Source organism: Desulfolithobacter dissulfuricans, assembly GCF_025998535.1.
In the GTDB taxonomy this organism is placed as follows: Bacteria; Desulfobacterota; Desulfobulbia; order Desulfobulbales; family Desulfobulbaceae; genus Desulfolithobacter; species Desulfolithobacter dissulfuricans.
In genome coordinates, this window is the sequence record NZ_AP024233.1 from 3,494,801 (window position 1) to 3,552,471 (window position 57,671).

Sequence of the window (57,671 nt, forward strand, 5' to 3'; positions counted from 1 at the left end):
GGAGAACCGATCTGTTCAGCATAGCCGCCATTGATGACAATGAGCCGGTCGCCGAGCGTCATGGCCTCCACCTGGTCGTGGGTTACGTAAATGGAGGTCACCCGGAGCCGTTTGTGGAGGTTGCGCAGCTCCAGGCGCATCTGAACCCGCAGCTTGGCGTCCAGGTTGGAAAGCGGTTCATCAAAGAGAAAGACCTTGGGTTCGCGGACGATGCAGCGGCCCATGGCCACCCGCTGGCGCTGGCCGCCTGAGAGCTGTCGCGGTTTGCGCTGGAGCAGTCCTTCGAGCTGGAGCAGCTTCGCCGCCTGGTCTACCCGGGCTTTGATCTCCTCCCGGCTGAATTTTCTGAGCTTGAGCCCGTAGGCCATGTTGTTGAACACGGTCATGTGCGGATAGAGGGCGTAGTTCTGGAACACCATGGCGATGTCCCGGTCCTTGGGCTCCAGGTCGTTAACCGCCCGGCCGTCGATGGATATGGTGCCGCTGGTGATCTCCTCCAGGCCGGCGATCATCCGCAGCAGGGTGGACTTGCCGCAGCCGGACGGGCCGACAATGACCGTGAACTCGCCATTGTCGATGGCGGTGTCGATGTTGTGGATGACTTCAGTGTCACCGTATCTCTTGGTTACCTTTTCAAATACTACCCGGGCCAATTTATTTCTCCGTTTCGGTGAGTCCCTTGATGAACAGTTTCTGCATTCCGACCACGACCAGCACCGGAGGCAGCATGGCCAGCAGGGTGGTCATCATGATCAGGTGCCACTGGGGTGATTCCTCCGCCGCTTCGAGCATCTGCTTGATCCCCATGACGATGGTGTACATGGATTTGTCGGTGGTGATGAGCAGGGGCCAGAGATACTGGTTCCAGCCGTAGATGAAGAGGATGACGAACAGGGCGGCGATATTGGTACGCGAGACCGGCAGGAGGATATCCTTGAAAAAGCGCATGGGTCCGGCCCCGTCGATGCGGGCGGCCTCGAGCAGCTCGTCGGGCACGGTGAGAAAAACCTGCCGGAACATGAAGGTGGCGGTGGCCGAGGCGATGAGTGGTACGGTCAGGCCCCAGTAGTTGTTGAGCATGCCCAGGTTGGCAACCACCTCGAAGGTGGGCAGGATACGGACCTCCACCGGCAGCATCAGGGTGATGAATATCATCCAGAAAAAGGCCATGCGCATGGGGAAGCGAAAATAGACAATGGCAAAGGCCGACAGAAGCGAGATGATGATCTTGCCCACCGCGATCATCATGGCCATGATCAGGCTGTTGAAGAGCATAAGTCCCACCGACTGTTCCCGGGCGTTGCCCACGCCCTGGACAAAGGTTTCCCGGAGGTTATGGAAGAACTGGTCACCGGGCCACAGGGGCAGGGGAATCTGGGTCATGCGTACCGCGTCGTGACTGGCGGCGACAAACGTGACCCAGATGGGGAAGGCGACCACCGCGATACCGAGCAGGAGAACGATATGGCTGAGCCAGCTGATCAGGGGTCGGCGTTCAATCATGACTAATACTCCACCTTGCGCTCTATGTAGCGGAACTGGATGACGGTCAGGCCGATGACAATGACCATCAGGATCACTGACTGGGCCGCCGAGCCGCCCAGGTCCAGGCCGATGAACCCGTCATTGTACACCTTGTAGACCAGGATCTCGGTGGCCTTGGCCGGACCGCCCTTGGTCACCGCATGGACAATGCCGAAGGTGTCGAAAAAGGCGTAAACGATGTTCATGACCAGGAGAAAAAAGGTGGTCGGTGAGATCAGGGGAAAGATGATGGTCCAGAACCGCCTGGCCGGGCCGGCCCCGTCGATGGCCGCAGCCTCGATCAGGGACCTGGGGATGGCCTGCATCCCGGCGAGAAAAAAGAGAAAATTATAGCTGATCTGTTTCCAGGACGCGGCCAGCACGATGAGGGCCATGGCCTGGTTGCCGTTTAAGCGGTAATTCCAGTCGTAGCCGATACCGTGCAGCATGTAGGATACGATGCCGAGCGTCGGGTCAAAGAGAAACATCCACAGCGCCCCGGCCACGGCAGGAGCCACGGCATAGGGCCAGATGAGAAGCGTCCGGTAGACCGTGGTGCCGCGGACCACATGATCGGCCATGGCGGCCAGGATCAGGGCGATACTGAGCGAGAGCGCGGCCACCAGCGAGGAAAAGACAATGGTCCGCAGAAACGAGTTGAAATAGATGTCGTCGCCAAAGAGCTGGACAAAGTTTTCAAACCAGACAAACTCGGTCTTCAGGCCAAAGGGATCTTCCACCAGCATGGACTGGTAGACCGCCTGGCTCGCCGGCCAGATGAAGAACACCAGGGTAATCAGCACCTGGGGCGCGACGAGCAGATACGGCAGGATAGAGGGTTTGAAATGGGTGCGTTTGATCATGGGCAGGGGGCGGCGATGGAGGAGGAGCAGCCCTCATCCATCGCCGTGTTCCAAGGATTTTCTGAATCAGCGGTTGGCCTTCTCGAATTTGCGCAGCAGTTTGTTGCCGCGGGCGACCGCGTCATCCATGGCCTGGGAGGCCGTTTTGGTTCCGTTCCAGATCGCCTCCATTTCCTCGTTGATGATGTCGCGTACCTGGACGTAGTTGCCGAAACGAAGTCCGCGGGAGTTGGGGGTGGGGGTGTTGAGGCTCAGCTGCTTGATGGCTGTGTCGGTCCCCGGGTTTTTTTCATAGAAGCCCTGCTTCCTGCTCAGCTCATAGGCCGCGGTGGTGATCGGCACGTAGCCGGTCTCCTGGTGCCACCAGGCCTGGACATCGGGCGAGGAAAGATAGCTCATGAACTTGGCCACACCCTTGTAGTCGCCCTTGGGATGTCCTTTGAGGACCCAGAGGGTGGCACCGCCGATGATGGAGTTCTGCGGGGAGTCGATGATGTCGGGGTAATAGGGCAGCATGGCCTGGCCGAACTCGAACTTGGCCTGCTTCTTGATCCCGCCGTAATAGGCCGAGGAGTTGAGCCACATGCCACACTCGCCGTTGGTGAACATGGGCAGGGAGTCGCCGCGGCGACCGCCGTACTGAAAGATTCTGCTCTGCTGCCAGCGGCCCACGTCGGCCATCACCCGCTTGACATGCTTGTTGTTGAAGGTGAACTCGGTGTCCAGGCCGGCAAAACCGTTTTCCCTGGTACCCATGGGCAGGTTGTGCCAGGCGCTGAAGTTCTCCACCATGACCCAGGACTGCCAGCCAAAGGAAAATCCGCATTTATAGCCGGCATCGAGCAGTTTCTGCGAGGCGGTTTCCATCTCGGGCCAGGTTCTGGGCGGCTCGGCGATACCAGCTTTTTTGAAGGCGTCCTTGTTGTACCAGAGCACCGGCGTGGAGCTGTTGAAGGGCATGGAGAGCAGTTCGCCCTCCGGGGTCTGGTAGTAGCTGATCACGGCCGGGAGAAAGCCGGATTTGTCAAATTTTTCGCCCGCGTCTCTCATCATCTGCTCCACCGGGTAGACCGCGCCCCGGGCCGCCATCATGGTGGCGGTACCGACCTCGAAGACCTGGACGATATGGGGCTGCTTGTGTGCCCGGAAGGCGGCGATGGCCGCGGTCATGGTCTCGGTGTAATTACCCTTGTAGACCGGCACGACCTTGTACTCGTTCTGGGTGGCGTTGAAATCACTGGCTATCTTGTTGACCCGTTCACCGTTGACACCGCCCATGGCGTGCCACCACTGGATCTCGGTCACAGCCCAGCTGTTTCCTGCCTGTATTCCGGTAACCACCGTGGCCATGGCCAGACTCAGGAAAAAGGTTTTGGCGGGTTTTCGCATGGTTGTCTCCTTTCTGTTGCTGTTTATCAGGTGGGTTGCATGCCCGCAGCATCCGGTGCTGCGAAAATCATCGGCCCGACACGGAGGGTGAGGCCGTCTGTTGCATGGGCCAGGCCCTGCCGGTGACCCATGGCAGGACCTTGTTTTCAGCGGCCAGGGTACACGATTTATCGGTTCATTTCATCACAACACCTTGATTCTAATCAAAAAATAATATTTCAGGGTATTGTGGTATCTCAGCGGCGGCTCAGCGTTCTCCGGACCGCGTCCTGCCAGCCGCTGTACTTGGTCGCCCGGGTGGCCTCGTCCAGGCCGGGAAGAAACCGGTGGTCCTGTTTCCACGAGGCGGCGAACCGGTCCGGAGGCGGGCAGATTCCTGTCTGCAGGCCGGCCAGGTAGGCGGCGCCCAGGGCCGTGGTCTCGAGGATACGCGGCCGGTCCACCGGGGCGTTGAGGATATCGGCGAGGAACTGCATGGTCCAGTCCGAGGCCACCATGCCGCCATCCACCCGGAGCACGGTTTCCCGGCCGGGCATCCCGCTCCAGTCGCGGCCCATGGCCTCCAGCAGGTCCCTGGTCTGGTAGCAGACCGATTCCAGGGCGGCCCGGGCAAACTCCGCCGGGCCGGTGGAGCGGGTCAGTCCGAACATGGCGCCCCGGCTTTCCGCATCCCAGTAGGGCGCCCCCATGCCGGTGAATGCCGGTACCAGGTAAACATTCTGGCGCTCGTCGGCCTGGCGGGCCAGGGTGCCTGATTCGGCGGCGTTTCTGATGATACCCAGACTGTCGCGCAGCCACTGCACGGCGGCCCCGGCAATGAAGATGGATCCCTCCAGGGCATAGGTGGGCCGGCTGCCGAGCTGGATGCCGATGGTGGTCAGCAACCGGTTGGTGGAGCGGACCGGCTGGTCACCGGTATTGAGCACGGCAAAGCAGCCGGTGCCGTAGGTCGATTTGAGCATCCCGGGCTCGAAACAGGCCTGGCCCACCAGGGCGGCCTGCTGGTCACCGGCAATACCGCCGATGGGGATGGGGTGGCCGAGCAGGTCGGGATCCGTGGTGCCGAAGTCAGCGGCGCTGTCCCGGACTTCGGGGAGAATGTCCTCGGGAATGGTGAACAGGTCAAGCAGTTCCCGGTCCCAGGCCCCGGTATGGATATTGTACAGCATGGTCCGGGAGGCGTTGGTGGCATCGGTGGCATGCACCCGGCCACCGGTAAGCTTCCAGAGGAGAAAGGTGTCCACGGTGCCGAAAGCCAGTTGACCCCGGGCAGCCCTGTCCCTGGCACCGTCCACGTGGTCCAGGATCCAGGCCGCCTTGGTGGCGGAAAAATAGGGATCCAGGAGAAGGCCGCTCCTTGAGACCACCAGCTCTTCATGCCCTTCGTTCTTCAGGGATTCGCAGTGATCGCTGGTCCGGCGGTCCTGCCAGACGATGGCCCGGTGGATGGGGCGGCCGGTTTCCCGGTCCCAGATGATGGTGGTCTCCCGCTGGTTGGTGATGCCGATGGCGGCGATGTCGGCACCGGTCAGCCCGGTCTTCTTCAGGACCTCTCGGCAGGTGGTGATGGTGGTCTGCCAGAGGTCGTCGGGTTCGTGTTCCACCCAGCCCGAAGCGGGATAATGCTGCGGAAACTCCTGCTGGGCGACACCGATGATCTCCAGGTTACGGTTAAAGACAATGGCCCGGCCCGATGTGGTCCCCTGGTCAATGGCAAGGATGTGTGGATTCATGATATGCGCCCCCGGGTTGGCTCGAGGTCCCGAGCCTGCTTGGTAACGGTCCTGGTGCCCGGTTTCGGCGCCCTGGAGAGGGGGAATGGGCACCGAAACCAGACGGGTGACTTGCTTTTTGGAAAAAGGGCGGGGTCAGAATTCAGCAGGCTGGTTTCAAACGAAAGATGCCGAGCTTTCATAACGCCCCTATATGAAAACAGTATCGTAGATCAGCAGGATGTGCAACAAAATCACAGCCTGATTTTTCCGATTACCTGTGACCAAAGAGAATGGATTGGTTATGGTGGGCAAAATTTCTTTTGCTTTAAAGGGTTAGCAAAGGTATCACCCTTTGTGTTCCGATGCTCGTGGTAAAGAGTTGACAGAACTCTTTTTCCTGTCCTAATATGGCGCTTTCCAATGCGGTCTCCATGGTCGTGACATGGATGATTTTCCATGCAGAAACACGGAACATGGGTAGCGAAAAAACTGTTTTTCTACTGGAGGGAGAACAATGCGTAGATTGGTGATGTTGCTGGTTCTGGCTGTGGCCATGCTCTGTGGAGGCCCGGCCCCTGAGGCCAGGGAGATGCAGGTGGGCTTTATTTATGTTTCGCCCATCGGTGATGCGGGCTGGTCCTATGCCCACGATCTGGGCCGCCAGGCGGTGGAGAAGCTGCCCGGGGTCACGACCTCCTATGTGGAGGCGGTAAAAGAGGGCCCGGACGCCGAGCGGGTCATTCTCAACATGGCGCGCAAGGGCTATGATCTGATCTTTGCCACCAGCTACGGCTACATGGACCCCATGCTCAAAGTGGCCAAACGGTTCCCCAAGACGGTGTTCATGCACTGCTCAGGTTTCAAGACCGCCCCCAACATGGGTAACTATTTCGGCCGGATGTACCAGGCCCGCTACCTGACCGGCATGGTGGCCGGCGCCATGACCAAATCAAACGTGATCGGCTATGTGGCCGCCTTCCCCATCCCCGAGGTTATCCGCGGCATCAATGCCTTTGCCCTTGGTGCCCGGGCTGTCAATCCCAAGGCCCAGGTGCGGGTGGTCTGGACCAAGAGCTGGTATGATCCGGTAACGGAAAAGGAGGCCGCCAAGAGCCTGCTCGACGTGGGTGCCGACGTGCTGACCCAGCACCAGGATTCCCCTTCTGCCCAGGAAGCGGCCCAGGAAAAGGGGGTCTACTCCATCGGCTATAACTCCGACATGTCCAAGTTCGCGCCCAGGGCCCACCTGACCGCGGCCATCTGGAACTGGGCCCCGTTCTACGTGGAGACCGTGAAAAAGGTCCAGAACCACACCTGGAAAACCGGTTCCTTCTGGCCCGGCATCGAGACCGGTATTGTCGATATTGCCCCGTTCGCGCCCATGGTCCCGGAAGAGGTCCAGAAACGCGTTCTGGCCATGAAAGAGGACCTCAAGGCCGGCCGGGCCGATGTCTTTGTCGGTCCCGTCAGGGACCAGAGTGGCAAGATGCGGATTCCGGCGGGCCAGAAGGCCGCGGACAAGGATCTGCTCGGCATGACCTGGTTTGTCGAGGGCGTCATCGGGACGGTGGAATAACCAGCCCCGACATCCATCCTGAATCCGTGAAGCTGGAATTTCGCCGCAGCCGCCAGGTAAGCGTAGACTCCGGGAAGAGGCCCATTGATTAGAGTGACGTTCTATCAATGGGTTGATGACGCAGCGGATGCGGTGAAAGTACAGCTCCCGGAGGGCGGCTCCATTGCGATGGGTGAAAAGAAACATCTCAGGTTATCTTTCTTTTTTTGTTGTGATTTAAGGCAGATAACAAAAAAACAATAATTTTTCCGTCACGGATTCAGGTCCATGTTAGGCTTTCGTATACAGAGGCGGGATAAGCCGCTGGGCTTCTATTCCGCCTTTGTCGTTCTGGCGGCAGTGGTGCTGGCCCTGCTCTTTTCCGGTGGTATCCTGGCCCTGCGCGGTACCCCGCCGGTGGAGGGCATGCGGGTGCTGCTGCAGTCCGCCTTCGGTTCCCGCTGGGCCCTGGAGGATTCCCTGGCCAAGGCGGTACCCATATTTCTCTGTTCGCTGGGGGTGGGGGTTACCTTCCGTCTCCAGATCTGGAACATCGGCGCTGAAGGGCAGTACGCCATGGGCGCGGTGGGTGCCACCTGGGCCGCCCTGACCCTGCCTGGCCTGCCATGGTACCTGCTCCTGCCCCTCATGGGGCTGGTCTCGTTCGGGGCCGGAGCGGTGTGGGGGTTGGTGCCGGCCTTCTTTCGGCTGCGCTGGCAGGTGAACGAGATCATCGTCACCCTGATGTTCAACTACATCGCCATTCTGTTTCTGGAATTTCTCGTCTACGGTGCCTGGAAGGATCCGGTCAGTTTCGGCTTCCCCATGACGCCGACCTTTTCCGACAACGCCATCATCCCCATGATCGGTATGACCCGGCTGAACTGGGGCATCGTGGTCTGTGTCCTGGCCGGAATCGCGATCTGGGTTTTCTTCCGCTATACCCGGCTGGGATTTGAGCTGGCCGCCTGCGGGGAGAACGTCCGCGCGGCCCGCTACGCCGGCATGCCCTATAACCTGCTTGTCTACCTGGTCATGGGCTTTTCCGGCGGCCTGGCCGGCTGGGCCGCCTGTATCGAGGTCTCGGCCAACCTGAACCGGCTCCAGCCCTCGGTCATGGCCGGCTACGGCTACACGGCCATTGTCGTGGCCTGGCTGGCCAGGCTCAATCCGCTGGCCATCGCCGTGGCCTCCTTTCTCCTGGCCGGGCTGCGGGTGGGTACCGAAAACCTGCAGCTGGAGTTGCAGGTTCCGTCCGCCTTCGGCTCGATCATGGAAGGACTGATCCTGCTCACTGTACTGGCGGGCAGTTTCTTTATCGATTACCAGGTGCGCAGACGAGGTCGGTTATGAACATGGAAATTATCATCCCCCTGCTGGCCGCCGCGGTCCAGTCAGGGACCCCGATCCTGTATGCCACCCTGGGCGAAATATTCACCGAACGATCCGGTGTGCTCAATCTCGGCGTTGAAGGGATCATGTTTGTCGGAGCGCTGGTGGCCTTTATCACCGCCCGGGTGACCGGCGATCCCTGGCTGGGGCTGGTGGCCGGTGGTGTCTCCGGTGCCCTGCTGGCTGGACTGCATGGCCTGGTGTGCCTGAACTTTCTCGGCAACCAGGTGGTTTCCGGCCTGGCGCTCACCATTCTCGGCACCGGCATGGGAAATTATTTCGGTACTTCGTTCGTCGGCCTGCAGGCCCCGGGATTCTATCCTCTGGATGTTCCCGGTCTTGCCGATCTGCCGCTGGTCGGACCGGTGTTTTTCCACCAGGACCTGCTGGTCTACTGTTCCTATCTGCTGGTGCCCATGCTGTGGTATTTCTTCCAGTATACCCGCTGGGGCCTGCGGCTGCGAGCGGCCGGAGAGAATCCAGACGCGGCCGAGGCCGCCGGCATCAGCGTGCTGGGCTACCGGTGGGGGGGTATCCTGGTCGGCGGGTTTCTCGGCGGCCTGGGCGGCAGCTATCTCTCCCTGGCCTATACCCATCTCTGGGCCACCAACATCACTGCCGGCCGCGGCTGGATCGCCGTAGGCCTGGTGATCTTTGCTTTCTGGAAGCCCGGCCGGGCCCTGCTGGGAGCCTACCTGTTCGGCGGGGTCATGGCCTTCCAGTTCCGGCTCCAGGCCATGGGCACGGCCCTGCCCTCATCCCTGCTGCTCATGCTGCCCTACGGACTGACGGTCCTGGTGCTGATCCTGGCCTATGTGCGTGGCCAGGGTACCAAGGCCCCGGCAGCGCTGGGCGTGAACCTGGAGCCCAGGGAATAGGGCGGGGACTCCGGGTGGCTGCGGATGGACAGTAACAGCAAAACCAAAAAAATCAGCTTAAGGCACAGCTCATGAGTGAAAAATCCCGCTACACCCAGACCTATCCCATCTCCTGGGAACAACTGCACCGTGACTCCAAGGCTCTGGCCTGGAAATTGCTCGAGATGGACTTTTTTGAAGGGATCATCGCCATCACCAGGGGAGGCCTGGTGCCGGCGGCCATTATTGCCCGGGAACTGGATATCCGGGTGGTGGACACGGTCTGCGTGGCCTCGTATGACTGGCAGAACCAGAAGGGCGAGATCGAGATCCACAAGGCCGTGGACCACGGCGGCACCGGGTGGCTTATCGTCGATGACCTGGTGGACACCGGCCGGACCGCCGATGTGGTCAGGAAAATGCTGCCCAAGGCGCATTTTTCCTCGGTCTACGCCAAGCCGGCAGGCAAGCCGCTGGTGGACACCTATGTCACCGAAGTGAGCCAGAACACCTGGATTCTCTTTCCCTGGGATGCGGAATCCCAGTTTGTCAAACCCATTGTCGGACGCCGGGACTGAGCGTTGACTGCCCGGGCGCGGCTGCGCTGCAGGTCGGTCTCCGTCCGGGGCGGCAGGGACAGGCAGATGACTATGTTAAGGATGGCATGACATGACAGATGGACACACTCCATCCATAACGCTCGAACATATCTCCAAATCCTTTGGTCGGGTGCAGGCCAATCGCGATATCTCGCTTACGATCAGGCCGGGCCGGATCAAGGCGCTGCTTGGCGAGAACGGGGCTGGCAAGTCCACCCTGATGTCCATCCTGGCGGGCCGGTTGCAGCCCGATGGTGGCCGGATCCTGGTGGATGGGCAGCCGGTACGCTTTGCCTCGGCCCGGGACGCCATCCAGGCCTCCATCGGCATGGTCTATCAGCATTTCATGCTGGTGGATGCCATGACTGTGGCCGAGAATGTCTTTCTGGGACAGGAAGAGTCCTTTTTTCTGCGTCCGGCGGCCATGTGCGACGTGGTGGCAGAACTGGGCGAGACCGTGGGGCTGCCGGTGGATCCACGGGCCAGGATTTCCGAGCTTTCCATGGGCGAGCGGCAGCGGGTGGAGATCCTCAAACTGCTCCAGCGCGGCAGCCGGATCCTCATCTTCGACGAGCCCACCGCCGTGCTCACCCCCCAGGAGACCGAACAGCTTTTTCACTCCTTTCACCGCCTTGCGGCTCAGGACAGGGCCATTGTCTTTATCAGCCACAAGCTGGACGAGGTGATGTCGGTGGCTGACGAGATCGCTATCCTCCGCAAGGGCGAGGTGGTGGACGAGGTGCCGGCCAGCGAGATCGCCTCTCCGGCCGAGCTGGCAGGCCGCATGGTGGGCCGCGAGGTCCTGCTGGAGGTGGAGCGGGAACCCATGGAACTGCACCAGGTGGTGCTCCGGGTCCAGGATCTGGGTGACGACACCCTTGAAGAGATCAGTCTCGAAGTACGGCACGGTGAAGTGCTTGGCGTGGTCGGGGTGGCCGGTAACGGTCAGCGGGAACTGGTGGAGACGGTCTGCGGTCTGCGGCGGCCGGGCAGGGGTTCGGTCAGGATCCTCGGTCGGAGCTGGGACGAGTTTTACCTGGCCCGGCCCTGGCGCAAGGGGTTATCCTGGATTCCCGAGGACCGGCGGGGTCTGGCCACCTGCATCTCCATGGACCTGGTGGATAATTTTCTGCTCACCACCCGCCAGGGATTCAGCTCCGGTCCCTGGCTGCACCGGGAACAGGCCAGGAAAAAATGTGAGACTTTGCTGCGCGAGTTCAATGTCCAGCCGCCCGACGTCACCCTCCGGGCCCGCCAGCTGTCCGGCGGTAACCTGCAGAAGATGGTCCTGGCCCGCGAGTTCTACCGTCTGCCGCGGCTCGTTGTCGCCGAACAGCCCACCCAGGGCCTGGATATCGGCGCCATCGAAGAGGTATGGAAGCTCTTGCTGGGCGCCCGGGAGGAGGCAGGGGTTCTCCTGGTCACCGGCGATCTGGGTGAGGCCCTGGCGCTCTCCGACCGGATTGCGGTCATGTTCGAGGGCAGGATCATGGCCCAGTTCGCGGTGGACGACCAGGAAATGGTCGACCGGATCGGCGAACTCATGGCCGGGATGCGTGTCAGCCCGGAGGAAGCTGAACAGGCAAAGCTGCTCGCCTTGCCCTGAGGTTATATCACCCGGCAGGGCCCGAAGTTTTTCAGTTTCCCGTGTCCCCGCCTTCCCGGTGCTGCCCGGGTCAAGTCGTTGTCGTTGGCCTGCCTGGTGGTCAGCGCGTAAAAAGAAGAAGCGTCAGGCGGCCCGACAGGACAGTTCCCGGGGGCGGACCTGGCGGTAAGTTCCCCGCCTGAGGGCCTGGATGAATTCAGATCTTGTGGTGACAGGCGTGAGCAGTTCAGTGGGTACCCGACCCAGCTCGGCAAGTGCATGGGCATCGCTGCCGCCCACCAGGCTCACGCCATAGCGTTGCTCCCAGCGTATAACGGCCTGGTTTTCAGTAACGCTGTTCCTCCCGTTGACCCCCTCCACAATACGACACCACCTGTGGTGAATGAGATGTTCACTGGTGGGTCGTCTGGCCCGGAACGGATGGGCTGCCACGGCAACCCCGCCGGTATCGGCAACGTGACGCAACACAAGTCGGGCCGGCAACCCGGGCCTCAATCCCTCATAGGGACCGAACAGGAGAAAATCTCCTTCAGCAGTGGCATATTCCATGCCGAAAATAACACAGAGACCATTGGCCTGGATACCTTCGTTGAGCTGGTGGCGAACAGCCATGGTATCGTGATCGGTGATACACACCCCGTCAAGCCCCTGGACTTGTGCCCTGGCAAGGATATCGGCCAGCTCCAATTGACTGCATGGTGACAGCGTGGTATGAACATGGATATCAAATTTCATGGGCGAAATCCTGCTCTAATTACAGGCAAAAGTCAAACTGGTAATTGCAATATTTGCCATGGTTCCCATCGGGTTTTCCGATGGAGAGGACGGCTGCCGGTATGGTCGGACCGACCGTCCGGAGCAAAATGTCGACTTCAGGTTTCAGTCCGCACCCGCAAGCAGCAATGAAAACTCCACACCCTTTTGCCACCGTCGGCACCGCATCCGGTTGCTTCCCGGCAACAGAGTGGTCGGGAGGAACATAATTCATGTCCCCGACCAGTCCTTCCATTGCCCGCCGCTGCGTCCTGATTCTCCTCGATGGCCTGGGTGATCGCGCCCATGGAGAGCTAAACGATGCAACCCCGCTGCAGGCCGCCCGAACGCCCAATCTGGACAGTCTTGCCGCCATGGGATCAAGCGGCCTGCTGCATGCCAGCCGTCCTGGACGGGTTCTGCCCAGTGAAAATGCCCACTTTGCCATTTTCGGCTACTCGGCCGACGAGTTTCCCGGCCGCGGATTTCTGGAGGCCCTGGGGGCCGAAATAGCTATCGCGCCGGAAGAGGTGGCTCTGCTGGCCCACTTTGCCGCCCTGCAGGAAAGCGATAATCTTTTGCTGCTGGAAAAAGACCGGCCGGAGGCGAGCGATGAAGAGGCGGCACTGGTAACCGGAGCGATTGAATCGTTTAGCACCGATCAGATCTCGTTTCGCTATGTACAAACCGGCCATCTGGACGGCGTTGTACTGCTCAATGGGCCGGTCTCGCCCCATATAACCGACAGTCAGTGTTTTGCTGAAGGTGAGCCGCTCGTCGAGGTTCAACCTCTGCGGACAGGAGGACCCCGGGCCGCCCGTACCGCCCGGGCTCTGAAAACGTATCTGCTGTGGTGCAAGCGTGTTCTTGACGCCCATCCGGTGAATCTGGCCAGGAAAGAGAAAGGACTGGTGCCGGTTAACGGACTGGTGACCCAGCGGGCCGGCCAGTGGAAGCGGGTGGAACCCTTCTCCCTTCGTTGGGGACTCCGTGGCATTTCCATCGCTTCCGGTCCCATGTACTGGGGCCTGGCGCGATTTATCGGCCTGGACGTCCACCGGGTAGACGATACGGCCAGGCCCGGGATGGATCTTTGCGCGCGGCTCCAGTGGGTTGCCGGGCATAAAGAGCAGTATTCCTTTTTTCACGTCCATACCAAAGCCCCTGATCAGGCCGCGCATACGAAAAACCCCCGCAACAAGGTGGCGGTGATTGAGGCGCTGGACCGGGGGCTTGGCCAGGTGCTGGACAGGCTTCTCGATGGCGAGACCATGGTGGTGGTAACCGCCGACCACTCCACTCCCAGCGCGGGTCCCCTTATTCATTCCGGTGAACCGGTACCCATCATGGCCATCGGCCCCGGGATCCGTCGGGACCGGGTGAAAAGCTTTGATGAAGTGCACTGCGCCGGCGGGGCACTGGGCCAGCTTCAAGGACAAGATTTCATGTACTGTGTCCTGAACTGGCTGGACCGGGCCAAGCTGCAGGGCCTGATGGATACCCCGGCAGACCAGCCGTACTGGCCCGGCAATCGAAAACCTTTCAGGATCGACGAGGGAGATATCTGATGGGAAAAAGTACCGTTGTCTCAACCGGCTTCATCCACGGACGTTTTCAGGTGCTGCATAACGATCACCTGGTGTATCTGCTGGCCGGCAAAGAGCGATGTAACCACCTGGTGGTGGGGATTTCAAACCCTGACCCGACCTTGACCAGAAAAGACGAGGCGGACAGTGCCAGAAGCAGCCTTGAGGCCAATCCTCTCACCTATTACGAACGCTACCTGATGGTACGGGCTGCCCTGACCGGGGCCGGGTTGCGGGCCGATGAGTATTCAGTGGTGCCGTTTCCGGTCAATTTTCCGGAACTGTACCGGTACTATGTGCCCATGGATGCGGTTTTTTATCTCACCATCTATGACAGCTGGGGCGAGAAAAAGCTCACCATGTTTACGGAACTGGGTCTCAAGACCGAGATCCTCTGGCGTCGCCCCCGGGAAGAAAAAGGTCTGAGCTCAACGGAAATTCGCCGTCGCATGGTGGCCGGAGAAAAGTGGACCCACCTGGTACCACCGGCTGTCGCCCGGCTGGCCGTTGAATTCAATCTCGGCAACAGGCTGGCAGGCGCTAAATAATCCTTTTTCTGATTACCATCAATCTTTGGCATTGAAACCGGTGTCGACCTCGTGTGCCAGGCGAAGCTCTGGCGAATCTGGTGGCTGCGATGCCACCCGCGGTAATTGCCTGTTCACCGCGAAATCGCCGACCCGGCGTGTAGGGGTAACCCGAATCGTCAAGCAGGGTCGGAAAAGGCCGTAAGGTCAGATAGAGTATAGGCCGTAACATCTGTGAACTCGATTCGGCCTCGTTACACATTTGGCGGCGGCGACCCTCCGAGGTCATGGGGAAGCCAGTCATTGACGCGATGAGACAACAGGAGCGTTGCGTTGGGCCGCCCGGGGTGTTTGGAGATGGCATGTACTCAAGGGAGCGCCAGGGAACCTGGGAGACCCGGCGGGACGGGCAGGGCAGCAGATAGCCCGAGTCCAAACGCTGGAGGGGAATGCATAACCCTCTGTGCGGTCCCGGCCGGGAGTCGGACCTGCCCATAGTAGTGTTGAAGCGGGGTAACTCCCGTGGAGCGAAGGGGCAGGACTTTGATCGTGTTTCTGACAATGGAGGAAGTCCCGCTTGGAGTACACATGTTTGTCTCCCACTACGGATAAACGGGCAGGGCAGGAGTTCGGCCTGAGCCCGAAGGTCTCCCTCTTGCGAAAGAAACTGGGCCACAAGGCCAAGCAGGAACCGGAGTTTCGATTCTATGCCCTGTACGACCGGGTGTATCGCCTAGATGTACTGCAAAGTGCCTGGAACCGGGTTTACGCCAATCGAGGCGCTGCCGGGGTGGATGGAGTAAGCCTTGCGTCCATCAAGGAGAGTTCGGAAGGTGTAGCAGGCCTGCTGCAAACAATACAGCAGGAATTGAAGGATAAGACCTACCGGCCCATGCCGGTAAAACGGGTCTATATCCCAAAGGCGAATGGAAAGATGCGTCCGCTGGGTATCCCGACCGTCAAGGATCGGGTTGTACAGATGGCGGTCCTGTTGATCCTGGAGCCGATTTTCGAGGCAGACTTTGAGGACTGCTCGTACGGATTCCGCCCGGGCCTTAAGGCCCATGATGCTCTCGCCGCGATTCGGCAGGCGCTCAAGGCGGGATTTACTGAAGTCCTGGATGCGGATCTGAGCAGCTACTTTGACACGATTGACCATGGCAAACTGATGCAATGCCTGGAGCGTCGAATAGCTGACCGATCCGTTTTGAAGCTGATCAGGATGTGGTTGAAAAGCGATATCGTTGAAGAGGATGGGCAGGGCGGTCGCAAGATCACTCGCTCCCGCAAGGGTACGCCACAGGGTGGAGTCATCTCGCCTCTGCTGGCCAACATCTTTCTCCATGAATTCGACCAACGCTTTCACAGCCCGGAAGGTCCCCGCAATTTTGCCAACGCAAGGCTGGTACGATATGCCGACGACTGGGTTATCATGGCTCGGTACATCGGACCTCGCATTCACGCCTTTGTTGACAAGACGCTGGGGGAACTCGACCTGATCCTGAATCGGAACAAGACAACCATAGTTAACTTGAAAGATCCCGGCAGTAGTTTTGATTTCCTTGGATTTACGTTCCGCTTTGATCGCAGTCTGTACGGAGCGGGTCGGTATTTGAACATTGTCCCTTCTGCCAAGAGCCTGAAACGGGCGCGGGAGAGGATACATGCTCTGACGATTCGCAGGATTCAAGAGCCGGTAGAAAAAGTAATTGATCAGGTCAATCGATTTCTGATTGGCTGGGGCAACTACTTTTCCTTCGGATACCCGAAGGTGTCGTTCAAGAAGATTGATTGGTACGTGCAGACCCGGTTCAGTCGCTTTATGAGGACACGGAGCCACCGGCACTGCCGGCACCTTGATGGACCGTCGTTGTACAAGGCGCTTATGTCCAAGGGGCTGGTCTATCTGCATAAAAGAGCCGTCAACTCCCTGTGAATGCCTTGAGGCGAGAGATCATCGGAGAGCCGGATGCGGTAAAACCGCACGTCCGGTTCGACGAGGGGGCGCTGTCCGCAATGAGACCTCCTCTGATATGTAGTAGCCGCGTGCGGCAGGGCATAGTCGTTGAAGATCATTGTTGACAGCGCTCTACTCTACACCCGTTTCACGGGACGCCATAAACCCGTCCCTGGGGCTTGACTGTGGCCATCCAGGCCACAGACACCCGTGAAACAAGTGAGGCCGACACCTCTAGGTATCGGTGGCTGAATTTCAGTGGTAATCACAATCCTTTTTGTCCAAGACCCGTCACCGGGACCTGGCACCGCCGGTAAGACTCAGGTGTTCTGCCTGAAAATTTCCTTCACATCTTCAAGGATGAGGAACAGCGAGGGCACCAGCACCAGGGTGATGGCGGTGGCGAACAGGATGCCGAACCCCAGGGAGATGGCCATGGGGATGAGGAAGCGGGCCTGGCGAGAGGTCTCGAAGATCATGGGCAGGAGACCGAAAAAGGTGGTCAGGGTGGTGAGGAGAATGGGACGGAAACGAGAGACCGCCGCATTGATAACCGCGGCGTAGGCAGTCTGTCCCTGGCGGATTTTGCGGTTGGTCAGGTCGATGAGGACCAGGGAATCGTTGACCACCACCCCGGAGAGGGCTACTACCCCGAAAAAGGAGACAATGGAGAGGCTGTAGCCCATGAGCAGGTGGCCGGCCACGGCGCCGACAATGCCAAAGGGTATGGCGCTCATGATGATGGCCGGCTGCACATAGCTGCCAAAGACCACGGCCAGCAGGACGTATACCAGGATAAGGGCCACCACCATGCCCTGACCCAGGGCTCCCATGGATTTTTTCTGGTCGGCCTGTTTGCCCTCAAAGCTGTAGGCCAGCCCGGGATAGCGCTGGATCAGTCCGGGCAGGATATCCGCCTTCAGGGCTGCACTGATCTGATCGGCCCGGGATACCGGGGTGACATCAGCGGTGACCTGTATGGTCCGGCGGCCATCACGGCGCTGGATTTCCGTATAACCGCGGCCGGGGGTGAATGAAACTACTTCAAAGAGCGGCACTTCAGCGCCGGAGGGTGTCCGCAGGATAAGCTGCTCCAGCGAGTGGAGCGATCCACGTTCCATCTCGCTGAGGCGGACCATGATCTTGAGTTCATTCTGGCCCCGGAGTTGGCGGGTCACCTCAACCCCCCAGTAGGCCGCGCGGATCTGCCGGGCCACCAGGTCCGGGGTCAGTCCCAGGCGCCAGGCCACCGGCCGCAGCCGGAAATCAAACTGCTCCCGGCCCGTCTGGAAGCCATCGTCTATATCACTCACCATGGGATAGGTGGCCAGCGCGAGTGCCAGTTCCCTTCCCGCCTGTTCCAGCGCCCTGGTGTCCCGGTGCTGCAGTTCCACGGTCAGCGCGGCGCCGGAACCAGGTCCGCCGAAATTGGATTTGAACTGGATGGATTCCAGTCCGGCCAGCGGTCCTACGGCCCGGCGCCATTTTTTGACAAAATCGCTGGTAGAGAGCGGACGGATATCCGGAGGCTGCAGATACACCTTGACCCGGATCCGGTTGCCCTCTACCAGGGAGAGCATTCCGCGGACAAGCTGGTCGCCGCCGTTGTGGCGCATGACCGTCCGGGCACCATCGGTCAGTCGCTGCAGGACCGCATTGGTGTGCTCCACCGGCACGCCGACCGGTAAAGTGACCGAGACATAAGCCTTGTCTGACTCCACCCTGGGAAACATGGTCATGCCCATACGGCCACTGCCCACAAGGGCTGCAGTGCACATCAGTACGACAATACCGGCGGCCACGCTGACATAGCGGTAGCGCAGGGCCAGGGCAAGCAGAGGGGGAAAACGGCGGGTTATGGCCCGGGAAATGGTCCTGCTCAACCGCTGCTGCCAGCGGGCCATTTGGTTTGCAAAGGACCAGTGCATGGAATGCGGGTGGGCCAGGTGAGCCGGCAGGACAAAGAGGGCCTCGATCAGCGAGATGGTAAAGACCACCACAACCACCACCGGAATGGCGCGAAATATCTTGCCCATGACTCCGGGAATAAAATAGAGCGGCATGAAGGTGATGATATTGGTGAGCACGGAAAAGGTGACAGGTACGGCCATCTCACGGGCGCCAAGCATGGCCGCCTCCAGAGTGGAGTATCCCTGCTGCCGCAGCCGGTACACGTTTTCGCCGATGATGATGGTGTCGTCGACCACGATACCGAGCGAAACAATAAAGGCGAACAGCGACACCATGTTGATGGACACATCAAAAAACGGCAGAAACAGAAGCGAGCCGAGAAAGGAAACCGGAATGCCCATGGTGACCCAGAAGGCCAGGCGTGGTTCCAGGAAGATCCCCAGGAGGACAAAGACCAGCAGCAAACCGAGATAGCCGTTTTTCAGAAGCAGTCTCAGCCGCTGCTTGTACACTTCGGAGCGGTCATCCACCGCGGCTACACGGATGGACTCGGGCAGGACAGCCTGCAGCCTGGCAACATGCGTCCGGACCGCATCGGCAATCTCGATGGGCCCCTGATCTTCCGCCCGGTAGACCTCAACCCCGATGGCCGGCTGCTGATTATAGGTCATCCAGGAGTCGGTATCTTCGAAACTGTCGCGAATGGTGGCAATATCGCCAAGGAGCAGCGAGGTGCCATCGGCAGCGGTGCGGATCGGGATGGAAGCAAATTCCCTCCCGAGCTGCCGCCGCTCCCTGAGCCGGAGCTGTATCTGGCCACCATCGGTCTTGATGGTTCCGCCGGGGAAATCAAGCGAGGTCCGGCGGATCCTTGTACCGATATCCTCCAGGGTCAGGCCGTAAGCCCGGAGGGTATCCTGGCTGATATCAATGCTTATTTCCAGAGGCCGGGAACCGGTGATCTCTGTCTGTGAGATGGCCGGGTCCTGGAGGAGCTGGTCCTGCACCATTTCCGCGGTTTCCCGTAATACCCCGTGGTCCAGGTTACCATACAACACCACGGTGATGACCGAGCGGCGGCGCAGGGGCACGGTGACCTGCGGCTCTTCGGCTTCTTCGGGAAACGAGGTGATCCGGTCAATTTCGTTTTTAATATCAAGGGCCAGCTGCTGCACATCGGCATCAAGCAGGGCTTCCACCCGCACAGTGCCCATGCCTTCCATGGCTGAGCTGCGCATCTCGGCTATGCCTTCCACTCCTCCGATGGCCTCTTCCACCGGGAGGATGATGCCCTGCTCCACCTCTTCCGGACTGGCCCCGGGGTAGGCCACCTGGATGATCACCTCGGGAATGGTGAACTCGGGAAAGACTTCCTGCTTGATTTTCGTCCCCCAGAAAAGTCCGCCCAACAGAAAAAACAGCATGAGGCAGTTGGCGGCCACAGGGTTTTCTGCCATCCAGCCAATGGGGCCTCTGTTGCGGGTGGTATCAGCCATTGGTACGGGGAGCGGGTTTCTCCGGGATAATGGAAAGAGGCATGCCGGCCACAGGGGCGGCCACCGGCGAAACAATCAACCGATCACCCTCGTTCAGGCCATCCTGTACATAAATCCAGTCTGCATCCTTCCAGACCGGTTCGAGATGGCGGATGATGAGCCGGTCGTCCGGGTCGGCGAGCAGTACCGTGTTGTCGAGGCGGACAGCGGTTCTGGGCAGGCGGAAACAGTTTTTCAGGATCCTGCCGGTGATCGACGCCTTGACCGGTTGTTCGAGCAGCAGGGGCGGGGTGCGTTGCAGGGGGGCGGCAACTTCCACCACCAGTCTGGCCATGATTCCTGCCGGATCAATGTCGCCCAGTAGCCTGAGGATGCGTCCAGGAATTGGCGGTCCATCGGGGTCGGTGGCATCCCGTAATTCTACAGGTGCGCCGGGTTCGTTGCCATCAGGTAGATCGATGGCCTCAAGTGCCGAATGCGGCACTGCCAGCCTGACCCAGAATGCATCGGTGGCAGCCAGGATGGCCACGGTGGTCTGGGGTGAGACCAAACTGCCCACGGTCACATTTCGTTCCCGGACCACGGAGTTGAACGGCGCCCTGATCCGGGTCCGCTCCAGGTCCAGCCGGGCCCGGGCCACCTCGGTCTCGGCCGCGGCCAGGGCAGCCCGGGCCTTGTTGAGCTGCGGTTTGCGGAGGGCCAGATCCGCGGGTGCCTTGGTCAAGGCAGGAGAATCGTATTCCCGGATAAGTTCGAATTCCCGTCTGGCAACCGCCTGGCTCCCTTCTTCCAGGCGCAGGTCCATGCGAACCTTTTCCAGGTTATGGGTGCTCCGTTCCAGGGTCAGCTGGTAATCGCGGTCATCAAGGGTCACGAGAATATCGCCGGCCTGAACCCTGCCGCCCGGTACCAGGTTGGGATGCACAGCCTGGACAATACCAGTGACCTGGGGCATCACTGCCAGTTCCCTGGCAGGAATGACCGTGCCCATGGCCTGGATAAGCGGCTGCGCATCCATCCTGTACAGGGGTCGTACCTGTACAGGAAGCTGCATTTTGCCGGGAAGTTCCCGCTTTATGGCAGGCCGGGAGTGAAGAATGTATCTGGATGCCATAAAACCGGCGGTAAGCAGGCCGATGATAACGCAAAACGCCAGAATTTTCTGGAGGATATGGCGCCTGGGCGTCGGGGTATCCGGCGCAACCGGCTCTGTGCTGTTAACGGATGTATCGGTCATCGCTGTTCCCGATTTTTTATTTTCCTATTGGTTTTTTCCACTATACCATACATGATGGCGTCGCAAAAAGTTCGATATACTGCGTTGTAGCGGGTGCGGCCAATGCAGGCGTACCACATGTGCGCCTCCGCCTGGCCGACACCGCTACGCCTCGGAGTCTCATTCCGTTCGTTCATCTGGATCACCGATCTCGGCGTTCCACTGGTCGTCGGACCATTGCTGGTGGTTACCTGCGTGATACTCTGGCTTTTGCGTCGCCAATGGCTGATCCCCACTGTTGACATCCAGCCTGGGAGCCTCGGCATCCTGCGTGCCTGGCAAGCTCGCCTTTCATCGGCCGCGACCGGATGAGGCCGTCCTGCTCGAATCGTCCTATTTTTTTCCCAGCGGTCACGCCACTATGGCGGTAGCCTTTTACGGCTTCCTGGGTTATCTGTTGATCCGTTCCGCCAAGCAGTGGAAGATCCGGGTCAATCTGTTTTTTCTGACCTGCATCCCGATTCTGTTGATCGGCCTGAGCCGCATCGTTCTGGGTGTGCACTATCTGAGTGACGTCTGGTCCGGCTATCTGGTCGGGACGCTATGGCTGATTATCGGGATCAGCCTGAGCGAATGGCTGACTGCCAGAGGTCGGCTTGACTGGCAGTACCGGACCGAACCTGGAAGGCGCTGGTTGGCGCTCGGACTGGGCGTTGCCGCGGCGATCTGGTATCTTGCCTTCGCTATATTGGCAAGAGATTCCGAAGCGCTGTTGTCCAGCCTGCGGGAGGCCGGCTGGTACGCCGCCGACAAAGTCAACCTGGAAAACATGATACGGCTGGTAAAACAGGGCATGGATTGTGCCACCGCGCCGCTGGCGCCGGCCTTTTGGAACGGGCGCATCAATGATTTTGCCCTGGAAAGACCCATACAGCGCGGAAACAGCAAGGTTGTCGCCACTATCCGGCTCTGGCAGACATCGTATCGAATGGCCGGGAGTCAGATACTCGTGGGTATAGCCAGGGGATATGATGGCATCCAGTGGGGATTGCTGCATCATATCCTGCCCGATGTCGATGCCGCTGCCGATCTGTTTATCGAAGCACTGAAAAATGGCAGGAAGGGACGACGCAGCTGCCGGTTACCCCTGGTAGAGCCGGTGATAGGCAGGTATTTGATGGGCGGCCGTTTTTTCGCCCGCGGGGAGTTGTGGCCGTTGCCGTGTTTGCGCCAGCACGACCAGCAATGATCTGGGTGCTCATCACACTCGGCATCACCCTGGTGCTGGCTGCCGAACTGGCCAACGGAACAAAAGCTTACCTTCGGTGACCGGTTGGCGGTCCGGGTCGCCGTATTTGATGGCAGATGGCGATTTATCGTCTGGTTCAGCCTGTTCCTCTGGATAACCATCAATTCGCTGGTATTGCTCTGGCGACCACGGCCGAAATGACCTGCGATTTGCCGGACGAAACTTTCTGGTCCATGCGCAGCAACGGACGTCTCCAGCTGATCAATTACGGCCGGTCCTATCGTTCAGGCTGTCTGTCCATGTGCCGCCCAGGGCTTTGTACAGGGTGATGCGTGTTTTGAGCAGGTCGGCCCGGACCTTGATCAGCTCACGGCTCAGGTTGAGGGTGTCTGTCTGCGCCCGCAGCACGGACAGCACATCTTCCCGGCCGTTGAGATAGCGCCAGACAGTTTCTTTGCCGGTCATATCCGAGAGTTGTATCTGTGCTTCAAGGTTCAGCACGGTCTGGTTGAGCTCATGTTCCCTGCTCAGCGCATCTTCCACTTCCCGGATTGCCTTCAGCACGGTGCCCCGGTAGGCGGCAAGCTGTTCATCGATCAAGGCTCTGGTTCTCTCCACTTCGGCCTGGCGCCGGGAACCATCAAAGAGGGGGGCCGTAAGGTCGGCCGCCAGGTTGAGGAGCCAGGAGTCAAGCAGGGCATGAATGGCCTGGGAATTCAGGTTCAGGGAGGTGTTGAGTCGCAGCTGCGGCAACCGCTCGGCCCTGGCGGCAACATTACTTAAGGACGCACTTTGCAGACGCAACGCTGCCGCTCGCACGTCGGGACGCCGGGAAAGAAGATCAGCCGGGAGGCCTGGATCCGGGATGGGCGGGGTATCAGGAAACTGTTTCTGTTCAAGCTCCGGTTTGTTGCCGGGCGGTTGCCCCATGAGCAGGGCCAGTTGACTTTGGAGGAGTTCTTTTCTGCCTTGCAGGGCGATCTGTGCTCCGGCAACGGATCTGATGTTCCGGCTCTGCAGGAAGATATCCCGGGCCGATGCCTGACCCGCGGCAAAGCGCAGTCTGGTTGCCTCGAGCAGCTGCCGGTTGACATTCAGCTGTCTTTCAAAAAGCTCCTCCTGCTGCAGCACTGCAAGCAGGTCAATCCACAGCTCACCGATCCGGCCGCTCAGGCTGAGGGCCATGGCATCCATCTCGGCCCGGCCGGCCTGGATGTCCAGCCGGCCCCGGGCCACGTCGGCCCGTACCCGTCCCCACAGATCAACTTCATATCCTGCGGTAAGTCCCAGGGAAAAAGAATCCGAAGTCCAGGTGTCTCCGGTCTGATCCCTTCCCTGGTTCCGGGCCGCGCCTGCCGACGCCTGCAGTTCGGGATACAGGGGTGATTGTGCAGCTTTGGCAAGGGCTTTTGCCTGGTTCAGCCGGGCCCAGGCACCCTGGAGGTCGAGATTTTCGGCCAGTCCGGCCTGGATGAAACGGGCAAGCTCCGGGCTTTTGAAATCCGTCCACCAGGGAGAGCCCGGCGGGTGGTTGCCGCCGGAACGGGAAAAATGTTCAGGCAGGGATTCTATCAGTGGCTCCAGCGGAACCGGTCTGCGGTCCTGGCAACCGGTGGTCAGAATCAGGCAGAGGAAAATCAGAGAGATAGGCCGAAAGACAGGCATGAATTCAGGTGGCGGTGTGCCAGCGCATCAGCGTGACGGGAAGGGGCACGGTGTGGGGAGGTCCTGGAATTTGACAATTGACAACTGCGCTAAAATACGATAAATTATCACGTTCCAAATACCTGCCGAGACAGAGCATCCATTGGATAGTATACATGTAATGATTCTAACAAAGGAGAAAACAAATGGCAATGACGGTTAAGGCTATTGCAGAAAGTATCAATATCATGGGCAAGAGAAGCGGTGGAGCCATGAAGGAACGTAATCCCGGCCCCATTCAGGAGATGGCCAGGGAGGAGACCGATGCCGGTGCCAGCTATCTTGACCTCAATATCGGACCGGCCCGCAAGGACGGCACCGATCTGATGCCGTGGGTGGTGGAGACGGTCCAGGAAGCAGTCGATACGCCGCTCTGCCTCGACACCACCAATACCGATGCCATGGCTGCAGGTTTCAAGGTGGTCAAGAACAAGACCCAGGCCATCATGAACTCCATCTCGGTCCAGCCCGAGCGGATGGAGGCCCTGATTCCGGTGGCCGCCGAGGCCGGTTGCGACGTCATTGCCCTGCTCTGGGGACCCGATGGCATGCCCCGCGATTCCAACGAGCGCGCCGCCATGGCTGTGGACCTGATGATGGCCCTCAACGAGGCCGGTATCCCCAATGAGAAGATCCTCTTTGATCCCATCGGCACGCCCATTACCCTGGGTGCTGACCAGATCGCCTCCGGGCTCGAGTTCATGATGATGCTTCCCGACATTGCCCCGGGTGCCGGATCCACGGTCGGACTCTCCAATGTATCCAACGGTGTGGCCGAGCATCTGCGCAAGTACCTGGACCGGACCTACCTGATCATGCTGATGAAGTATGGTATCACCACCGCCATTGTCAACTCCTATGACGAGGAGCTGATGGCCATCTGCCGCGGAGAGCGTCAGGAACTGGTGGACCTGGTCCATGGCATGATGGACGGTAACGATCCGGATCCGTCCACCCTGGAGGGTACAGCCCTTGAGCATTACAAGACCTACAAGGCCCTGTCCGGCCAGACCGTGTTCTCCGAGTCGTGGCTTGAGCTGTAACTTGCTTTTTGCAGGCAGATATCGCCAGCGCTTGACAAAAGGGGATGCCGGCTCTCTTGGGGAGATGGTATCCCTTTACCTGATTTCCTGGCCATGAACGATATTCCCGGCCATCATCTTGTATATGGGACCCTTACCGATTATCTGACCGGGGAGGAGTTGACCGATACCGATGATGAACGGTTCCGGCAGCAGCTGGCCCGGTTCATGGTCGAGGAAAAGGGCTATGAACCAGGCGAGCTGGAGCCACGGTTGTGTCTGGAGACGGTCTTTAACAAGACCTATGTCAAATCGACCATTGATCTGACGATTCGGCTTGACGGGAAAAGGGTCATGATTCTGCGCTATGGACCGGGCTCCCTGGTCACCCGGGAACGCTCTGCCGTGGCGGCGGCCCGGCTGCTGGAGCCGGCCTGCCGGATACCGCTGGCGGTGGTGACAAACGGTCGCGATGCCGAGCTCCTGGACACGGCCACCGGTGGTGTGCTGGCCAGGGGCATGGAAGGGATTCCGACCCGGGATCAATTGCTGGCCATGCTGCCGGAGCTGCTTTTTGAACCCTTTACCGATCCGAAGCGGCGGGAAAAGGAAGAGCGGATCCTCAATGCCTTTGACCTGCAGGTCTGCTGCCGGGGCATGTCCTGTCCGACACCGCAGGCCGGGAAATGAGCGGCTACCTTCCGGCGACAATGAAACAGTGTTACGATGAACACGAAGGGCACGAAGAAAAAAGCTGTTCGTGCCCTTCGTGTCCTTCGTGGTTCTAAGCGAGTTGCTAAACGGATGTATCGAAAACCTCGACACTCATTCAAACAAAACAACGTTGACAATAAAGAGTACGTGAAATGACAGAGAAAACTGACTGGACTAAATCAAGCTGGCGCAACTTCACCGCCCTGCAGCAGCCCAACTGGCCCGACGAGGCCAAGGTGGACGAGGTGCTGCAGACCATCTCCAACCTGCCGCCGCTGGTCTTTGCCGGCGAGATCCGCGATCTGAAGCTGCAGTTGGCCAAGGCCTCGGCCGGTGAGGCGTTTCTGCTCCAGGGGGGCGACTGTTCCGAAGAGTTTGCCCGCTGTACGGCGCCCAATATCCGCGAGACCTTGAAGGTGCTTCTGCAGATGGCCGTTATTCTGACCTATGCCGGCGGCAAGCCGGTGGTCAAGGTGGGGCGTATCGCCGGGCAGTATGCCAAGCCGCGCTCCAGCGACACCGAGATGGTCAACGGCATGGAGATCCCCTCCTACCGGGGTGACATGGTCAACTCGGTGGAGCCGACCCCCGAGGCCCGGATTCCCAACCCGGAAAACATGCTCAAGGGCTACTACCTGGCCGCCTCGACACTGAATCTGCTGCGGGCTTTTACCCGGGGAGGTTTCGCCGCCCTGCACAGGGTCCAGGCCTGGAACCAGGAGTTTGTCAAACAGTCGCCCATGGGCCGTTCCTACGAGCGGCTGGCCAAACAGATCAGCCAGGCCATCAACTTCATGCAGACCATCGGTATCCCCACCGACACCCCGCAGTTTCGCCAGGCCCAGTTTTTCACCTCCCACGAGGCCCTGCTGCTGGGCTACGAGGAGGCCCTTACCAGGGAAGACTCCACCACCGGCGGCTGGTACGACTGCTCTGCCCACATGCTGTGGATCGGCGACCGGACCAGGCAGATCGACGGGGCCCACATCGAGTTTCTCCGCGGGGTCCTCAATCCCGTCGGCATGAAGGTCGGACCCAGGCATGATATCGACGAGATCCTGGCCATCATCGAAAAGCTCAATCCGGACAACGAGCCCGGGCGCATGACACTTATCACCCGTTTCGGTGCCAGGGAGATCGAAAAGTATCTGCCGCCGCTCCTGCGGGCCATCAAGAAGGAGGGGATCAATGTGGTTTGGAGCTGCGATCCCATGCACGCCAACATCCGCAAAACCAGGTCGGGCCATAAGACCCGGAGTTTTGACGATATCCTCTCCGAGCTGCGCTGTTTCTTCGAGCTCCACTGGGCCGAGGGCACGGTTCCCGGCGGGGTCCATTTCGAGCTGACCGGTGACGATGTCACCGAGTGCACCGGTGGTGCCCGCCAGCTCCTGGATGACCAGCTGGGCGAGAACTATCTCACCACCTGTGATCCGCGTCTCAATGCGGAGCAGTCCCTGGAGATGGCCTTCCAGATCGCGGAAATGATCCGCAGCTGATGTTTGCGGCCGCCCGGTGAAATAATGCCGGGCGGCCTTTCTCTTTCAAGGGTCAACGTCCTGGTACCGGACGGTCCAACGGGTGGCGGAAAAATCTATCTCCCCATTTTACCTGCTGGAGCAATGGATTTGAGGGATCTTCTCTCGATGTCCAGCCGTTCTTTACCCGAGAAAAATGTTGTCGGACAACTAATCCGGGACGGCTTGGTTCTTGATTTTCTCTTTCGAGGTGCTATGCTTCGGGTATGGAGAGCAACCACCGCAAACCCGTCAATCTCTTTCTGATCCTTGCCCTTGTTGTCTGTGTCTTCCTGGCGGCCAAGATCTACGCCGAGTATCGCCACATCAGCATGCTGGAAGAAGAAATTCATCTGGACAGCGCCCGGGGCTTACGTGATCTGCTCCTTGCCTACCAGGAGACCTATCAAAAGATCGTTCTCGACTCCAAACTGCCGCTGGATGACCAGGTACTGCCGTTTGTCCCGGCGATCGGCACCCGGCATATCTCCGAAAAGTTCAACCAGTGGACCGGGCACGAGATAAGCGTGTCCATGGTCAGTGACCATCCCCGCAACCCGGCCAACATGGCCAAGGGATATGAACTTGAGGCCATCGATTATTTTCGCCGTAATCCAGAGGCCGACGAGCTGTACAAAACCCTTCCTGGGCCGGCTGATGCCAGGGAGGACGAGGGGGATGATGGCGTGTTTTTTTACGCGGCTCCGCTCCGGGCAAAGGCCATGTGCATGCCGTGTCACGGCAGAAAAGAGGATGCTCCGGCTGTTGTCGGGCAGAAATACACCGCCGGTTTCAACTACAGGCAAGGAGATCTGCTCGGCATCACCGCCATTACCATCATGCGCCATAAGGCCCGGGACGAGCTGGTCCGGGGATTTTTCCTGCAGGCCGCCGGTTCGACCCTGCTGCTTGGCCTGCTGGCCATGGGCGCGGCTGCCATTCTCCTGTGCCAGATCCGCCGCAGGGACAAGGAGTATACCAGCGCCCTCCAGGAGGAAGTGGACAGGAAGACCGCTGAGCTCAGGGACAAGGTCAATCTTCTTGAGGAGTACAGGAAGGTTCTCGATGAAAGCGCCATTGTTTCGAAAAGCGACCTTGAAGGCAATATCACCTATGTCAACGACAAGTTGTGCGAGACGACCGGCTACAGCCGCGAGGAGCTGCTTGGCAAACCCCATTCCATTCTCCGGCATCCCGATGTACCGAAGAAGGTCTTTGCCGACATGTGGAAGACCATCCAGAGCGGCCGGGTGTGGAGGGGTGTGTTTCCCAACCGGTGCAAGGACGGCTCCACCAGCTGGAATTCCGCCACTATCTGCCCGATTTTCGACGTGAACGGCAATATCGTCGAATATATCGGCGCCCGGGTCAATGTCAACGAACTGATCGAGAAACGGCAGCAACTGCAGCGGCTGCTGACCATTGACAGCCTCACCGGCCTGCCCAATCGCCATAACCTGATTCAGGATGTGTCCATGATGGACCGGCCGTCCCTGCTCATGGTCGATATCCATGACTTCAGCGATATCAATGATTTTTACGGAATTGAAGTGGGAGACAAGGTGGTCAGGGAACTGGCTGCCCGGGTCGGCCAGGTGGTGGAGAAGCATCCCGATCTGGTTATGTACCGGTTCTATGGGGATCAGCTGGCCATTCTCCACCAGGGCTATTGCCGGCCCGAAGATCTGGAGCAGCTTTGCTACCGGATCATGGAGGCGGTCAGTGGCCAGCCTTTTTCGGTCGATGGCCACGAGATCACGGTCCAGGTCACCTGCGGTATAGCCTATCGGCAGAAGAATCCGCTCATCGAGGCCGATATCGCCCTCAAGCAGGCCAAGCGCAAGCGGAGTTTCGTCGAGATCATCGAGGAGAGCGGTGATATCAAGAAGGAGCTGGCCAAGAACTATTCATGGGGCCGCAAACTGCAGGAAGCCCTGCATGAGGGCAGGATCGTGCCCTATTACCAAGGTATCGTCGAAGCCCGTACCTGCAAAATCAGCAAGTACGAATGTCTTGTCCGGCTCATAGAGCGCGACGGGACCGTGGTGTCACCCTATTTCTTCCTCGATATCGCCAAGAAGGCCCGTATCTATCCCAAGATTACCCGGGCGGTCATCGATCATGCGGCCAATGTCTTTGCCCGCAACGAGTTTGATTTTTCCATCAACCTGTCCAGTGAAGACATCATGGACATCTCGGTGGTGGAGTATATCCGGGAAAAACTGCTCGATACGCCGCTTGCCAGGCGGGTGATCTTTGAGATCCTGGAAACCGAAGGAATGGAGAATTTCGAACAGATCAAGGAGTTTATCCATGAAGTCAAGCGGTTCGGCAGCCGAATCGCCATTGATGATTTCGGCACCGGCTATTCCAATTACGAGCGGCTCCTCAATCTGCACGTGGATTTCCTCAAGATCGACGGTTCCATTATCCGAAGGATATGTGAAGACGAGGTTTCGGCGACCATAGCCCAGACCATTGTCATGGTGGCCAGGGAGATCAGAATTCAGACAGTGGCGGAATTTGTCTTTGACGAGAAGACAGCCAGGGTCGCCCGGGAAATGGGCATTGACTACCTGCAGGGATTCTACTTCAGCGAGCCGCTGCCCGCCATTGACATCCTCTCCGGCTGAGGCCGGTCGGACTCCTTTCAGCGTTCCCGCAAGTCCTGCGAGAAGATCTGTTGTATGGCCCGGCAGTCCTCGGCCCGCATGAGTCGGCTGCGGGTCTCCGGGTTTTTCAGCAGCCTGCTGACCTGGCCCAGGGTCCGCAGATACTCCTCGGCCATGGTTTCCGGCGACAGAATCATCACAAAGAGGTAGACCGGCTGGTTGTCCACCGCATCGAAGCTGATACCACTGCGGCTGCTGCCGAAGCAGAGCAGGATGTCGTCCAGGTCCGGTACCTTGCCATGGGGAATGGCCACCCCGTTACCCACGCCCGTGGATCCCACATGTTCCCGCTCCAGCAGAATATCCAGCAGGGTTGCCTGATCGACACCGGGGCACCACTCCTGCACGGCAGCGGTCAGCTCCCGGAGCACTCCTTCCTTGCTGGTGGCCTCAAGGTCGAGGAGCACGCATTGTTCCTGTATCTCCAGCATGGATCCTCCTCTCAGCCGGTACGCGCCTTGCGCCGGTGCTTGACCGGCAGGATTTTGAGCTGATCACGGTATTTGGCCACGGTTCGGCGGGCAACTTTGATTCCCTCCTCGGCCAGGAGCTGGGAAATCTTGTTGTCGCTGAGCGGTTTGGCCGGATCCTCGTTCTGGATGAGCTGCCGGATCCGGTTCTTGATCGACTCGGCGGCCACGGTGTCGCCGTTGGTGGTGGACACGGCCGTGGAAAAGAAATACTTCAGTTCATAGATGCCCTGGGGGGTATGGGCGTACTTGTTGGACGTCACCCGGCTGACCGTGGATTCGTGCATGCCGATATCCTCGGCCACATCCCGAAGGATAAGCGGCTTGAGATGGCCCGGTCCTTTTTCGAAAAAGTCCCGCTGGAAACGCAGCAGGCTCTCCATGACCTTGTAGATGGTCCGCTGGCGCTGCTGGATGGACTTGATGAACCATTCGGCATTTCGTTTCTTTTCGCGCAGGTAGCCGCGAGACTCGGCATTGAGCGCTTTTTTCTCGGCCAGCAGTTTCTGGTATTCGGCCGAGAGCTGCAGGTGGGGCAGTCCCTCGTCGTTGAGCTGGATGACAAATTCGTCGTCGATCTTGTAGACATAGACGTCCGGGACCACGTAGTTGGTCTGGTCATTAGCGAATTCATTGCCCGGGTAGGGGGTCAGGCGGGTGATGACCTTGACGGCGGCCTCGACCTTGCGCACCGGCTGGCCCACCTTTCTGGCCAGGACGGAATAATTCCTGGTCTGGAGCAGGTTGAGGTGGTCCCGGACAATGACGCAGGGCAGGTCGTCCTCCTCGTAATCCTCGTATTCCAGCTGCAGAAGAAGCGATTCCCTGATGTCGCGGGCCGCGACACCCGGCGGGTCCAGGTGCTGGATCAGGTTGAGAACGCCCTGGGCGGTTTCCTCGTCGCAGTGGGCGTAGCGGCAGATGTCCTCGATGTCGGCTTCCAGGAAGCCGTGGTGGTTGAGACTGCCGATGATGAACTGGGCGATCTCCATGTCCTTTTCCGTCAGATCCAGGTGGGTGAGCTGCCACTGCAGATGGGCCTCCAGGCCTGGCTTGGCGGAGATGAAGTCGAACTGGGACGGGGCATCGGCCGGCGGGGTTTCGCGGGCAAAGGAAAAATCAGCGGTATCGAAGTTGTTGGCATAGTCTTCCCAGTTGATCTCCGCCACCGTGGCCGGATTGTCACCGGCCACCTGTTCGGTGACCACGGACTCGGGCACCTCCTTGACCTCCTCGGCCGAAAGGGCCTCGGGGTTCTGTACCTTCTCCTCAACGTCCAGGGCCTCTTCCAGCAGCGGGTTCTGTTCAATTTCCGCCTGCAGAGCATCGGTCAGTTCCATGCGGTTGAGCTGCAGCAGCTTGATGGCCTGGCGCAACTGGGGCGTCATGACCAGTTTCTGGGCGAGTTTGAGTTGCTGTCTGAGCTCGAGTACCATGGTTAACCGTTTATCGTCTTCGTTTCCTGAGGTTGCTACATGCGGAAATGTTCGCCGAGATACATCTTCCTGGCCACTTCACTTTCAATGATATCCTCCGCCACTCCGCTGGTCAGAATCTGACCGGCATTCATGATATAGGCAAAATCACAGACCTGGAGGGTCTCGCGGACATTGTGGTCTGAAATCAACACCCCGAGGCCCTTTTCCTTGAGGCCGCGGATGATCTGCTGCAGATCGGCCACCGAGAGCGGATCTACCCCGGCAAAGGGCTCGTCCAGGAGGATGAAGCGCGGCCTGGTGGCCAGGGCCCGCATGATTTCCACCCGGCGCCGTTCCCCGCCGGACAGGGCATGGCCCTTGTTGTCCCTGAGATACTCGATCTTCAGCTCGGCCAGCAGTTCGTTGATCCGGCCGGAGACCTCGTGGGGCGGCAATCCCAGGGCCTCGAGCACGATGCGGACGTTTTCCTCTACCGTCAGTTTCCTGAACACCGATGGTTCCTGGGCCAGGTAGGTGATCCCGCGCCGGGCCCGCTGGTGGATGGGAAGATGGGTTATCTCCTCGCTGTCCAGGAAGATGGCACCTTCGGTGGGACGGATAAAGCCGACCAGGGAGTAGAAGGTGGTTGTCTTGCCGGCCCCGTTGGGTCCGAGCAGGCCCACGATCGAGGAACTTCGGACCTGCAGGTTCACCCGGTCCACCACCCTCCGGTCGCGGTACTGCTTGACCAGTCCCCTGGTTTCAAGGATTGCTACGCCCATCAGGGTGTTTTCTTCTTCTTTTTCTTGGTTGCTTCCGGGTGGATGACCGCTTTGACCCGGCCGCCGGTCTTTGTCTTGTCCTGCTCGACGATGGAACGGCCCTCGTCGAGATAATAGGTGATGGTCTTGCCTGCCACCATGTTCCGGCCCTGCCAGGCTTTGGCGTCGCCGGTGAGCACCACCTTGCGTTCATCGGCAAGGTAATCCATCCGTCTGCCGGTGCCGAGCCAGTCGTCCCTGGTGATTTCCACGTTACCCCGGCAGACCAGCCTGTGTACCTGGCTCGAACCGGGGTTCTCCCGGTCCTTGCCCGGGGTGTAGAAGACGGTCATCTCGTCGGCCCGGATAACCAGGTCGCCCTGGCGCGCCTCCACGTTCCCCATGAAGACCACGGAACTGTCCTTTTCCTGGGAGACCATGCGGTCCGCCTCCACGTGGATGGGCTCTGGTGCCGGTGGCTTTGCCGCCGGAAGAGTGGTCGCCATGCCCAGGGTAAAACAGCTGATGACTATGGCCTGCAGGAGTTTTTGCGCAGGCCGTGGCAACGTCAACATGATTGCGCTCCAGGAAAAAAGAGAACGGCCGTGGGGCCGGTTTGTTTTTTGCAAGCATCCAGGGAATAGTACCTGCTGGCTGGGAAAATGTAAAGAGCTTCCACTTTCTCCCGGTTGCCCGGTGTTGGCAGACAATTGTTTACAGGCCCTTGTGGCGGGGTTAGTATGGTTTGTTTGTACTATTTTGTACTAAAGAAAACAAAAAGTGTTTGTGCGAAATGGCTGTGCAGTGCACGGCAATACGATCCTTTCTGTCTTGGAGTTCAGGTATGCAGCAGTCCCTTGCCCGGGCCAAGGTCCTTATCGAGGCCCTGCCCTATATCCGTGAGTTCAACCAGAAGACCGTGGTCATCAAGTATGGCGGCCACGCAATGGTCGACGAGGAATTGAAAAAGAACTTCGCCCTGGATGTGATCCTGATGAAGTACATCGGTCTCAACCCGGTGATCGTCCACGGCGGTGGCCCGCAGATCAACCGTTTCCTGGAAAAGATGCGGATCAAGCCAAGCTACATCCAGGGCATGCGGGTGACCGATGGCGAAACCATGGATGTGGTGGAGATGGTCCTGGTGGGTAAGGTGAACAAGGAGATTGTCGGCCTGATCAATCACTGCGGTGGCCGGGCCGTAGGGCTTTCGGGCCGGGACGGCGATCTGGTGCAGGCCCGGAAGATGACCCTGCTCTCCAGGCCCGAGGTGGAAAACGCCCCGCCCGAACTCATCGATCTTGGCCGGGTGGGCGAGGTGACCCGGGTCAATCCCGAGGTTCTGCGGACCCTGGACGAGAAGGATTTCATACCGGTGATCGCGCCGGTGGGGGTCGGCGAGGACGGCCAGGCCTACAACATCAACGCCGACCTGGTGGCCGGCGCCATTGCCGCCAGGCTGAACGCCGTCAAGCTGATCCTGCTCACCGACGTGGAAGGGGTCAAGGACGCGGACGGCCGGCTGCTCTCCTCCATTGCCAAGGATTCGGTGGAGCAGCTCATCGAGGACGGGGTGATCCAGGGCGGGATGATTCCCAAGGTACGTTGCTGCCGGGCGGCTCTGGAAGGAGGGGTCACCAAGGCGCATATTGTCGATGGCCGGCAGGAACATGCCATCCTGCTGGAAATGTTCACCCACGAGGGAATTGGCACGGAGATAGTACAGTGACAGGCAACGCGGAATGGATCAAACGGGGAGAGCAGGTGTTTGTAGGTACATACAGCCGGTTTCCGGCGGCAATGGTCAAGGGCAGGGGCTGCCGGCTCTGGGACGCGGACGGCAGGGAATATCTGGATTTCCTGGCCGGAATCGCGGTCTGTTCGCTGGGACACTGCCATCCGGCGGTGACCGAGGCGGTCTGCCGCCAGGCCGGAGAGCTGATGCACGTCTCCAACCTCTTTCATACCCGGCCCCAGATAGAGCTGGCCGAGCTGCTCACGCAAAACTCCTTTGCCGACCGGGTGTTCATGGCCAACTCCGGGGCCGAGGCCAACGAGGCGGCCATCAAGCTGGCCCGAATCCACGCCGGCGAGGGGCGCTTTGAGATCATCTCCCTGTCCGGCTCCTTCCATGGCCGGACCCTGGCCACGGTGGCGGCCACCGGCCAGCCGAAATTTCACCAGGGCTTCGAGCCGCTGCCGGAAGGGTTCATCCATGCCGGGTTCGGCGATCCCGCAGCCCTGGAGGAGCTGATAAGCGACAAAACCTGCGCTATCCTCTGCGAACCGCTCCAGGGGGAATCCGGGGTCCGGCCGCTGGAGCCCGAATACCTTCAGGCCATCCGTAACCTCTGCGACAAACACAACCTGCTGCTTATCTTCGACGAGGTCCAGACCGGACTGGGTCGGACAGGGACCCTGTTTGCCCATGAGCAACTCGGGGTCACCCCGGATATCATGACCCTGGCCAAGGCCCTGGGCAATGGCCTGCCCATCGGTGCCATGCTGACCACCGATGATATCGCCGCCTCGCTGGGCGTGGGCACCCATGCCTCCACCTTCGGCGGCAACCCGGTGGCCGCCGCCGGCGCGGTGGCCGTACTCAAGACCATGCTGGCGCCAGGTTTTCTGGACCAGGTCCGCGAGCGCTCGGCCTACTTCATGGAGCGGCTTGAAGAGGTCGCCGCCCGCTTTCCGCATCTGGCCACCGGGGTCCGGGGCCGGGGATTGCTGCTGGGGCTGGTACTGACCGAGAAGGGATGCGATCTGGGCATGGACATAGTCAACCAGCTCTTTGCCCGCGGTGTGCTGATCAACTTTGCCGGTGGCCGGGTGCTGCGTTTTATCCCGCCCCTGATCGTTGAGGCCGAAGACATCGATCTGCTCATCGACCGCCTGGTCGAGGTGCTGAACGGTTGCTGATGGGCTGGTTCTCGCTCCTGGCCCTGGCCACGGCCCTGGCCATGGACGCCTTTGCCGTGTCCATGGCCGCCGGAGCGCTCCTGCGGCCTGTTTCCCGGCGCCAACTGTTCCGACTTTCGTTCCATTTCGGCCTGTTCCAGGGACTGATGCCCATCGGCGGCTACCTGGCCGGACTGTCCATCGCCCGGTTTATCGCCCACTGGGATCACTGGATCGCTTTCGGGCTTCTGCTGATCATCGGCGGCCGGATGATCCTGGAAGCCCTGCGGCCCGGCGAGGACGAGGCCGCAACCACCGATCCCAGCCGCGGCCTGACCCTGGTCATGCTGGCGCTTGCCACCTCCATCGATGCCTTTGCCGTGGGGCTGACCCTGGCCCTGCTCTCGGTCACCATCTGGATTCCCGCCCTGGTAATCGGTGTGGTCACCTCAGCCTGGTGCGTGGCCGGGGTGCTCCTGGGGGCCCGTTTCGGCTCGATCTGCGGCCGGAAGGTGGAGGTCCTGGGCGGGGTGATTCTGGTCGGGATCGGGATCAAGATCCTCTTTTCCCATCTCTGCGCATAGATTTATTCGAAAATCACCTCCATGCGCGGTGTCGCCAGGATGGTTTTCATGGCCCGTTGTGGCTGGACAGTGCCGCAATATGATCCAGCCATGCTGGTTTCGTTGCCCCTGGCGATGAAATTTCTTTGCAAAATCATCCTTTTTTTGTATCAATTGTAGTTTTCGGCCCAGCAGAAAATGCGTCAGGCAGTGATCCGTGCCAGCGCAGGTTCAGGCTGGGCTTGACCTGGTAAAAGGGAAAGACATCATGAACAATCATCTGTTGGCACTTAAGGATTTTGACGCCGCCAGGCTGCGGGCGTTCATCGACCGGGCCCTGGTTCTCAAAGAGGAAGCGGCCCGGGGCATACACCATGACCATCTGGCAGGCAAGATCGTCTGCCTGCTCTTTGAAAAACCTTCCACCCGCACCAGGGTCTCCTTCGAGGCGGCCATGTACGGCCTGGGCGGCCAGGTGATCTTCATGTCCGCCGCCGATTCCCAGCTCGGACGGGGCGAGCCCCTCAAGGACACGGCCAGAGTGCTGGCCCGCTACGTTGACGGTCTCGTTGTCCGGACCTTCGGCCAGGAAGTGGTCGAGGAACTGGCCAGGTATTCCGATGTACCGGTGATCAACGCCCTGACCGACAAACACCATCCCTGCCAGATCCTGAGCGATATCATGACGGTGATCGAAAAAAAGGGCGAGCCGGAGAAGTTGAAGATCGCCTGGGTGGGGGATGGCAACAACATGGCCAACTCCTGGATCGAGGCGGCCTCGGTGCTCGGTTTTTCCCTGACCCTGGCCTGCCCGGAAGGGTATGAGCCGGATCAGGAAATCCTGGCCGCGGCCACGGCCCGGGCCTCGCAGCCCATCACCGTGGTCCGTGATCCGGCGGAGGCGGTCCGCGATGCCGATGTGATCAACGTGGATGTCTGGGCCTCCATGGGCCAGGAAGCGGAACAGGACGCCCGGCTGGCGGTCTTTCAGCCATACCAGCTCAACCGTACTCTCCTGGCGCTGGCCGCCGATGACGCCATAGTGCTGCACTGCCTGCCCGCCCATCGGGGCGAGGAGATCACCGAAGAGGTCCTGGAGGGGGAACAGAGCGTGGCCTTTGACCAGGCGGAAAACAAGATGCATATCCACAAGGCCATACTGGAGGCCTTTCTCGCCTGAACCGCTTTTTTCCACTCCGCATCCCGGGCCACGGGCGGACCGGCGGAGGACTCTGTTTAGGCGACAGCATAACAGGCTGTTGAAAAACGTAGCGAGCGAAAATGGGCGCAGTAGTTTTGCAACGGCCTGGTAAACACCAACCTTGGAATCTAAAAAAAAGACATGGCAGTAAACAAGATAGTTTTAGCATATTCCGGCGGCCTGGATACCTCGGTCATCCTCAAGTGGCTGGAAGAGGAATACCAGTGTCCGGTCATCGCCTTTGCCGCCGACGTGGGCCAGCACGAGGACTGGGACGCGGTCCGGGAAAAGGGTCTGGCCACAGGGGCGGAAAAGGTCGTCATCTCGGACCTGCGCGAGGAGTTTGTCCGCGATTACATTTTCCCCGCTTTCAGGGCCAATGCCATCTATGAAGGCTCCTATCTGCTGGGCACCTCCCTGGCCCGGCCGGTGATCGCCAAGGAACAGGTACGGATCGCCGAGGCCGAGGGCGCTGACGCGGTCAGCCACGGGGCCACTGGCAAGGGCAACGACCAGGTCCGGTTCGAGCTCACCTACCTGGCCCTCAATCCCAGGCTGACCATCATCGCCCCCTGGCGGATCTGGGACCTGGATTCCCGCAACAAGCTGCTGGCCTTTGCCGAAAAGCACCATATTCCGGTGCCGGTGACCAAGGAGAAACCCTACAGCTCGGATGAGAACCTGCTTCATATCAGCTTCGAGGGCGGTATTCTGGAGGATCCCTGGAACGAGCCCGAGGAGGACATGTTCAAACTCACTGTTTCGCCGGAAAAGGCACCGGACAAGCCCACCTACGTGGAGATTGAGTTCGAGCAGGGCAACCCGGTGGCCATCGACGGCGAGCGGCTGGGGCCGGTGGAGATGATGACCCGGCTCAACGAGCTCGGCGGGGCCAACGGTATCGGCCGGCTGGACATGGTGGAGAACCGCTTTGTCGGCATGAAGTCCCGCGGCGTGTACGAGACCCCGGGCGGGACCATTCTCCGGGCGGCCCATCGCGACCTGGAGACCATCACCCTGGACCGGGAGGTCATGCACATTCGCGATTCCCTGGTTCCGCGCTATTCCGAGCTGATCTACAACGGGTTCTGGTTCTCCCCGGAGATGCGGCTCCTGCAGGCCACCATGGACGAGGCCCAGAAAACGGTGAACGGCGTGGTCAGGCTCAAGCTCTACAAGGGCAATTGCATGCCTGTTGGCCGCAAGTCGGACAACTCCCTCTACCACGAGGCCTTTGCCACCTTTGAAGAGGACGAGGTCTACAACCAGGCGGATGCGGCCGGCTTCATCAAGCTCAATTCGCTTCGGCTGCAGATCCAGGCCCTGAGCAGGAAGTAACCCCGTTCCGGAGATTTCTGGCCGGCTCATCCGGTAGCCGGACGTAACATGAATATCTCTCCCCCGGCATGCCGGGGGCTTGAAAAAGACAGACATGGCACAGGATAACGGGCAACCAGGCTCGACAGATAAAAATAAGAACAAAAAGCTCTGGGGCGGACGGTTTGCCGGGACCACGGCGGCGTCGGTGGAGGCCTTCACCGAGTCGATCAGCTACGACTGGCGTCTCTATCGCCATGACATCCAGGGTTCCATGGCCCATGCCCGGATGCTGGCCAGGCAGGGACTGATCAGCGAGCAGGAACGGGACGCCATCCTGAAGGGGCTGGCCGAGATCGAGTCCGAGATCGAGCAGGACCGTTTCACCTTCCGGCCGGAGCTTGAAGATATTCACATGAATATCGAGAAGGCCCTGACCGAGAAGGTCGGCGCTGCCGGTGAAAAGCTGCACACGGCCAGGAGCCGCAACGATCAGGTGGCCCTGGATATCCGTCTCTACCTGCGCGACGAGGGCCGGGTTCTGGACGAACTGCTGGCCGGGGTCCAGAAAAGCTTTGTCCGGTTGGCACGCAGGTATCTTGGCGCGGTCATGCCCGGCTACACCCATCTGCAGCGGGCCCAGCCGGTATTGCTCTCCCATCACCTGCTGGCCTACTATGAAATGTTTGGCCGTGACCGCGGCCGGGTGGCCGACTGCGTCCGGCGTCTTGCTGTCATGCCGCTGGGTGCCGCGGCCATGGCCGGAACCGGTCTGCCCATCGACCGGCGTTTCGTAGCCAGGGAGCTCGGTTTTGACGAAATCACCGCCAACTCCATGGATACCTCCGGCGATCGGGATTTTGCCATGGAAATGCTGTTCTGTCTCACCGTGATCCAGCTGCACCTGAGCCGGCTGGCCGAGGAGCTGGTGCTCTGGTCGAGCAAGGAGTTCGAGTTCATTGATATCGGCGACCGCTACTGTACCGGTTCGTCGATCATGCCGCAGAAGAAAAATCCTGACATCCCCGAGCTTATCCGCGGCAAGACCGGCCGGGTGGCCGGGGCCCTGGTGGCGCTGCTGATGACGGTCAAGGGGTTGCCCATGACCTACAACCGGGATCTGCAGGAAGACAAGGAACAGCTCTTCGATGCCCTGGACACGGTCAAGGCCAGTCTGTCGATTACCGCGGAACTGCTCGACAATACCACCTTCCGGACTGACCGGCTGGCGGAAGCCACCCGGGGCGGTTTCATGACCGCCACCGACCTGGCGGATTATTTGGTAAAGAAAAATATGCCGTTTCGCCAGGCCCATGGCGTGGTCGGGCGGATCGTGGCCCACTGCCAGGAGCGGGATGTGGAGATCGACGAGCTGGAGTTGGATGAGCTCAGGCAGTTCTCCGACCTGATCGAAGAGGATGTGTTTGAGGTGCTCTCGGTGGAAGGCTCGGTCAACAGCCGGGTCTCCGAAGGGGGCACGGCCCGGGTGCGGGTGGAAGAGGCCCTGGAAAGGGCTGAGCGGCAACTGGGAATGACGTGATGAATACAACCAGGCGATCAGGCATGGTACTGGGGGCGGTGCTGCTTCTGCTGGCCCTGCTGTCCGGATGCGGTTACAAGACAGATCCGGTACCGCCTGGAAAGGTGATGCCGGAGCCGGTGCGTGATCTGCGCTATCAGCTCAGCGAAAGGGGCGTCACCCTGACCTGGTCCTATCCCACCAGGACCGTCACCGGCGATCGTCTGGAGCAGATTGATTCCTTTGCCATCTATCGAGCCGTGGTACCGGCAAAGGACTATTGCGACACCTGTCCGATTCCCTTTGGCCAGCCCATCCTTGTTCCCGGCGGCACGGTCCCGCCCGAGGGCGGCAGAACCGGTCGCTTCGAGTCCACCCTGCTGCGGCCCGGCCATCTCTATTTTTTCAAGGTCCGCGCCCGCAGCGGCTGGTGGGCCGAGTCCGCCGATTCCAACATCGTGTCCTTTCTCTGGCATATCCCGCTCAAGGCTCCGGCCGGTCTGCGGGCAAGGGCTGAGGACAGCCGTATTGTCCTGGCCTGGCAGCCGGTGGTCTCCCACCTCGACTCCAGCCCGGTCACCGGACCGGTGGAGTACCAGGTATACCGGTCCACCGACGGTGGAACCTTTGAACCCCTGGACGGGCCGGTGCAGGAGACCCGGTTTGTCGATACGGCGGTGGTCAATGGCCGCAAGTATTTCTATCACGTCCAGGCCCTGGAACGGTTTGAACGCGGCATCGTGGGCGGCGGCACCAGTGCAGACGTGGCGGTCAGCCCGGTGGACCGAACTCCGCCTGCCCCGCCGACCGGGGTGCGGGCCATCCGCACCGGCAAGGGTATCAAGGTGTTCTGGGAGCCGGTGCCGGACCGGGATCTCAAGGGCTACCGGGTCTACAGGCGTCTGTCCGGCGACCGGGCCCCGGAGCTGGTGGGCGAGGTCAATGCCCCCTACACCATGTTCATCGACCGAACTCCGCCCCACCGGGGACAGCGGCTGTATTACTCGGTATCAAGTATTGACGGGGCCAGGCCGGCCAATGAGAGCATGAGCTCACCAGAAGTGATGATCAGGAACTGACAAATGCACCATTTTGAATACAGGGACGACACATTATACTGCGAAGACATCGCGGTGCCCCGGATCGCCAGGGCGGTCGGCACCCCTTTCTATCTCTACAGCCATGCCACTCTTGAGCGGCATTTCAAGGCCTTTGACTCGGGATTCGAGGGCTTTCCGCATCTGACCTGTTTCGCGGTCAAGGCCTGCTCCAACATCTCCATCCTCAGGCTGTTCGGTCACCTTGGCGGTGGGGCGGATATTGTCTCGGGCGGCGAACTGTTCCGTTGCCTCAAGGCCGGGATCGATCCGGCCAGGATCATCTATTCCGGCGTGGGAAAGACCAGGGCCGAGATGCGAGAGGCCCTGCTGGCCCGCATCCTGATGTTCAACGTCGAATCGGCCCAGGAGCTGGACCGGCTACAGGAGGTCGCCGCGGAACTGGGCACCAGGGCACCGGTGGCCTTCCGAGTCAACCCGGACGTGGACCCGAAGACCCACGCCTATATCTCCACCGGTCTGGCAAAGAACAAGTTCGGTATCCCGGTGGACGAGGCTCTGGCCGAGTATGAGCGGGCCCGGGACATGGATAACATCGAGATCCTTGGCGTGAGTTGCCATATCGGCTCTCAGCTGACGCAGATTGATCCGTTTATTGAAGCGCTTCGTAAACTCAAGAGGTTTGTCGCCCGGCTGGAAGAGAGGGGAATAGCGATCAGGTATCTTGATCTGGGTGGCGGGGTCGGCATCACTTATGACGATGAGCAGCCCCCCCATCCCCATGACTATGCGGCGGCGGTCCGATCCGAGCTTGGAGATATGGATGTGACTCTGATTCTGGAGCCGGGCCGGGTGATTACCGGCAATGCCGGCATCCTGGTCACCGAGGTCCAGTACACCAAGGTCAATGCCGGCGGAGAGGAGGAGAAGCGGTTTGTTATCGTCGACGCGGCCATGAACGACCTGACCCGACCGAGCCTGTACGGGGCCTATCACGAAATCCAGCCGGTGGTCCGGCGCAATGATGGCGGCGAAGAGGTGGTGGATATAGTCGGGCCCATCTGCGAAACCGGGGACTTCATGGCCCGGGACAGGTGCCTGCCAAGGGTTGCTCAGGGCGATCTGCTGGCGATCATGAGCAGTGGGGCCTATGGCTTTTCCATGGCTTCCAACTACAACTCCCGGCCCCGGGCAGCCGAGGTTATGGTCTGCGGTGACCGGTACCACGTGATCCGGCGGCGGGAGGAGTATGATGATCTGATCGTCGGGGAAATTAATGTGGAGTGCAGCTGATGGAGTATGGAATGGATGGCGGGATGGCCGGGCGGCCTTTGCCCTTTGTCAAGATGAGCGGTACGGGCAATGATTTCATCATCATTGATCACCGCAAACCGCTGATCGAACCCGAGGCCCAGTCCGCCTTTGCCCGGCTGGTCTGCCGCCGCAAATTTTCCGTGGGTGCTGACGGTCTGATCCTGATCGAGGACTCCGAGGTGGCGGATTTCCGCTGGCAGTTCTACAATGCCGACGGGTCCCTGGCCGAGATGTGCGGCAACGGGGCCCGCTGCGCGGCCCGTTATGCGTATATTCACTCCATTGCCCCGGCCCGGATGCGGTTCGAAACCCTGGCCGGAATCATCGAGGCCACGGTGTCGGATATCAATGTGTCGGTGAAGATGACTGAACCGGGACGGGCCATCCTCCACCGGAGCCTGGAGGTGGAGGACGAAAAAATCCTGGTCCACTCCATTGACACCGGAGTGCCGCACGCGGTGGTCTTTGTCGATGATATCGAGTCCATGGACGTCTGCTGGCTTGGTTCGCTCATCCGCCACCATCCCGAGTTCGCCCCGGCCGGGACCAACGTCAACTTCGTCCACCGGGAGGCCGACGGAGCCTTCAAGGTCCGGACCTACGAACGTGGAGTGGAGGACGAGACCATGGCCTGTGGAACCGGGGCTGCGGCCGCAGCACTGGTCAGCGCCATGCTGGGCGAGGCCGAGTCGCCGGTGGAGATTATCACCTCGGGCGGTGACCGACTGACCATTGTTTTCGATCTTCAGAGCGGTAACCAGGCCACAAACGTTTTTCTCAAAGGCCCGGCCCATGTTATATACAAGGGAGAGCTGAGCGCCGAGGCGCTTCTCTAACCTCTTATTTTCCCCCCAGAGTTTTTGATTTTCAGGAGGAAGCAGATGAAAAAGAATATCCAGGGAGCCATTACCGCCATTGTCACCCCCATGCGGGACGGCAAGGTCGATGAACAGGGACTGGCCGACCTTATCGAGTTTCAGATTGAAAGCGGCATCCACGGTATCGTCCCGTGCGGAACCACCGGTGAGTCAGCCACACTGGATTTCGACGAACATAAACGGGTGATCGAGCTTACGGTCAAGACTGTCAACGGCCGGGTACCGGTCATTGCCGGGACCGGGGCCAACAACACCCTGGAGGCCATCGACCTGACCGAGTCGGCCAAGGCCAGCGGTGCCGATGCCGTGCTGTCGGTGGTACCCTATTACAACAAGCCGAGCCAGGAAGGGTTGTACCAGCATTTCAAGGCCATCACCGAGGCGGTGGACATCCCCATGGTGCTCTACAACGTGCCCGGCCGCACGGTGACCAACATGGCCCCGGCCACCGTGGCCCGGCTGGCCGAGTTGCCAAACGTCATCGGCATCAAGGAGGCCTGCGGCAGCCTCAATCAGATATCCGAGGTGATCCGCCTCTGTCCAAAGGACTTCATTGTCCTCTCCGGCGATGATTTCACCGCCATGCCCACGGTCCTGATCGGCGGCAAGGGGGTTATTTCCGTGACCTCCAACGTCATGCCGGCGGCCATGGCCGAGCTCATGGAAGCAGCCCTTGCCGGTGATCTCAGGAAGGCCAATGAGCTCCATTACCATCTCTTTCCGCTCATGGGCGCCATGTTTTGCTACCCGAGTCCGGCGCCGGCGAAAAAGGCCCTGGAGATACTGGGCCGGATCAAGTCCGGTGAGGTCCGCCTGCCCATGACCTCCATGGACGAGGGCTCCATCGAGGTGCTGAAGAAGGCCATGCAGGGCGTGGGCCTGCTGTAGAAAGGGGCGAAAACAGAGGTACAGGCTGCGGGTTGTCTGTGGCGGCACGGGCAACCGGTGGCCTGAAGATTATCAGGTACGAACAAGAGAGACGGTATGACAAAAGTAATCGTTGCCGGAGCAGCCGGCCGCATGGGCCAGCGGATCAGCTACATGGTGACCCGGAACCCGGACCTTGAACTGGCGGCAGCCTTCGAGCACCCCGACAATCCGGCCGTGGGCCGGGATGTGGGCGAGAATGGCGGGTTCGGCACCACCGGGGTTACTATCGAACCCGGCCTGGATGCGGTCATCGACAAGGGTGATGTGATCATCGACTTTACCTTCCACAAGGCCACCATGGGTTTTGCCCGCACGGCGGCCGAGCACGGCCGGGCCATGGTCATCGGCACCACCGGGTTGTCGGCCGAGGACCTGGCCACCCTCAGGGAGCTGGCCGAGGCGCACTTTCCCTGTGTCCAGGCGCCCAACATGGCGGTGGGGGTCAATGTTTTGTTCAAGCTGGTGGAAAAGGCGGCCTCCATCCTGGGTGACGCCTATGACGTGGAGATCGTCGAGGCTCACCACCGGATGAAGAAAGATGCCCCCTCGGGCACGGCCCTGAAGCTCGGAGAAATGGCTGCCGGGGCCCTGGGTCGCGATCTTGCCAAAGTGGGCGTTTTTGAGCGCAACGGCATCATCGGTGAGCGGACCGATGAGGAGATCGGCATTCAGACCATCCGGGCCGGGGATATTGTCGGTGAACATACGGTCTATTTTGCCGGGGCCGGTGAGCGGATCGAGATCACCCACCGGGCCCACAGTCGCGACAACTTCGCCCGCGGTGCGGCCCTGGCCGCCGCCTGGGTGGCCGGCCGGCCCAATGGCATGTACACCATGTTCGATGTCCTGGGTCTCAACGAGTTTTAATCCGTTTTCCCGGCGAGAAAGCCTGCCCACTGCGGCGGGCTTTTTTTGTTGACGGGATCCGTGATGCTGTTATTTCCTTTGTAATTGTACGCTGAGGCAGAGCAGATAATGGATCCAGATATTCTTTTTCCACGGACCCGGGGATGATCACAGCCTGCATAGGACTCGGCTCCAACCTGGGTGATTCCCGGCAGATCCTCCAGGACGCCTGGGACGACCTGGCCTCCCGGGACGGTATCGAGCCGCTGGTCCTGTCCTCGCCTTTTCGGAGCGAGCCGGTGGACATGGAGAGCGAGCACTGGTTTGTCAATGCGGCCGCCCAGATCCGGACGTCGCTGTCCGCCCATGAGCTGCTCCTGCTCCTGCTGGATATCGAGGCCCTCTTCGGGCGCCGGCGGGACGGCTCGGCCGGGCACCAGGATCGTACCCTGGATCTGGATCTCCTACTCTATGGTGATCTGGTCCTCTCCACGGACCGGCTGACCCTGCCCCATCCGCAGATGCATGGCCGCGGTTTTGTCCTGGAGCCCCTGGCCGAGATCGCACCAGGGACAGTCCATCCGCTCCTGGGCCTGGATATCCGCACCCTTTGCGAGCGGTTGCGGTCCAGGCCGGACCAGCCCCTGGTCGAGCGGATTTCCTGGCAAAGGTTGCCGGACCATTGAAAGGGGGAAGGCGGCGCTCTGGACAAAACGAGGCTTTTTCAAGGTAGCCTTTTATGATTTGGCGGCTATAATGATCTTATGTGTGAGAGGATGATACCAGGCACTGAAGAAGCCGGGCCAGGACCCGCCGGTCCGGGAGGATTCTGCCGGAAACCGGGCCCCGGGGAGGGTCTGGCGGTACGAGCCGGGGGGGCGGCCATATGAGTCCGGTACGGCTTGTTATTCTGGCCATCCTTTTCTACATCGGGTATCGCATGCTGCGCGGTCTGGGCAGCTCCGGTTCAGGCCAGGTCGAGGAAGAGAAGAAAGATCGGGCAGGAAAGGAGCCCGGTGTCCAGGACGTGCTGGTGGAGGACCCGGTCTGTCACACCCTGATTCCCAGGCACCAGGCCGTCCGACTGCGGCAGCAGGGCAAAACCTGGTATTTCTGCAGCGAGGATTGCTGCGACAGGTTCATCGAGGGGGGTGAAACACCCCGGGACGATGTATAGGGAAATCAGCCCCAGGGGCGGATAAATTTTCTTTCCAGAACAAAAAAAGCTGGTCCGGCCCCGGCGCGGGGCTGGATATTTGACAAGGAAGTGCGGAGGAACAACGTGAAATTTTTTATAGATACAGCCAATATCGACGAGATCAAAAAAGCCATGGATCTCGGCATGGTGGACGGTGTGACAACCAACCCCTCGCTGGTGGCCAAGGAACAGCGTCCCTTCGAGGAGATTCTCAAGGATATCTGTGAGCTGGTGGACGGGCCCATCAGCGCCGAAGTGATCAGTCTCGATGCCGAAGGCATGGTTGCCGAGGCCCGGGAGCTGGCCCGGCTCAGTGACAACATCGTCATCAAGATCCCGATGATCGAAGAGGGCCTCAAGGCGGTCAAGATTCTGAGCGCCGAAGATATCAAGACCAACGTGACCCTGGTCTTCTCCTCTTCACAGGCCCTGCTGGCTGCCAAGGCGGGAGCCACATATGTCAGTCCCTTTGTTGGCCGGCTCGATGATATTTCCCAGACCGGTATGGACCTGATCAGCGACATTCTGACCATCTTCAGGAATTACGGGTTCACCACCGAGATTATTGTCGCCTCCATCCGCAGCCCGATGCATGTGGTGGAATCGGCCCTGATCGGCGCTGACATCGCCACCATTCCTTACAAGGTCATTGCCCAGCTGGCCAAGCATCCGCTGACCGACATCGGAATGGAGAAATTCCTGGCTGACTGGGAAAAGAGGCAGAAGTAAGGGTGACTTACATTTTTCGATTCTTCGCGCTGAGCAGCTGTTTTCTTACTCTGCTGGCTGCACCGGCCATGGGGGACATCTACGGCTACGTAGATGACAACGGTGTCTGGCACTATACCAATGTGCCGGCAGACAGCCGCTATCGGTTCGTGCAGCGCGAAGAATCGGTGACCCGGCCATCCGTGGCCGTGTCCGGGAAACGGTCCCTGGGCCAGTCAGCCCTGGACAGAATTCAGCCGCGCAAACGTAAGATTACGGTCTCGGGCGGTGAGCTGGAGCGATATATCCGGCGGGCCGCCTTTGAACACCAGGTCGATCCCCATCTGATCAAAGCCATTATCAAGGCAGAGTCCAACTTCGATCCCTATGCGGTGTCCCCCAACGGCGCCCAGGGGCTCATGCAGCTCATGCCGGATACGGCGCGGGAGCTCGAGGTGGAGAATCCCTTTGACGCGGCCCAGAATATTCGGGGCGGCACCCGGTATTTCCGCAAGCTGCTGGATGCCTATCACGGCGACCTGGCGCTGAGCCTGGCAGCCTACAACGCGGGCCCGGGCCGGGTTTCCCGTCACGGGGATGTTCCCCGTATCCCGGAAACCAGGGCCTATGTCCGCAAGGTGATAAAGTTGTACCGGTCCTATCAGAAGGGAGCGGTACTTTCCACGTCCATCAACGTCCGCCGACTGGTAACGGTCAACTGAGCCCGTGAATCAGGTAGTCAATATACCCAATGTTGTTACGGCGCTTCGTTTTTTTCTCTCCGGCGTGCTGGCTGTGATGCTGATGCCGGAGCAGACCCCAGGGCTTGCCTTCTGGTCCTTTCTGGTCTTTATCATCGCCGCCGCCTCGGACTGGGTGGATGGCTTTGTCGCCCGCCGTACCAAGGCGGAAACCGTGCTGGGCAAACTCATGGATCCGCTGGCCGACAAAGTGCTGGTGGCCACGGCACTCATCATGCTCATTCCCCTGGGACGGCTGCCGGCCTGGCTGGCCCTGGTCATTCTCTGCCGGGAAATGATCATCACCGGCCTGCGGGGAATCGCCGCCTCGGCCGGTATCGTGGTCTCGGCCTCCGGCCTTGGCAAGGCCAAGTCGGTGACCCAGTATGTGGGCCTCGCCACCCTGATCTTCCCCGCCGACATGCTGCCCATCCCGGCCCTGCATCAGATCGGGCTGGGTATCCTCTATGTGGCCCTGCTGCTGACCATCTGGTCCGGCGTCGACTATTTCCTCAAGCTGAAAAATATCTTCCTCGCCCCGGCCGAATGAGGGATTACCAGGCCGTTGACCCATGACCACTTTCCGCCCTCTTTGTCGGCTCAGCCGGCTACCAGCATAATACCCATCGCGATCAGGAACCAGTAGATCAGCCGGATGTAGGTATCCCGCCGGATTCTGCCATACACCCGCGAGCCCAGCATGGTGCCGGCGAGCACGCAGGGTGCGGCCACAGCAAAATAACCGAGAACCGTGGAGGTGGTGATGCCGCTTGTCGCATGGACCGTCACCGTCACCACGCCATTGAGGACAAAGAAACCGGTGAGGGTGGCTTTGATCACATCCTTTTTCCAGCTGGTCATGGAGGTATAAATGATGACCGGCGGTCCGCCGGCGCTGAAAGCGGCGCCAATGGCCCCGGTGAGAAAACCGGCCAGGATGGCCCAGAATCGTCCCGGGTTCACTGGCCTGGGCCGCACCAGCAGGTTGTAGGTGGAGTAGGTGATCAGCAGCACTCCGATACCGCTACGGATGACGTCGGAATCCACCTTCTTGAGCAGGGTCACTCCGGCCAGGACACCGGGAATGGAGCCCAGCAGCAGAGGCCGGATCCGGTGCCAGTGGAGATGGTCCCGCAGCTGCCAGCCGAGATAGGAGGTGATGACCATTCCGCTCAGGGTACAGAGCGGTACCGCGGTCTTGACGTCCATCAGCAGGCTGAGCAGGGGGATGGCCACCAGGGCGGAACCAAAGCCGGTCAGCCCCTGGACAAAGCCGGCGGCCAGAAAAACAGTACCTGTAAGAAGGGCGGTTACCATGGAAAGTGGACCTGTGGGCAAAGGGAATATCAGGGGGACACAGGCCGGCCATTCTATCGCAGGTCAGGTGGGGTTGTCAATTGTCCGGGCCAGAGCTGAGCCTTGCCGGCCTTGAATTATCCTTGACAGCAAAAAGCCAGGTGCAGTAAAACGGGACCACGTGCCGGAGTGGTGAAACTGGTAGACGCACCGGACTCAAAATCCGGCGGAGGTAACTCCGTGACGGTTCGACTCCGTCCTCCGGCACCACCAAAAAAATCAGGCTTTATCCCGGTAATAGCGGGGTAAAGCCTTTTTTGTTGTCTTCCCTGTTCAGGCAAATTGTCCCAATCGTCCGCTGGCGCCGGCACCAACGCTGAGCCTGATAATTTTCTGGCAGTTGTCCAACCCACCCGCCGTTGCCCGAGCAGTGCAGTCGCTTACCAAAACACCAACCAGATTGTTGAAAAATCCACGGTTAGATGAACAACTCTTTGAGCTTGAAGAGCACGAAGTGCGGGGCATCAGTGTTGGCAAATATGAGATTGGTTTCCAAATGCAGAATTCTGTTTTTATATCCTGGGGTTGTGGCACACAAGAAAGAATCGATAGAAAAACAGACTATGACCCGGCTCAAAGCAGTACAGCCAGGCCGACACCTTCATCCATCGAAGGCTGAATTTCAGTGGTAATCAGAAAATATAAAGGCAGGTTGATCGCAGGAATTCGTTGCACTTCATCTATGATTACCGCTTCCCTGCACTCAGGCGGAATGAACTGGACAAGTCGCTCCGGCGCGGCCAGCAGCATCGTGTAGGAGTGATGAACGTGTTTTCGACAAAATACTTTGATCAGTGGGATCCCGGTCCCGGCCAGGGAGGAGTCTCTCCTGGCCGGGGCGGGAGGTTGCAAGGTGTGTGGCATGGAGTCGGGGAGGGAAATGACACCATGCCACGGGGAGGGAAATCGTATCAAAGTACAGGGTACGCACTCGATCGCTCTAACAGCGAAGCGATGTCACCCTCTATGCGGACGGGAGCGACCGCATAGAGGAGGGTGCCTGTAACGATGACTTACGTGAAATCAGCGGAGGATAAGCACCGAAGACCGTGTGTTTTCCAGCAGTTTGTCCACCAGGCTCTGGGAAAAGAGTTTCTTGATCAGTGATTTTTTCCCCATCCACAGGGCGACAATGGCTTCCCTGGACGAGGTGGCCACATAGTCTTTCAGGGCCGTGCTGTCCAGCAGCTTGACCCAGGCGCTTATCTCCCGGTCATTGTAGTACTTGAGCAGTTCGACGATTTTCTTTTCCTCGTCGCCCTTGCTGCCCTTGCTGTCTTTCAGGCCGACAATCTTGAGCCCGGCCTCGTGCAGGGTGACCAGCTGATTGATCAGCTCCAGAGAATCCTGGCTGATCTTGCTCTGGTCCAGGATGGAAACGATCTGTTTGGGGCTGCGCGGCTCCTTGATCACCAGGACCGAGCAGGGCGCATCCTCGGCCACCCGCAGGGGCACGCTCATCTCTCCTTCCCACTCGCAGCCGAGCTTGCCGCTGCAGCCCATGACGATCAGGTCGCAGGCCGTATCGGTGGCCGCCGCAACAATCTGTTTGGCGATGTTGCTGCTGCCGATGCGGATGGTGAAGCTCTTCATGCCCTTGGACGATGCCGACCAGATGCCCTTTCCCGCCGGCTCCAGCGTCCGGGTTTCAAAGGATTTGTAGGGCAGGTCCTCGGGACCGAAGTAGTTGAAGACGTCCTGCTGGTACTTGAACAGGGTATTGACGAGTTCCGAGTCCGGTTTCTTGCTCTTTTTCCCCTGAATCCCGAGAAAGACGAGATCGGCCCAGGTGTTCTTGGCCAGTCGGGCCACATCCTTGAGTATATTTTTGCTGTATTCTTTCGTGTCCAGCGCTACCAGTATTTTCATGGTTTCCTCCTGATCATGCTCTATCAGGCCGTTGAAAAAGATGATACGGCGTCAAAATTCGGCTCAGGTAAGCGACCGAAGGGAGACTACGGGTAAGCGAGCTCGAAGTCTGCACGTATCTGCGTAACTCCGAAATGCTCATGTACTCCTGTACACTGCGCTTTTTCGCCTTATTTTTCCTGGTCTCATCCTTGCTCGTTACGTTTTTCAACAGCCTGCTGTTCTTGTCCTTTGGTTGCAATTGCGCACCGGTCAGTGTGTCGAAGTCAGACGACCACTCAGCGGACCAGCATGACCGTGGACAGGGTGTTGGCAAGCGCTTCCATGCGCATGCTCTTCCTGGTCGGCAGGGTGGACGAGACAAAGACATAGTCCTTGAGATGGTCTCCCACCTGTTCCGGGGTTCCCAGAAGGACCGTGACATTCTCCGGCGTCTTGCCCGCCTCTTCCAGGAGCTTTTCCGCCTGCTGCAGGGAGGAGCCGGCCTCTCTCTTTTCCAGAAACGTCAGGGACTCGCTCTCCCTGAACTTGAAGTAGACTAGGTCCACACTGAGCGTGGAGTCGCCGATGATAGCCATGGTTTTCTCCACCAGGACCTGCGGATCCACGCTGTCGGCGCAGAGCAGGGCGCAACGGGTGCTCAGCGAGAGGTTTTTCACCACCATCACCGGACAGGGCGCCTTGGTGTATACCGGCGAGGAAATCAACTGGTAAAAGGCTTCGCTGTCGGCGGTGTTCAGGTAGCCTTCCATATAGAGGTTGTAGCCACCGGAACGCAGTTCATAGGAGATCTCCTTGGCCTTGTCGCCGACAAAGACCTTGGGGCGGCCGGCCAGGGGACAGTGTATCTTTTCGGTCCGGAGCATCCGTTCGATGAGCTGCCTGCCCGAAGAGGCCACTCCGTTTTCCCAGGTGCGGCGAACCCATCCGGTTCCTGCCTGCTCGTTGGGATCGGGCTCTTCCACATGGGTTACATACAGCTCCATATCAATGAGTTTGTACAGGTAGGCCGCATATCTCAGGGCAATGCTCGACGATAGATCCTCATCTATGTACAGTAACGTCTTTATCATGAATCTCACCTCACTTTCACGGTCTGTGGTACCAGACGGTTTTCGTCTGTCTTCGATACACCGTCTGTCTTCGACACACTGCATACCTCTTGCGGTATGGTGCGTGCGTTTATCTGTTTTTAATGTTGGCTTCAGCCTTTTTGATCACCTCGGTGATCTCGCCGAGCTTGAATGGTTTGGCCAGGAAGTCGAACACGCCCTTGCGGAAGGATTCCTTGGCCGTGTCCATGGTCGCAAACCCGGTAATGACGATGACTTCGGTGCCAGGGTACAGCTTCTTGACCTCGGTCAGGAACTCCATGCCGTCGATTCCTTCCATCTTGAGATCGGTTATCACGATATCGAACCGTTTTTCCCGGATCCGGGCCAGGGCATCACGGCTTCTGGTAAAGGTTTCAACTTCATAACCCTTTCTTTCCAGGGATGGTTTCAGTCGTTTGCTGACGATGGGTTCATCGTCTAAAATCAGTATATTGGTCTTGTTGTTGTCCATCGTTCTCCTCCATAATGGATAGGATTTTCCGGTAGTAGAAATCGATCTTCTGATCGTCCACCATGCGGACGTCAAGCTGCCTGGTAAAGCCCACCAGCAATCCCAGCAGATAGAGCCGCTTGATCATTCCTTTTTTATCCAGCCGTTTCAGCCGTGCCACCAGCATATCTCCCTGGTGTTGGGTCACAAAATCATAATGGGTCAGGACCCTGTCGAGCAGTCTGGTCCTCCGTTTCCGACGCACCGTGTCGGTCACCCCGCCGGAAAAGCGGAAGTAGGCGTGGTTGTTTTTGATGTTCTCCGTCACATAGGCGTCAATGATGGTGAAATGGTATCCCAGCCGCAGGCTGAGGTTGACGTACTCGGCCGAAACAACCGCCAGGTTCTGGCCCACCTCCTGGGGGTTGCTCAGCTCGGCGGAAAAGGTCCTGGTCAGGCTGGACATGAAGCTGCCCATGTCCACCGGGGCCGGCGTCATGTCCCAGGCTCCGGGAAAGGACATTCCGGTCAGCAGGGCCTGCATGGGGTCTGAGATGATCTGCTCGGGAAGCACGAAATGATCCTCGGTTCCGGAGATCCCGCCGCCGATATCGATCAGGATCAGGTCCAGGGGAAAGTCCCATTTCAGCCGGCCGGCCACCGTGTCCGGATCATGGGAATGGTAGTAGTTGCGGTCGATCAGGGTTGCCACCGCCTTTTCATGGATGAACCGGGTGATGTCGTGATAGGTCTGGCAGTATTGCGGTTTGAAGGTCTCCGCATTGGGATCCAGCAGGTTGAGAGGCTCGATTTTCTTGAGAATCCTCCGCAGCAGCCGGTACTCGTAGGTCTCTTCGATATGTTCTTCGCACAGGGCAAAGAGCTCCAGCTCCCTGACCGTGCCGCGGTAGACCACCCGCTCTTCGGTGTCCAGGGTGATTTCCTCGCCTTCGTGCAACAGGCTGGTGGCCTCGTCGGTGTTGAAAAGCGCTGGAATTCGAAATTCGCGGGCCACGGTGGCCAGGTGGCCGGTGGCGGCGCCCACGTCGGTGATAAAGCCGACCGCCCTGGGGATCACGCGTGCCAGCATGGGCGAGGCATACCTTGCCACACCAATGGCGCCATCGGGAAAGTTGTCCAGGTCGCTGTCGGTGCGGATGAAATGAACCGGGCCCACGGCCACTCCTTCCATGGCAGCCACGCCCCTGTCCCTGAAGATGACCGGGTATCTCTCGGGCAGGTCGGCCAGTTCCGAGGCCCGGGGCGCGTTCTTTCTTTTCAGACGCAGGGGCCGGGCCTGGAGGATCACTATCTCGTCCTTGTGATCGATGGCAAATTCGATGTCCTGGGGCGTCTTGAAATATTTTTCCAGCTGCATGGCGATCTCGGCCAGGCGGTGTCGCTGGTCCGCGGTCAGGGAGGGCCGGGTCCGGTAGTACTGGGGAACCGGTTCCAGGTTGGTCCCCTGCTCGCCGCAGGCCACCAGATTGAGGTCCTTGCGGACCACGTTGAGCTCCCGCTCCACATGGGGTGACCGGCGGTCGAGGACAAAGGTGTCGGTGGCTGTCTGACCGGAGACCACCGGTTCACCCAGGCCCCAGCTGGAGTTGATGACCAGGGTCTCTTTCTCCGGATGGACCGGATCGATACTGTAGATGATGCCGCTGGCCTTGGCCGGGATCATCAGCTGGCAGGCCACGGACATCAGAACCTCGTTTTCCCGGAAATCCTTCTGCTGCCGGTACTCCATGGCCCGAATGGTGTAGGCCGAGGCCACCACGTCCCGGTAGTTGGACACCAGTTCGTCCAGGGCTACGTTGAGCCGGCTCAGGTACTGGCCGGCAAAGGAGGAGGAGCTGTCCTCCCCGTAGGCGCTGGAACGCACGGCAAAGCGTGGCGAGCTCTCGCCCGAGAGGTTGGCGATATGCCGGGCGGCAAAGATCATTCTCTGTTCCAGTTTGGGTGGAATGGCAGCAGACAGGATCAGTCTCCGGATGGTCTGGGAGGCCTCATCCACCTGGATCTCTCCCCGGTGCCAGCTATCGGTTATCGCCGCTATCTGGGGCTGGAGCTTGTTGTAGTCGAGAAAATACTGATAGGCCGTGATGCTGATGGCAAAACCGAGCGGAATCTTGAGTCCGAGCACATTGCCTATCTCGGCGATATGAGCATTTTTACCGCCCACCGCATCCATAAGGTCGCGGTCGATCATGGGATAGGGGAGGATGAAATCCGGTCGGGGGGCGATGATCTTTCCCTCCAGCATGGCCTGGATGTCGCCCTCGATCCGCTCGAAGGCGTCATAGAGCCCGGGATACTGCTGCTGGGTCATCTTGTTGATGAGATAGATCAGATCCTTGACCATGGCCGATATCTTGCTGCAGGTTGTCTCGATGTAGTTGGAATCAAATATGTAGTCGCCGCTGAGCTTGTCGTTGGCCTCGGCAACATGGTGCAGGATCCGGTTGTTCAGGTCGATGAGTTCCTGGAAATTGGCAAACAGGGTCCTGAAGGAGTCTGTCGCAGACAGACGAGCCGTTTCAGGGTGTCTCCGCAGGAGGTTTTGTTTGATCCAGTCAAGAATTTTTCTCATTACCTGATAATCCTGTCATCCAAAGGGGGTAGCTGCGTAACCCTGCGTCGTAAAACTCATATTAGGCAGTCTTCACTTGTGGGTACCTTGCAAAAAGGCAATTTTGCAGGATACCCCTGGTTATACCTTTATCATCAAACGGGCGGTTGCCTTGAAAAAGTTGTTTTTTCCTTCCTGGCAGGCGTTCGGTTGTTCAGGGCAACCGCCCCCGGAGGTGCTCAGTGGGCGCCGCCCTTGCCCTTGAACAGCATGCCCATCAGGAGTCCGGCCGCAATGGCGATGCAGACCGCGATGATGCCGTACATCAGGGCGTGGTTGTAGGCCATGTTGGCGATCAGGGCCGGCATGCCGGTGAGCTCGATGGTCAGGGTCTCACCGGTCTGTCCACTGACCCTGCCGTCACGTACCGCGTAGCACTGGACCTGATACTGGCCCGGTTTCATCTTCGGCGGTATGGTCAGGGTGGTGGAGAAGTGGCGCTCGCCGGCAGGGGTGTCGGTGTACCTGACCGTACCGGCATGGTCGTCATAGACCCCATATTTCTCCATCAGCTTGACATACTCGCCAAGGACAAAGGGTTTGTCCTCCGAGGCCGGTTCCAGGGTCACCTCCTGCTCCAGGGCCTGGTAGCCCAGCCCCAGTTCCGGTGACAGCAGTTCGCTGCCCCTGTTTTCCGGGACATAGAGCATGTACACCGCCGGGGTGTTGCCCAGGGTGACATCGGTTTTATTCATCCACAGAAAGCCGAAGACCTTGCCCTTTTCCTTGAGATGGACGTCTTCCCTCGGGCCCATGACCCGGATCACCACGTCGGCGTCAGCCGGTACCGTGCCGCTGGCCTCAAGGGTGGTGCCGTTGTAGAATGCCGGTATCCGGATCACACTGGTCGAGAGCTCCATCTGCACCTGGTCCGCTGCCAGCACCGTGGTGGCGGAGGCCAGCAGCAGCACCAGCGCAGCGACCAGGAGAGTCGGTTTCATATAGAACAGGTTCTTTTCTTCCATGATTAATGTCCTCCTTTTAAGGCAACCATGATGGACGGGGTCATCAGCAACCCGGCCATCATCTTCACGCAGACGAGCAGTACCAGACTGGCCAGCAGGATTTTGAGCTGGTCGCCCTTGAGTACCTTGCTGATACCGGTGCCTATCTGGGCTCCGACCGTGGAGCCGAGCAGCAGCAGAACCGCGAGGACAAAGTCCACGGTATGGTTGCTGTAGGACTGCATGATAGTGACGTTGACACAGGTAAAGAGGATCTGGAAAAGGCTGGTTCCCACCACCACATGCATGGGCATCCGCAGCAGGTAGACCATCACCGGTACCATGATGAAACCGCCGCCCACGCCCATGATGGCTGCCAGGATGCCGACCATGATGCCGAATCCCAGGGGCAGGAGGACAGATATTTCGGCTCCTGATTTCTCGAACCGGTACTGGAACGGCAGTTTTTTGAGAAAGCTGCCGCTGGAGGCCGGTTTTTCCTTCCCCGGTGTCCCGGCCGCGGCTTCCTTTCTGGCCCGGCGCAAGCCCTGCAGGCTTTCAACAAACATATAGCTGCCGACGCCGCCGAGCATGAGGACATAGGTGATGGCAATGAGAAAATCGGCGTTGCCCATGGCCCGCAGCAGCTTGATAATCTGGACTCCCAGGGTGCCTCCGGCAATACCGCCGATCAGGAGCATGAGGCCCATGGGGATATCCACGTTACCAAGCCGCATATGGGCCAGGGTGCCCGAAGTGGAGGCGCCGACGATCTGGTTGGAGTCCGAGGCGGCCGCCACTGTCGGCGGAATACCAAACATCATCAGCAGCGGTGTCATCAAAAAGCCGCCGCCAACGCCAAAAATTCCCGACAGCAGGCCGACAAAGCCACCCAGGCCTAAAATGATCAGAATGTTCACACTGTTGCCGGCAATAGGTAAGTACATGTGTATCATGACAAATTGAATCTCCAATACATAAGTTTGATTTCACGTGAGCAATGTCCCCTTCCTGTGGAGCCAGAGAGGAGGCCATCGCGCTGACAACCTTGTTGCGTCGCCGGCTGACGCTACGTGAAGTGGTCTGTTTTCTCTGCTTCCATTTGCTTCCTCCTTGGGGTGATATGGATAATACGTAATGTGGTGACACAACCTGGGCTGCACACTTGATGCCGGTGGGCTCTGGATAAGGCAAATAGCAACCGTCGTGCCATGTGGTACAGGAGGGATGGAAAAGAAGGGAGATTTCCTTGAAGTTTAATAAAAACAGTAAATTGCGAGAAAAGAAATATTGGCTGGTAATTTGGAAAACAAGGGAGGATGGGGGAGAGGGGGAGTTCATGTTTCAGGTTGAAACATGAACGGATTTTTCACGTTATCTTATTGGTATTATGTTGTTTTATCAGGTGCTGAGCTTGAGAGGTGTTTCAATGTGAACTGTCCTGGTCCGCGTTGGCGCCGGAGGCCAACCCATATTTTTTCATCCTCCGCCACAGGGTGGTGCGGGACATCTTGAGTATCTTGCTGGCCGCTTTCATGTTGTAGCCGGTTTTTTTGAGCACTTTCCTGATATAGCGCTTTTCCATCTCGTCCAGGGGGAGCATCTCCTGGACCAGGATATCGTCCCAGGCCAGTTCCAGCAGATGGGGTGGCAGGTCCCTGGCCGTCAGCTTGTCCGAT

The 57,671-nt window shown here is 59.4% G+C and carries 48 protein-coding genes, 1 tRNA gene and 3 pseudogenes (2 of these 52 running past the window's edge); 31 read left to right on the forward strand and 21 right to left on the reverse strand.

Translation table 11 applies throughout. From position 1 onward, the window contains the following. The 5 genes and pseudogenes from GF1_RS15670 to glpK all read right to left on the reverse strand — a co-directional run. Positions 1-653: pseudogene (locus tag GF1_RS15670) on the reverse strand (sn-glycerol-3-phosphate import ATP-binding protein UgpC); it reaches 426 nt to the left of the window's first position. Position 654: 1 nt separating this feature from the next. Continuing rightward, positions 655-1,503 carry a sn-glycerol-3-phosphate ABC transporter permease UgpE gene (gene ugpE, locus GF1_RS15675; protein WP_267927492.1) on the reverse strand — a complete coding sequence of 283 codons (849 nt, stop codon included), beginning with the start codon at positions 1,501-1,503 and terminating at the stop codon, positions 655-657. A 2-nt stretch (positions 1,504-1,505) separates the two neighbouring features. Continuing rightward, positions 1,506-2,387 (reverse strand): sn-glycerol-3-phosphate ABC transporter permease UgpA, encoded by an 882-nt coding sequence (ugpA, locus tag GF1_RS15680; RefSeq protein ID WP_267927493.1) that lies wholly within the window; start codon positions 2,385-2,387, stop codon positions 1,506-1,508. A 66-nt stretch (positions 2,388-2,453) separates the two neighbouring features. Then, positions 2,454-3,737: a sn-glycerol-3-phosphate ABC transporter substrate-binding protein UgpB gene (gene ugpB / locus GF1_RS15685; protein WP_353740467.1), complete on the reverse strand. Its 1,284-nt coding sequence runs from the start codon at positions 3,735-3,737 to the stop codon at positions 2,454-2,456. A 275-nt stretch (positions 3,738-4,012) separates the two neighbouring features. Further along, the gene (gene glpK, locus GF1_RS15690; protein ID WP_267927495.1) at positions 4,013-5,509 is read right to left on the reverse strand and encodes a glycerol kinase GlpK; all 1,497 of its coding nucleotides are present in this window, start codon (positions 5,507-5,509) and stop codon (positions 4,013-4,015) included. A 535-nt stretch (positions 5,510-6,044) separates the two neighbouring features. Between glpK and GF1_RS15695 the strand changes: the two genes are divergently transcribed. From GF1_RS15695 to GF1_RS16635, 6 genes and pseudogenes are all read left to right on the forward strand, one after another. Further along, positions 6,045-7,067 (forward strand): BMP family ABC transporter substrate-binding protein, encoded by a 1,023-nt coding sequence (locus GF1_RS15695; protein ID WP_435051716.1) that lies wholly within the window; start codon positions 6,045-6,047, stop codon positions 7,065-7,067. A gap of 267 nt (positions 7,068-7,334) precedes the next feature. After that, a complete protein-coding gene (locus GF1_RS15700; protein ID WP_267927497.1) occupies positions 7,335-8,399 on the forward strand; it encodes an ABC transporter permease in 1,065 nt (354 codons plus the stop codon). Beyond that, positions 8,396-9,316, forward strand: coding sequence for an ABC transporter permease (locus GF1_RS15705; protein WP_267927498.1), 921 nt, complete (start codon positions 8,396-8,398; stop codon positions 9,314-9,316). Before GF1_RS15700 ends, GF1_RS15705 begins: the two co-directional genes overlap by 4 nt. A 71-nt stretch (positions 9,317-9,387) precedes the next feature. Further along, positions 9,388-9,873 carry a xanthine phosphoribosyltransferase gene (gene gpt / locus GF1_RS15710; RefSeq protein WP_267927499.1) on the forward strand — a complete coding sequence of 162 codons (486 nt, stop codon included), beginning with the start codon at positions 9,388-9,390 and terminating at the stop codon, positions 9,871-9,873. Between the two features lie 172 nt (positions 9,874-10,045). Further along, positions 10,046-10,465: pseudogene (locus tag GF1_RS16630) on the forward strand (ATP-binding cassette domain-containing protein); the annotation flags it as partial. A gap of 318 nt (positions 10,466-10,783) precedes the next feature. Further along, positions 10,784-11,500 (forward strand): annotated as a pseudogene (locus GF1_RS16635) (ATP-binding cassette domain-containing protein); the annotation flags it as partial. Between the two features lie 123 nt (positions 11,501-11,623). On the opposite strand, the gene GF1_RS15720 reads toward GF1_RS16635, so the two are convergent. Continuing rightward, positions 11,624-12,235: a PHP domain-containing protein gene (locus GF1_RS15720; RefSeq protein ID WP_267927501.1), complete on the reverse strand. Its 612-nt coding sequence runs from the start codon at positions 12,233-12,235 to the stop codon at positions 11,624-11,626. A gap of 251 nt (positions 12,236-12,486) precedes the next feature. Here GF1_RS15720 and GF1_RS15725 point away from each other — a divergent pair, with 251 nt between their 5' ends. The 3 genes from GF1_RS15725 to ltrA all read left to right on the forward strand — a co-directional run bounded on the left by GF1_RS15725 (position 12,487) and on the right by ltrA (position 16,302). Beyond that, positions 12,487-13,821 carry a BPG-independent phosphoglycerate mutase family protein gene (locus GF1_RS15725; RefSeq protein WP_267927502.1) on the forward strand — a complete coding sequence of 445 codons (1,335 nt, stop codon included), beginning with the start codon at positions 12,487-12,489 and terminating at the stop codon, positions 13,819-13,821. Beyond that, positions 13,821-14,387 carry a nucleotidyl transferase family protein gene (locus tag GF1_RS15730; RefSeq protein ID WP_267927503.1) on the forward strand — a complete coding sequence of 189 codons (567 nt, stop codon included), beginning with the start codon at positions 13,821-13,823 and terminating at the stop codon, positions 14,385-14,387. Before GF1_RS15725 ends, GF1_RS15730 begins: the two co-directional genes overlap by 1 nt. Positions 14,388-14,958: 571 nt before the next feature. Next, positions 14,959-16,302 carry a group II intron reverse transcriptase/maturase gene (gene ltrA, locus GF1_RS15735; RefSeq protein ID WP_267926035.1) on the forward strand — a complete coding sequence of 448 codons (1,344 nt, stop codon included), beginning with the start codon at positions 14,959-14,961 and terminating at the stop codon, positions 16,300-16,302. A 341-nt stretch (positions 16,303-16,643) separates the two neighbouring features. On the opposite strand, the gene GF1_RS15740 is transcribed toward ltrA, so the two are convergent. Together GF1_RS15740 and GF1_RS15745 are read right to left on the reverse strand one after the other, a co-directional pair. Continuing rightward, entirely contained in the window at positions 16,644-19,730 is a 3,087-nt protein-coding gene (locus GF1_RS15740; RefSeq protein ID WP_267927504.1) for an efflux RND transporter permease subunit, read from the reverse strand. Continuing rightward, entirely contained in the window at positions 19,723-20,967 is a 1,245-nt protein-coding gene (locus GF1_RS15745) for an efflux RND transporter periplasmic adaptor subunit (RefSeq protein ID WP_267927505.1), read from the reverse strand. The genes GF1_RS15740 and GF1_RS15745 overlap by 8 nt, the downstream gene beginning before the upstream one ends. A gap of 310 nt (positions 20,968-21,277) precedes the next feature. Between GF1_RS15745 and GF1_RS15750 the strand changes: the two genes are divergently transcribed. Next, positions 21,278-22,195, forward strand: coding sequence for an LssY C-terminal domain-containing protein (locus tag GF1_RS15750; protein ID WP_267927506.1), 918 nt, complete (start codon positions 21,278-21,280; stop codon positions 22,193-22,195). Positions 22,196-22,456: 261 nt separating this feature from the next. On the opposite strand, the gene GF1_RS15755 is transcribed toward GF1_RS15750, so the two are convergent. After that, on the reverse strand, positions 22,457-23,860 hold the full coding sequence (locus GF1_RS15755) for an efflux transporter outer membrane subunit (protein ID WP_267927507.1): 1,404 nt from the start codon (positions 23,858-23,860) through the stop codon (positions 22,457-22,459). A 185-nt stretch (positions 23,861-24,045) separates the two neighbouring features. Between GF1_RS15755 and GF1_RS15760 the strand changes: the two genes are divergently transcribed. The 4 genes from GF1_RS15760 (at position 24,046) to GF1_RS15775 (ending at position 29,785) form a co-directional block, all read left to right on the forward strand. Beyond that, complete coding sequence (locus GF1_RS15760) at positions 24,046-24,942, forward strand: dihydropteroate synthase (RefSeq protein WP_267927508.1); 897 nt, start codon at positions 24,046-24,048, stop codon at positions 24,940-24,942. Between the two features lie 93 nt (positions 24,943-25,035). Further along, entirely contained in the window at positions 25,036-25,611 is a 576-nt protein-coding gene (locus tag GF1_RS15765) for a type I restriction enzyme HsdR N-terminal domain-containing protein (RefSeq protein ID WP_267927509.1), read from the forward strand. Positions 25,612-25,787: 176 nt separating this feature from the next. After that, positions 25,788-27,134: a class II 3-deoxy-7-phosphoheptulonate synthase gene (locus GF1_RS15770; protein WP_267927510.1), complete on the forward strand. Its 1,347-nt coding sequence runs from the start codon at positions 25,788-25,790 to the stop codon at positions 27,132-27,134. 245 nt (positions 27,135-27,379) lie between these two features. Beyond that, positions 27,380-29,785 carry an EAL domain-containing protein gene (locus tag GF1_RS15775; RefSeq protein WP_267927511.1) on the forward strand — a complete coding sequence of 802 codons (2,406 nt, stop codon included), beginning with the start codon at positions 27,380-27,382 and terminating at the stop codon, positions 29,783-29,785. A gap of 17 nt (positions 29,786-29,802) precedes the next feature. Here the strand turns inward: GF1_RS15775 and GF1_RS15780 are convergent, their stop codons facing one another. Genes GF1_RS15780 through lptA form a run of 4 tightly spaced genes read right to left on the reverse strand, consistent with a single transcriptional unit; the run spans position 29,803 to position 33,048 of the window. Next, the gene (locus GF1_RS15780) at positions 29,803-30,255 is read right to left on the reverse strand and encodes a PTS sugar transporter subunit IIA (RefSeq protein WP_267927512.1); all 453 of its coding nucleotides are present in this window, start codon (positions 30,253-30,255) and stop codon (positions 29,803-29,805) included. 11 nt (positions 30,256-30,266) lie between these two features. Next, on the reverse strand, positions 30,267-31,730 hold the full coding sequence (gene rpoN, locus GF1_RS15785) for an RNA polymerase factor sigma-54 (protein WP_267927513.1): 1,464 nt from the start codon (positions 31,728-31,730) through the stop codon (positions 30,267-30,269). A 35-nt stretch (positions 31,731-31,765) separates the two neighbouring features. Continuing rightward, positions 31,766-32,494 carry an LPS export ABC transporter ATP-binding protein gene (gene lptB, locus GF1_RS15790; RefSeq protein WP_267927514.1) on the reverse strand — a complete coding sequence of 243 codons (729 nt, stop codon included), beginning with the start codon at positions 32,492-32,494 and terminating at the stop codon, positions 31,766-31,768. Next, positions 32,494-33,048: a lipopolysaccharide transport periplasmic protein LptA gene (gene lptA / locus GF1_RS15795; RefSeq protein ID WP_267927515.1), complete on the reverse strand. Its 555-nt coding sequence runs from the start codon at positions 33,046-33,048 to the stop codon at positions 32,494-32,496. Before lptA ends, lptB begins: the two co-directional genes overlap by 1 nt. 269 nt (positions 33,049-33,317) lie before the next feature. On the opposite strand from lptA, the gene argB reads away from it, so the two are divergent. From argB to pgsA, 16 genes are all read left to right on the forward strand, one after another. Then, positions 33,318-34,202: an acetylglutamate kinase gene (argB, locus tag GF1_RS15800; RefSeq protein ID WP_267927516.1), complete on the forward strand. Its 885-nt coding sequence runs from the start codon at positions 33,318-33,320 to the stop codon at positions 34,200-34,202. A gap of 35 nt (positions 34,203-34,237) precedes the next feature. Then, the gene (locus GF1_RS15805) at positions 34,238-35,395 is read left to right on the forward strand and encodes an aspartate aminotransferase family protein (protein ID WP_267927517.1); all 1,158 of its coding nucleotides are present in this window, start codon (positions 34,238-34,240) and stop codon (positions 35,393-35,395) included. Beyond that, entirely contained in the window at positions 35,395-35,958 is a 564-nt protein-coding gene (locus GF1_RS15810) for a manganese efflux pump MntP (protein ID WP_267927518.1), read from the forward strand. The genes GF1_RS15805 and GF1_RS15810 overlap by 1 nt, the downstream gene beginning before the upstream one ends. Before the next feature lie 247 nt (positions 35,959-36,205). Further along, positions 36,206-37,117, forward strand: a complete 912-nt coding sequence (argF, locus tag GF1_RS15815; RefSeq protein ID WP_267927519.1) for an ornithine carbamoyltransferase — start codon at positions 36,206-36,208, stop codon at positions 37,115-37,117. A 162-nt stretch (positions 37,118-37,279) separates the two neighbouring features. Continuing rightward, positions 37,280-38,476, forward strand: coding sequence for an argininosuccinate synthase (locus GF1_RS15820; protein WP_267927520.1), 1,197 nt, complete (start codon positions 37,280-37,282; stop codon positions 38,474-38,476). 94 nt (positions 38,477-38,570) lie between these two features. Then, positions 38,571-39,995: an argininosuccinate lyase gene (gene argH, locus GF1_RS15825; RefSeq protein WP_267927521.1), complete on the forward strand. Its 1,425-nt coding sequence runs from the start codon at positions 38,571-38,573 to the stop codon at positions 39,993-39,995. After that, on the forward strand, positions 39,995-41,053 hold the full coding sequence (locus tag GF1_RS15830; protein WP_267927522.1) for a fibronectin type III domain-containing protein: 1,059 nt from the start codon (positions 39,995-39,997) through the stop codon (positions 41,051-41,053). The genes argH and GF1_RS15830 overlap by 1 nt, the downstream gene beginning before the upstream one ends. Before the next feature lie 3 nt (positions 41,054-41,056). Next, complete coding sequence (gene lysA, locus GF1_RS15835) at positions 41,057-42,325, forward strand: diaminopimelate decarboxylase (protein ID WP_267927523.1); 1,269 nt, start codon at positions 41,057-41,059, stop codon at positions 42,323-42,325. Beyond that, entirely contained in the window at positions 42,325-43,182 is an 858-nt protein-coding gene (gene dapF, locus GF1_RS15840; protein ID WP_267927524.1) for a diaminopimelate epimerase, read from the forward strand. Before lysA ends, dapF begins: the two co-directional genes overlap by 1 nt. A 45-nt stretch (positions 43,183-43,227) precedes the next feature. Continuing rightward, complete coding sequence (gene dapA / locus GF1_RS15845) at positions 43,228-44,112, forward strand: 4-hydroxy-tetrahydrodipicolinate synthase (RefSeq protein ID WP_267927525.1); 885 nt, start codon at positions 43,228-43,230, stop codon at positions 44,110-44,112. Between the two features lie 96 nt (positions 44,113-44,208). After that, positions 44,209-45,021, forward strand: coding sequence for a 4-hydroxy-tetrahydrodipicolinate reductase (gene dapB / locus GF1_RS15850; protein WP_267927527.1), 813 nt, complete (start codon positions 44,209-44,211; stop codon positions 45,019-45,021). Positions 45,022-45,164: 143 nt separating this feature from the next. Next, the gene (gene folK / locus GF1_RS15855; protein ID WP_267927528.1) at positions 45,165-45,686 is read left to right on the forward strand and encodes a 2-amino-4-hydroxy-6-hydroxymethyldihydropteridine diphosphokinase; all 522 of its coding nucleotides are present in this window, start codon (positions 45,165-45,167) and stop codon (positions 45,684-45,686) included. A 200-nt stretch (positions 45,687-45,886) separates the two neighbouring features. Then, on the forward strand, positions 45,887-46,177 hold the full coding sequence (locus GF1_RS15860) for a YHS domain-containing protein (RefSeq protein WP_267927529.1): 291 nt from the start codon (positions 45,887-45,889) through the stop codon (positions 46,175-46,177). Positions 46,178-46,282: 105 nt separating this feature from the next. Beyond that, the gene (gene fsa / locus GF1_RS15865; RefSeq protein WP_267927530.1) at positions 46,283-46,927 is read left to right on the forward strand and encodes a fructose-6-phosphate aldolase; all 645 of its coding nucleotides are present in this window, start codon (positions 46,283-46,285) and stop codon (positions 46,925-46,927) included. A 2-nt stretch (positions 46,928-46,929) separates the two neighbouring features. Next, positions 46,930-47,628, forward strand: a complete 699-nt coding sequence (locus tag GF1_RS15870; RefSeq protein WP_267927531.1) for a lytic transglycosylase domain-containing protein — start codon at positions 46,930-46,932, stop codon at positions 47,626-47,628. Positions 47,629-47,632: 4 nt separating this feature from the next. Next, the gene (gene pgsA / locus GF1_RS15875; RefSeq protein WP_267927532.1) at positions 47,633-48,196 is read left to right on the forward strand and encodes a CDP-diacylglycerol--glycerol-3-phosphate 3-phosphatidyltransferase; all 564 of its coding nucleotides are present in this window, start codon (positions 47,633-47,635) and stop codon (positions 48,194-48,196) included. Positions 48,197-48,246: 50 nt separating this feature from the next. Here the strand turns inward: pgsA and GF1_RS15880 are convergent, their stop codons facing one another. After that, positions 48,247-48,963, reverse strand: a complete 717-nt coding sequence (locus GF1_RS15880; protein ID WP_267927533.1) for a sulfite exporter TauE/SafE family protein — start codon at positions 48,961-48,963, stop codon at positions 48,247-48,249. 162 nt (positions 48,964-49,125) lie between these two features. On the opposite strand from GF1_RS15880, the gene GF1_RS15885 reads away from it, so the two are divergent. After that, positions 49,126-49,212 (forward strand) — tRNA-Leu (locus tag GF1_RS15885). Between the two features lie 813 nt (positions 49,213-50,025). On the opposite strand, the gene GF1_RS15890 is transcribed toward GF1_RS15885, so the two are convergent. The 7 genes from GF1_RS15890 to GF1_RS15920 form a co-directional block, all read right to left on the reverse strand. Beyond that, positions 50,026-50,871: a universal stress protein gene (locus tag GF1_RS15890; RefSeq protein ID WP_267927534.1), complete on the reverse strand. Its 846-nt coding sequence runs from the start codon at positions 50,869-50,871 to the stop codon at positions 50,026-50,028. Positions 50,872-51,149: 278 nt separating this feature from the next. After that, a complete protein-coding gene (locus tag GF1_RS15895) occupies positions 51,150-51,944 on the reverse strand; it encodes a hypothetical protein (RefSeq protein WP_267927535.1) in 795 nt (264 codons plus the stop codon). A gap of 109 nt (positions 51,945-52,053) precedes the next feature. Beyond that, positions 52,054-52,437, reverse strand: a complete 384-nt coding sequence (locus GF1_RS15900; RefSeq protein ID WP_267927536.1) for a response regulator — start codon at positions 52,435-52,437, stop codon at positions 52,054-52,056. After that, entirely contained in the window at positions 52,397-55,009 is a 2,613-nt protein-coding gene (locus GF1_RS15905) for a PEP/pyruvate-binding domain-containing protein (RefSeq protein WP_267927537.1), read from the reverse strand. Before GF1_RS15905 ends, GF1_RS15900 begins: the two co-directional genes overlap by 41 nt. Positions 55,010-55,227: 218 nt before the next feature. Continuing rightward, a complete protein-coding gene (locus GF1_RS15910) occupies positions 55,228-56,013 on the reverse strand; it encodes a TIGR02186 family protein (protein ID WP_267927538.1) in 786 nt (261 codons plus the stop codon). A gap of 2 nt (positions 56,014-56,015) precedes the next feature. Further along, complete coding sequence (locus tag GF1_RS15915) at positions 56,016-56,948, reverse strand: sulfite exporter TauE/SafE family protein (protein ID WP_267927539.1); 933 nt, start codon at positions 56,946-56,948, stop codon at positions 56,016-56,018. Between the two features lie 470 nt (positions 56,949-57,418). Further along, on the reverse strand, positions 57,419-57,671 hold the end of the coding sequence (locus GF1_RS15920) for a sigma-54-dependent transcriptional regulator (protein WP_267927540.1). 1,121 nt of this gene lie beyond the right edge of the window; only the last 253 of its 1,374 coding nucleotides appear in the window; the start codon falls outside the window, past its right edge; the stop codon is at positions 57,419-57,421.

What these genes read in the sequence shown, in the direction of transcription:
- ugpE (WP_267927492.1), bottom strand. Translation starts at nt 1,503, where the DNA reads ATGATTGAACGCCGACCCCTGATCAGCTGGCTCAGCCATATCGTTCTC.
- ugpA (WP_267927493.1), bottom strand. Translation starts at nt 2,387, where the DNA reads ATGATCAAACGCACCCATTTCAAACCCTCTATCCTGCCGTATCTGCTC.
- ugpB (WP_353740467.1), bottom strand. Translation starts at nt 3,737, where the DNA reads ATGGCCACGGTGGTTACCGGAATACAGGCAGGAAACAGCTGGGCTGTG.
- glpK (WP_267927495.1), bottom strand. Translation starts at nt 5,509, where the DNA reads ATGAATCCACACATCCTTGCCATTGACCAGGGGACCACATCGGGCCGG.
- GF1_RS15695 (WP_435051716.1), top strand. Translation starts at nt 6,045, where the DNA reads ATGCTCTGTGGAGGCCCGGCCCCTGAGGCCAGGGAGATGCAGGTGGGC.
- GF1_RS15700 (WP_267927497.1), top strand. Translation starts at nt 7,335, where the DNA reads ATGTTAGGCTTTCGTATACAGAGGCGGGATAAGCCGCTGGGCTTCTAT.
- GF1_RS15705 (WP_267927498.1), top strand. Translation starts at nt 8,396, where the DNA reads ATGAACATGGAAATTATCATCCCCCTGCTGGCCGCCGCGGTCCAGTCA.
- gpt (WP_267927499.1), top strand. Translation starts at nt 9,388, where the DNA reads ATGAGTGAAAAATCCCGCTACACCCAGACCTATCCCATCTCCTGGGAA.
- GF1_RS15720 (WP_267927501.1), bottom strand. Translation starts at nt 12,235, where the DNA reads ATGAAATTTGATATCCATGTTCATACCACGCTGTCACCATGCAGTCAA.
- GF1_RS15725 (WP_267927502.1), top strand. Translation starts at nt 12,487, where the DNA reads ATGTCCCCGACCAGTCCTTCCATTGCCCGCCGCTGCGTCCTGATTCTC.
- GF1_RS15730 (WP_267927503.1), top strand. Translation starts at nt 13,821, where the DNA reads ATGGGAAAAAGTACCGTTGTCTCAACCGGCTTCATCCACGGACGTTTT.
- GF1_RS15740 (WP_267927504.1), bottom strand. Translation starts at nt 19,730, where the DNA reads ATGGCTGATACCACCCGCAACAGAGGCCCCATTGGCTGGATGGCAGAA.
- GF1_RS15745 (WP_267927505.1), bottom strand. Translation starts at nt 20,967, where the DNA reads ATGACCGATACATCCGTTAACAGCACAGAGCCGGTTGCGCCGGATACC.
- GF1_RS15755 (WP_267927507.1), bottom strand. Translation starts at nt 23,860, where the DNA reads ATGCCTGTCTTTCGGCCTATCTCTCTGATTTTCCTCTGCCTGATTCTG.
- GF1_RS15760 (WP_267927508.1), top strand. Translation starts at nt 24,046, where the DNA reads ATGGCAATGACGGTTAAGGCTATTGCAGAAAGTATCAATATCATGGGC.
- GF1_RS15765 (WP_267927509.1), top strand. Translation starts at nt 25,036, where the DNA reads ATGAACGATATTCCCGGCCATCATCTTGTATATGGGACCCTTACCGAT.
- GF1_RS15770 (WP_267927510.1), top strand. Translation starts at nt 25,788, where the DNA reads ATGACAGAGAAAACTGACTGGACTAAATCAAGCTGGCGCAACTTCACC.
- GF1_RS15775 (WP_267927511.1), top strand. Translation starts at nt 27,380, where the DNA reads ATGGAGAGCAACCACCGCAAACCCGTCAATCTCTTTCTGATCCTTGCC.
- GF1_RS15780 (WP_267927512.1), bottom strand. Translation starts at nt 30,255, where the DNA reads ATGCTGGAGATACAGGAACAATGCGTGCTCCTCGACCTTGAGGCCACC.
- rpoN (WP_267927513.1), bottom strand. Translation starts at nt 31,730, where the DNA reads ATGGTACTCGAGCTCAGACAGCAACTCAAACTCGCCCAGAAACTGGTC.
- lptB (WP_267927514.1), bottom strand. Translation starts at nt 32,494, where the DNA reads ATGGGCGTAGCAATCCTTGAAACCAGGGGACTGGTCAAGCAGTACCGC.
- lptA (WP_267927515.1), bottom strand. Translation starts at nt 33,048, where the DNA reads ATGTTGACGTTGCCACGGCCTGCGCAAAAACTCCTGCAGGCCATAGTC.
- argB (WP_267927516.1), top strand. Translation starts at nt 33,318, where the DNA reads ATGCAGCAGTCCCTTGCCCGGGCCAAGGTCCTTATCGAGGCCCTGCCC.
- GF1_RS15810 (WP_267927518.1), top strand. Translation starts at nt 35,395, where the DNA reads ATGGGCTGGTTCTCGCTCCTGGCCCTGGCCACGGCCCTGGCCATGGAC.
- argF (WP_267927519.1), top strand. Translation starts at nt 36,206, where the DNA reads ATGAACAATCATCTGTTGGCACTTAAGGATTTTGACGCCGCCAGGCTG.
- GF1_RS15820 (WP_267927520.1), top strand. Translation starts at nt 37,280, where the DNA reads ATGGCAGTAAACAAGATAGTTTTAGCATATTCCGGCGGCCTGGATACC.
- argH (WP_267927521.1), top strand. Translation starts at nt 38,571, where the DNA reads ATGGCACAGGATAACGGGCAACCAGGCTCGACAGATAAAAATAAGAAC.
- GF1_RS15830 (WP_267927522.1), top strand. Translation starts at nt 39,995, where the DNA reads ATGAATACAACCAGGCGATCAGGCATGGTACTGGGGGCGGTGCTGCTT.
- lysA (WP_267927523.1), top strand. Translation starts at nt 41,057, where the DNA reads ATGCACCATTTTGAATACAGGGACGACACATTATACTGCGAAGACATC.
- dapF (WP_267927524.1), top strand. Translation starts at nt 42,325, where the DNA reads ATGGAGTATGGAATGGATGGCGGGATGGCCGGGCGGCCTTTGCCCTTT.
- dapA (WP_267927525.1), top strand. Translation starts at nt 43,228, where the DNA reads ATGAAAAAGAATATCCAGGGAGCCATTACCGCCATTGTCACCCCCATG.
- dapB (WP_267927527.1), top strand. Translation starts at nt 44,209, where the DNA reads ATGACAAAAGTAATCGTTGCCGGAGCAGCCGGCCGCATGGGCCAGCGG.
- folK (WP_267927528.1), top strand. Translation starts at nt 45,165, where the DNA reads ATGATCACAGCCTGCATAGGACTCGGCTCCAACCTGGGTGATTCCCGG.
- GF1_RS15860 (WP_267927529.1), top strand. Translation starts at nt 45,887, where the DNA reads ATGAGTCCGGTACGGCTTGTTATTCTGGCCATCCTTTTCTACATCGGG.
- GF1_RS15880 (WP_267927533.1), bottom strand. Translation starts at nt 48,963, where the DNA reads ATGGTAACCGCCCTTCTTACAGGTACTGTTTTTCTGGCCGCCGGCTTT.
- GF1_RS15890 (WP_267927534.1), bottom strand. Translation starts at nt 50,871, where the DNA reads ATGAAAATACTGGTAGCGCTGGACACGAAAGAATACAGCAAAAATATA.
- GF1_RS15895 (WP_267927535.1), bottom strand. Translation starts at nt 51,944, where the DNA reads ATGATAAAGACGTTACTGTACATAGATGAGGATCTATCGTCGAGCATT.
- GF1_RS15900 (WP_267927536.1), bottom strand. Translation starts at nt 52,437, where the DNA reads ATGGACAACAACAAGACCAATATACTGATTTTAGACGATGAACCCATC.
- GF1_RS15905 (WP_267927537.1), bottom strand. Translation starts at nt 55,009, where the DNA reads ATGAGAAAAATTCTTGACTGGATCAAACAAAACCTCCTGCGGAGACAC.
- GF1_RS15910 (WP_267927538.1), bottom strand. Translation starts at nt 56,013, where the DNA reads ATGGAAGAAAAGAACCTGTTCTATATGAAACCGACTCTCCTGGTCGCT.
- GF1_RS15915 (WP_267927539.1), bottom strand. Translation starts at nt 56,948, where the DNA reads ATGATACACATGTACTTACCTATTGCCGGCAACAGTGTGAACATTCTG.